This is a genomic window from Streptomyces sp. NPDC005576 (assembly GCF_042871745.1).
Lineage (GTDB): Bacteria > Actinomycetota > Actinomycetes > Streptomycetales > Streptomycetaceae > Streptomyces.
In genome coordinates this window covers 93,609-151,279 of record NZ_JBIAJC010000014.1, presented here as the reverse complement: position 1 = coordinate 151,279, position 57,671 = coordinate 93,609, and the positions used below count along the sequence as shown (strand labels likewise).

Below are 57,671 nucleotides of genomic sequence, written 5' to 3'. Positions count from 1 at the left end.
TAGGACTCACCGACCCCCGCTTCGCCGCCGCCGGTGTCCCCGGCGCACTGACCGTGCAGCCCGACGCCCGGGCAGCACTGCTGCGCGCGATGGACCGGACCGTCGCGGCGGTCGGCGCCGGACGGCCGGTGGCGGACGGCGGCGTACCGGACCGCACGGAGGACCGCACGGTCCCGGGCCGTATCGCGCTCGCCCTGGAGGCCGGGGGGACGGCCGTGCAGCGCCCCGAACTCGGCTCGCTCACCGCCACCGTCCCCACCACCCCCGAGGAACGGGCCGCCGCCCGGACGGCCGTCGCGGCCGTGGACGACGAGGCGGTACGGCTGCGCAGCGCGGTGAAGGCCCACGACGGCTTCTTCACCACCCACTGCATCAGCCCCTACTCCCGCTACATCGCCCGCTGGTGCGCGCGACGCGGACTCACCCCGAACCAGGTCACCACCGCCTCGCTGATCACCGCGCTCGTCGCGGCCGGCTGCGCGGCGACCGGGACCCGGGCCGGATTCGTGGCCGCCGGACTGCTGCTCCTCTTCTCCTTCGTCCTGGACTGCACCGACGGGCAGCTGGCCCGTTACTCACTGCAGTACTCGACGATGGGCGCGTGGCTCGACGCCACCTTCGACCGTGCCAAGGAGTACGCGTACTACGCGGGCCTCGCGATCGGTGCCTCGCACAGCGGCGGCGGTGACGACGTGTGGGCCCTCGCGCTCGGCGCGATGGTCCTCCAGGCATGCCGGCACGTCGTCGACTTCTCGTTCAACGAGGCCAACCACGACGCTGTCTCCAACACCAGCCCGACCGCCGCCCTCTCCGACCGGCTCGACAGCGTCGGCTGGACGGTCTGGCTGCGCCGGATGATCGTGCTGCCCATCGGCGAGCGCTGGGCCATGATCGCGGTCCTGACAGCGGTCACCACCCCCCGGATCGTCTTCTACGCCCTGCTCGTCGGCTGCTCGCTGGCCGCCTGCTACACCACGGCCGGACGGCTCCTCCGCTCACTCACCCGCAAGGCACGGCGCACCGACCGCGCCGCGCGTGCCCTGGCCGACCTCGCCGACTCCGGCGTCCTCGCCCAGGCGGTGGCGGCTTCCGTGCGCCGCCCGGGCGGCGGCTTCGCCGCGCCGCTGCTGGCCCTGGTGGGCAGCGGCCTGATGATCGCGACGGCCCTCCGCGCACCCTTCGGCAGCTGGTGGCCGGTCGCCGCAGCCGGGGTGTACACGGTCCTCGCGGGGCTCGCCGTCTCACGCCCCCTCAAGGGCGCGCTCGACTGGCTCGTCCCCCCCTTCTTCCGGGCGGCCGAGTACTGCGCGGTGCTGGCCCTGGCGGCCCGCAGCGGTGTGCCGCACGCCGTTCCCGCGGCATTCGGCCTGGTCGCGGCGGTCGCCTACCATCATTACGACACGGTGTACCGGATCCGGGGCGGCACGGGTGCCCCTCCGCAGTGGCTGGTCCGCACCGTCCTCGGGCACGAGGGCCGCACCCTCGTGGCGGCCCTGTTCGCCGCGGTACTCGGCACCCGATCCAGCTTCACCACGGCCCTCACCGCGCTCGCCGTGGCCGTGGCTCTGGTGGTGACCGTGGAATCCATCCGCTTCTGGGTGTCCTCCTCGGCCCCCGCCGTACACGACGAAGGAGAACTCGCATGATCGGCCTCGTGCTGGCAGCCGGTGCAGGACGACGTCTGCGCCCCTACACGGACACCCTCCCCAAGGCACTCGTGCCGGTGGACGGGGAGAAGACCGTGCTCGACCTGACCCTGGCCAACTTCGCCGCGGTCGGTCTCAGCGAGGTCGCGATCGTCGTCGGCTACCGCAAGGAGGCCGTGTACGCCCGCAAGGCCGAGTTCGAGGCCACGTACGGCCTCTCGATCACCCTGGTCGACAACGACAAGGCCGAGGAGTGGAACAACGCCTACTCCCTCTGGTGCGCCCGTGAGGTCCTCAAGCGTGGTGTGATCCTCGCCAACGGCGACACCGTGCACCCCGTGTCCGTCGAGGAGACCCTGCTCGCCGCGCGCGGCGAGGGCCGCCGGATCATCCTCGCCCTCGACACGGTGAAGAGCCTCGCCGACGAGGAGATGAAGGTCATCACCGACGAGAAGGGCGTCTCGCGGATCACCAAGCTGATGGATCCGGCGACGGCCACCGGCGAGTACATCGGGGTGACCCTGATCGAGCCCGAGGCCGCCGAGGAGCTCGCCGACGCCCTGAAGGCGACGTTCGAGCGCGACCCCGACCTCTACTACGAGGACGGTTACCAGGAACTGGTCAACCGCGGCTTCACCGTCGACGTCGCCCCCATCGGCGAGGTGACCTGGGTGGAGATCGACAACCACGCGGACCTCGCGAAGGGCCGTGAGATCGCGTGCCAGTACTGACCCGGCTCATCCCCTCCCCGCTGGTCGTCGACATCCGCCGCGGCGCGATGGACGACCTGGCGGGGGTCCTGCACGACCAGCGGATCTCCACCTCGGGCAAGCTGGCCATCGCGATCAGCGACGGTTCGGGCCGCGCCCTGCAGGAGCGGCTCGCACCGCTGCTGCCCGGAGCGGACTGGTACTCCGTGAGCGACGGCACGATCGACTCCGCGGTACGGCTCGCCAACGGGATCAAGGGCAACCGGTACGACGCCGTGGTCGGTCTCGGCGGCGGCAAGATCATCGACGTGGCGAAGTACGCCGCGGCGCGCGTCGGGCTGCCCCTGGTCGCCGTGGCCACCAACCTCTCGCACGACGGCCTCTGCTCACCGGTCGCCACCCTGGACAACGACAACGGCCGCGGCTCCTACGGTGTGCCCACGCCGATCGCGGTCGTGATCGACCTCGACGTGGTCCGCCGGGCGCCGGCCCGGTACATCCGCTCCGGCATCGGGGACGCCGTCTCCAACATCTCCTCCGTCGCCGACTGGGAACTCTCCCAGCGCGTCAACGGGGAGGAGGTCGACGGGCTCGCCGCCGCCATGGCACGCCAGGCGGGGGAGGCCGTCCTGCGGCACCCCGGTGGTATCGCCGACGACGAATTCCTCAAGGTGCTGGCCGAGGGCCTGGTCCTGACCGGCATCTCGATGGCGGTGGCGGGCGACTCACGCCCCGCCTCCGGGGCGTGCCACGAGATCAACCACGCCTTCGACCTGCTGCACCCCGCCCGCGCCGCCAGCCACGGCGAGCAGGTGGGCCTCGGCGCCTGCTTCGCCATGCATCTGCGCGGTGCCCACGACCAGTCGCAGCAGATGGCCGCCGTCTTCCGCCGCCACGGCCTGCCCGTGCTGCCGGAGGAGATCGGCTTCACCGCCGACGAGTTCGTCGAGGTGGTCGCCTTCGCCCCTCAGACGCGCCCGGGACGTTTCACGATCCTGGAGCACCTCAACCTGTCCACCGATCAGATCAGGGACGCGTACGCCGACTATGCAAAAGCCATCCGTAGCTGAACTCCGTCCGGTCGTGCACCCCCCGGGCGTGAAGGACCGGCGCAGCGGCGAGCACTGGGGGGGCCGGCTCTACATGCGCGAGATCTCCTTGCGCATCGACCGCCACCTGGTGAACACCCGGATCACCCCCAACCAGCTGACCTACGTCATGACCGTCGCGGGCGTGCTCGCCGCGCCGGCCCTGCTCGTCCCCGGCATACCGGGAGCGGTGCTGGGCGTGGTCATGGTCCAGCTCTACCTGCTGCTCGACTGCGTCGACGGTGAGGTGGCGCGCTGGAAGAAGCAGTTCTCGCTGGGCGGGGTCTACCTCGACCGGGTCGGCGCCTACCTCTGCGACGCCGCCGTACTCGTCGGGCTCGGCCTCCGCGCCGCCGACCTGTTCGGCACCGGCCGGATCGACTGGCTCTGGGCGTTCCTCGGCACCCTCGCCGCCCTCGGCGCCATCATGATCAAGGCGGAGACCGACCTCGTCGGAGTGGCACGCCACCAGGGCGGGCTGCCGCCCGTCAAGGAGTCCGCGTCCGAGCCCCGCTCGTCCGGCATGGCGTTCGCACGCCGGGCCGCCGGAGCCCTCAAGTTCCACCGCCTGATCCTCGGCGTCGAGGCGTCCCTCGTCGTGCTCGCCGCCGCCATCGCGGACATGATCAGGGACGACCTCTTCTTCACCCGCCTCGCGGTCGCGGTCCTCGCGGGCATCGCCGTGCTCCAGACCGTCCTGCACCTGGTGTCGATCCTGGCCTCCAGCCGTCTGAAGTGAGTACTCCATGAAACTCGGCGCGGTCATCATCACCATGGGCAACCGGCCCGTGGAGCTGCGCGCCCTCCTCGATTCGGTCGCCGCCCAGGACGGCGACCGGATCGAGGTCGTGGTGGTCGGCAACGGTGCCCCCGTACCGGATGTCCCCGAAGGCGTCCGGACCGTGGAACTGCCCGAGAACCTCGGCATCCCCGGAGGCCGCAACGTCGGCATCGAGGCATTCGGCCCCGACGGCACCGACGTGGACGTGCTGCTCTTCCTCGACGACGACGGCCGCCTCCCGAGGACCGACACCGCCGAGCTGTGCCGCCGGGCGTTCGAAGCGGACCCGGAACTGGGCATCATCAGCTTCCGCATCGCCGACCCCGAAACCGGCGCCACCCAGCGACGGCACGTTCCCCGGCTGCGCGCCTCGGACCCGATGCACTCCTCCCGGGTGACGACCTTCCTCGGCGGCGCCAACGCGGTACGCACCGCCGTGCTCGCCCAGGTCGGCGGATTGCCCGACGCGTTCTTCTACGCCCATGAGGAGACCGACCTCGCCTGGCGGGCGCTCGACGCGGGGTGGCTGATCGACTACCGCGCGGACATGGTGCTCGACCATCCGGCCACCGCCCCCTCCCGGCACGCCGTCTACCACCGGATGGTAGCCCGTAACCGTGTCTGGCTCGCGCGGCGCAATCTCCCCGCCCCGCTGGTCCCGGTCTACCTGGGCACGTGGGTGGTGCTCACGCTGGTGCGGCGCCCGTCGGTGCCCGCCCTCAAGGCGTGGTTCGGCGGTTTCCGTGAAGGGTGGGCGACACCCTGCGGTCCCCGGCGCCCCATGAGGTGGCGCACGGTCTGGCGGCTGACGAAGCTGGGCCGTCCCCCGGTGATCTGACCGGCTCTGAGACCATGGGAGCCGTATGCATTCCTTTCCGGGTCCTGTCCCCCTGCGCCGCGCTCCTTCACCGGCCGCGTGGATCGAAGACGAGAGTTTCCATCTGTGAGTGACACAACGCATGACGGGCGGGTCGCCATGAGCACCCCGCCGTCGGCCGACGAGGGGCTGAGCCCGGCGCAGCTGGCCGAAAAATACGGCCTGACCGTGAGCGGCGCCCGGCCCGGGCTGACCGCCTACGTCCGCCAGCTCTGGGGCCGTCGCCACTTCATCATGGCGTTCTCCCGGGCGAAGCTGACCGCCCAGTACAGCCAGGCCAAGCTCGGCCAGGTGTGGCAGGTGGCCACTCCGCTGCTGAACGCGCTGGTCTACTACCTGATCTTCGGCCTGATCCTCGGCACACGGAAGGGCATGAGCCAGGACGTCTTCATCCCGTTCCTGGTGACGGGAGTCTTCGTCTTCACGTTCACCCAGAGCTCGGTCATGGCGGGCGTCCGCGCGATCTCCGGCAACCTCGGCCTGGTGCGGGCCCTGCACTTCCCCCGCGCCTCGCTGCCGATCTCGTTCTCCCTCCAGCAGCTCCAGCAGCTGCTGTTCTCGATGGTCGTGCTGGTGGCGGTCGCCGTGGCGTTCGGCAGCTACCCGACCCTCTCGTGGCTGCTGGTGATCCCCGCCCTGGTCCTCCAGTTCTGCTTCAACACCGGCCTCGCGCTGGTCATGGCCCGGCTCGGGAGCAAGACCCCCGACCTGGCGCAGTTGATGCCCTTCGTGATGCGCACCTGGATGTACGCGTCCGGCGTCATGTTCTCCATCACGGTGATGCTCCAGGACAAGCCGCAGTGGATCGCCAACGTGCTCCAGTACAACCCGGCGGCCGTCTACATGGACCTGGTCCGCTTCGCCCTCATCGACGGCTACGGCGCGGAGAACCTCCCGGCCCACGTCTGGGCCGTCGCCACCGCCTGGGCGCTCGTCGTGGGCGCGCTGGGCTTCGTGTACTTCTGGAAGGCAGAGGAACGGTACGGCCGTGGCTGACGACAACACTCAGGGGCGCGTCCCCACCGTCATCGCGGACGGCGTCCACATCGTCTACCGCGTCAACGGCGGAGGCGGCGGCAGGGGCAGTGCGACCGCCGCCCTCAGCCGCATGGTCCGCCGCGGCAAGGGCGAACCCCGCGGAGTCCGCAAGGTCCACGCCGTGCGCGGCGTCAGCTTCACCGCTTACCGGGGTGAGGCCATCGGTCTCATCGGCACCAACGGCTCCGGCAAGTCGACGCTGCTGCGCGCCATCGCCGGTCTGCTGCCGACCGAGAAGGGCCGGGTCTACACGGACGGCCAGCCGTCGCTCCTGGGCGTGAACGCCGCCCTGATGAACGACCTCACCGGCGAGCGCAACGTCGTGCTCGGCGGACTCGCCATGGGGATGACCCGTGAGGAGATCCGCTCCCGGTACGACGGCATCGTGGACTTCTCCGGGATCAACGAGAAGGGCGACTTCATCACCCTTCCGATGCGGACCTACTCCTCGGGCATGGCGGCCCGTCTGCGGTTCTCCATCGCGGCGGCCAAGAACCACGACGTCCTCATGATCGACGAGGCGCTGGCGACCGGTGACCGGAAGTTCCGGGTCCGTTCCGAGGAACGCATCCGCGAGCTGCGCAAGGAGGCCGGCACGGTCTTCCTGGTCAGCCACAACAACGGGTCGATCCGCGACACCTGCGACCGGGTCCTGTGGCTGGAAAAGGGCGAGCTCCTGATGGACGGGCCGACGGACGAGGTCATCCGGGCCTACGAGCGGGAGACCGGCAAGTAAGGGCTGTCGACGGTCGCGGGCCGGACACCGCGGGTGACGCAGGGCGAAACGCTTCGCCCGGTGGATGCCCGGGGTGTCCGGCCCGTCCGCCTGTGGTGGTAGCCGCGGACCGCTTCTCCACCTGGCGGACGATGCCAAGTGTCCGGGCCCCGTGGAAGGTTGGACGTCCGGGGGTCCGGCACGACGGCGTGCAACACCCGGCCGGAGCCGTCGCAGCCGTACAACGTAAGCTGTACCGGTGCTGATTCGCGGCAAGTGTGCCGATACGCCCACAGCACGTGACCAGGGTGCGCCGGGGCACTCGGGAGGCCGGGCGGCGTGTCCGAAAAGGGATGTTTTGGGTCAGCAGTGTAGAACGGGAGATGTGACGGCAATGACGGACAATCTCCAGCTCCGACGTGGTTTCGCCGTCCCCGCGCCGGGCGGTACGACGTGACCCGTACCCATCGGACGACCCCGATCGCCACGCTCGACAAGGCCGCGGACGAGAACTTCCCCGTGGCTCCCTTCTTTCTGCCCCGAGCCTGGCGCGACGACCTGATGGCGGTCTACGGATTCGCCCGGCTCGTCGACGACATCGGCGACGGCGACCTCGCTCCCGGCGGCGCCGACGCCCGGCACCTCGGTCTGGAGCCGGGAACGGCCGACGACGCCGACGACCGCCTCGCCATGCTCGACGCCTTCGAGGCCGACCTGCACCGCGTCTTCTCCACCGACGGGGAGGACCCGCGCCACCCCCTGCTGCGCGCGCTGCGGCCCACCGTGCGGCGTCGCGCGCTCACCCCCGAGCCGTTCCTCGGACTGATCGAGGCCAACCGGCAGGACCAGAAGGTCCGCCGCTACGCGACCTGGGACGAACTCCTCGCGTACTGCGAACTCTCCGCCAACCCGGTCGGCAGGCTGGTCCTCGCCCTCACCGGAACCACCAGTCCGGAGCGGGTGCGCCGCTCGGACGCCGTCTGCACCGCGCTGCAGATCGCCGAGCACCTCCAGGACGTCACCGAGGACCTCGGGCGCGACCGGATCTACCTGCCCGCCGACGACATGGCGCGCTTCCACGTGACCGAGGCCGACCTGGCCGCTCCGACCGCCGGCGCGTCGGTGCGCGCCCTGATCGCGTACGAGGCGGCCCGCGCCCGGGAGCTGCTCGACGAAGGCACCCCCCTGGTGGGGAGCGTCCGGGGCAGGCTCCGCCTGCTGCTCGCCGGATTCGTCGCCGGAGGGCGGGCCGCCCTCGACGCGATCACGGCGGCCGGCTTCGACGTACTGCCCGGACCGCCCAAGCCCACGAAGCCCAGCCTGCTGCGCGAAGTGGGAGTTGTCTTGCGAAGTGCGCGAAGAGAGGGATGACTCCGAAAGTGGAGGGACAGACGACGTCCATGTCGGCACCGGTAGCGGCGGCATACAGCTACTGCGAGGCCGTCACGGGTCAGCAGGCACGTAACTTCGCCTATGGCATCCGGCTGCTGCCGTCCGAGAAGCGGCAGGCGATGTCCGCGCTGTACGCCTTCTCCCGCCGCGTCGACGACATCGGCGACGGCGAACTCGACCCCGGGACGAAGAAGACACGGCTGGAGGCCACCCGCGAACTGCTCGGCAGGGTCCGCGACGGCAAGGTCGAGGAGGACGACACCGACCCGGTCGCCGTCGCGCTCGCCGACGCCGCGCGGCGCTTCCCGCTGCCGCTGGGCGGACTCGACGAGCTGATCGACGGCGTGCTGATGGACGTGCGCGGAGCGACGTACGAGACCTGGGACGACCTGAAGACCTACTGCCGCTGCGTCGCCGGAGCCATCGGCCGCCTCAGCCTCGGGGTCTTCGGCACCGAGCCCGGCGCTCCCGGAGCCGACCGCGCCGGGGAGTACGCCGACACCCTCGGGCTCGCCCTCCAGCTCACCAACATCCTGCGCGACGTGCGCGAGGACGCCGGTAACGGCCGCACCTACCTCCCGGCCGACGACCTCGCCAAGTTCGGCTGCTCCGAGGGATTCCACCGGGCAACCCCGCCGGCCGGGTCCGATTTCGCGGGCCTCGTCCACTTCGAGGTCCGCCGGGCCCGCGCGCTCTTCGCCGAGGGGTACCGGCTGCTGCCCATGCTGGACCGTCGCAGCGGAGCCTGCGTCGCCGCGATGGCCGGGATCTACCGCCGCCTGCTGGACCGCATCGAGCGCGACCCCGGGGCCGTCCTGCGCGGCCGGGTCTCCCTGCCCGGTCACGAGAAGGCGTACGTGGCGGTCCGCGGTCTCTCCGGACTCGACGCGCGTCACGTCTCGCGCCTGACGAGGACGGGCCGCCCGTGACCCATTGCGGCGGGCCCGTGTACCGGGCAACCTTCCACTGGCCGACGGCGTCCCTCCCTGGGACGCTTCTGTGGTCGAGGACCCGACGGGAGGGCGAGGCATGACCGGCACCGCACCGCTGCCCGCGCGCGCCGTCGTCGTCGGCGGCGGCCTCGCGGGCATCACCTCCGCCCTCCGGCTCGCCGACGCGGGGCTCGACGTGACCCTCCTCGAAGGGCGCCCCCGCCTCGGCGGTCTCGCCTTCTCCTTCCGCCGCGGCGACCTGACGGTCGACAACGGGCAGCACGTCTACCTGCGCTGCTGCACCGAATACCGCTGGTTCCTGGACCGGATCGGCGCGGCCCGCCTCGCCCCGCTCCAGGACCGCCTCGACGTACCCGTGCTCGACGTGGGCCGGCCCGCCGGGCCCCGCCTCGGGCGGCTCCGGCGTACCAACCTGCCCGTACCGCTGCACCTCGCGGGCGGGCTGGCGGCCTACCCGCACCTCTCGCTCGCCGAGAAGGCGGGCGTGGGCCGGGCCGCACTCGCGCTCGGCCGACTGGACCCGGCCGACCCCGCGCTGGACGCCGTCAGCTTCGCCGACTGGCTGCGCCGGTACGGCCAGTCCCCGAGGGCCGTCGAAGCCCTGTGGGACCTCGTCGGGGTCGCCACCCTGAACGCGACCGCCGAGAACGCCTCCATGGCGCTCGCCGCGACGGTCTTCAAAACCGGCCTGCTCTCCGAGCCGGGCGCCGCCGACATCGGGTGGGCCGCCGTGCCGCTCGGCGAACTCCACGACACCCTCGCCCGCAAGGCCCTCGACGCCGCCGGCGTACGCACGGAACTGCGTGCCAAGGTCACCTCGCTCACCAGGGCCGAGGACGGCATCTGGGCCGTGGAGACCGCGGGCGAACGGATCGGGGCCGACGCCGTCGTCCTCGCCCTCCCGCAGCGGGAGACCCACGCGCTGCTGCCCGCCGGAGCCATCGAGGACCAGGACCGGCTGCTCGCCATCGAGGACGCCCCCATCCTCAACGTCCACGTCGTCTACGACCGCAAGGTCCTGCGCCGGCCCTTCTTCGCCGCGCTCGGCTCGCCGGTCCAGTGGGTCTTCGACCGCACCGAACCCTCGGGGCTCCGAGGCGGCGGTCAGTACGTCGCGCTCTCGCAGTCGGCCGCCCAGGACGAGATCGACCTGCCCGTCGCCGAACTGCGCGCCCGATACCTGCCCGAACTGGAGCGCCTCTTCCCCGCGGCGAAGGGGGCGGGGGTCCGCGACTTCTTCGTCACCCGCGAGCGCACCGCGACCTTCGCGCCGACCCCCGGCACCGGCCGGCTCCGGCCCGGAGCCCGGACGAGACTGCCGGGCCTCGCCCTCGCGGGCGCGTGGACGGCGACCGGATGGCCCGCCACCATGGAGGGCGCCGTCCGCAGCGGAACCACCGCCGCCACAGCAGCGCTCCAGGGGCTCAGGAGCCCTCACGAACATCCGCTGCAGGAGGCGGCATGAGCAGTACCACCGGAACAAGAGGAGAGTCAGTGACCCCGGCGAATCCGGCTTTCGACACCGTGGCGGACACCACGGACGTCACCGCGCTTCTGGAGCGCGGACGGGCCCTGTCAGCGCCGGTGCTGCGGGCTGCCGTGGACCGGCTCGCGCCGCCCATGGACACCGTGGCGGCCTACCACTTCGGCTGGATCGACGCCGAGGGACAGCCCGCGGCGGGAGACGGTGGCAAGGCCGTGCGCCCCGCGCTCGCGCTGCTGTCGGCCGAGGCGGCCGGCGCACCCGCCGAGGCCGGTATCCCCGGCGCGGTGGCGGTCGAACTCGTGCACAACTTCTCGCTGCTGCACGACGACCTGATGGACGGCGACGAGCAGCGCCGCCACCGCGACACCGTCTGGAAGGTGCACGGCCCGGCCCAGGCGATCCTCGTCGGCGACGCGCTGTTCGCGCTGGCCAACGAACTCCTCCTGGAGCTCGGCACCGTCGAGGCGGGGCGCGCGGCCCGCCGCCTGACCACCGCCACCCGCAAGCTCATCGACGGCCAGGCGCAGGACATCTCCTACGAGCACCGCGAGCGGGTCACCGTCGAGGAATGCCTGGAGATGGAGGGCAACAAGACCGGCGCCCTCCTCGCCTGCGCCGTCTCCATCGGCGCGGTGCTCGGCGGGGCGGACGACCGCACCGCCGACACCCTGGAGTCCTACGGCTACCACCTGGGCCTCGCCTTCCAGGCCGTCGACGACCTGCTCGGCATCTGGGGCGACCCGGAGTCCACCGGCAAGCAGACCTGGAGCGACCTGCGCCAGCGCAAGAAGTCACTGCCGGTGGTCGCCGCCCTCGCGGCCGGCGGCCCGGCCTCCGAGCGGCTCGGCGCACTGCTGTCCGCCGACGCCAAGAGCAATGATTTCGACAGCTTCTCCGAGGAGGAGTTCGCCGCCCGCGCGGCACTCATCGAGGAGGCGGGCGGCCGCGAGTGGACCGCCCAGGAAGCCCGCCGTCAGCACGCCGTCGCCATCGAGGCGCTGCACGGCGTCGACATGCCGGAGGAAGTACGGGCGCAGCTCACCGCGCTCGCCGATTTCGTCGTCGTCCGAAAGAGATGATCACCATTCGCATATGACTCGCAGTCGCCGGCCGGTGTCCCTCGGGGCACCGGCCGACGGAGACCCCAGCACAGCAGAGGACCGAACTGCACGAAGGGGAAGCCATGACAGCGACGACCGACGGAAGCACCGGGGCTGCGCACCCTCGCACGGTCCCGGGCGATCCGACCGACACAACCAGCACGGCGGACGACGTACTGGACGCCGCCCGGCGGGCCGCGGAACGCGCCGTCGAGCATCTCCTCGGCAGACAGGACGAGCAGGGCTGGTGGAAGGGCGACCTGGCCACCAACGTCACCATGGACGCGGAAGACCTGCTGCTCCGTCAGTTCCTCGGCATCCAGGACCCCGGCATCCTTGAGGCCGCCGCGCTCTTCGTCCGCGGCGAACAGCTCGCCGACGGCACCTGGGCCACCTTCTACGGCGGCCCGAGCGACCTCTCCGCCACCATCGAGGCGTACGTGGCGCTGCGGCTGGCCGGCGACCGGCCGGAAGAGCCGCACATGGCCACGGCCGCGGCCTGGGTACGGGACCAGGGCGGCATCGCCGCCTCCCGCGTGTTCACCCGGATCTGGCTCGCCCTCTTCGGCTGGTGGAAGTGGGACGACCTCCCGCAGCTGCCACCCGAGCTGATGTTCTTTCCTTCCTGGGTTCCTCTCAATATCTATGACTTCGGCTGCTGGGCCCGCCAGACCATTGTTCCGCTGACCATCGTCTCGGCGAAGCGGCCCGTACGGCCCGCTCCCTTCTCCCTCGACGAACTGCACACCGACCCGTCCCGGCCCAACCCGCCCGTGCGCATGGCCTCACCGGTGAGCTGGGACGGCGTGTTCCAGCGGCTGGACAAGGCGCTTCACCTCTACCACCGGGTCGCGCCGCGACGGCTGCGCCGGATCGCGATGAACGCCGCCGCACGGTGGATCATCGAGCGTCAGGAGAGCGACGGCTGCTGGGGCGGGATCCAGCCCCCAGCCGTGTACTCCGTGATCGCCCTCCATCTGCTCGGCTACGACCTCGACCACCCGGTGATGCGCGCGGGGCTCGCCTCGCTGGACCGGTTCGCCGTACACCGCCCCGACGGCGCCCGCATGATCGAGGCGTGTCAGTCCCCCGTGTGGGACACCTGCCTGGCCACCGTCGCCCTGGCCGACGCCGGGCTCTGTGCGGACCACCCGGCGCTGGTCAAGGCGGCCGACTGGATGCTGGCCGAGGAGATCGTGCGACCGGGGGACTGGTCCGTGCGCAGGCCTCAACTCCCGCCGGGCGGATGGGCGTTCGAGTTCCACAATGACAACTACCCGGACATCGACGACACCGCCGAGGTCGTTCTCGCGCTGCGCCGGGTCCGTCACCCCGAACCCGCCAGGGTCGAGGCCGCCATCGAGCGCGGCGTCCGCTGGACGGTCGGCATGCAGTCGCGCGGGGGAGCCTGGGGCGCCTTCGACGCGGACAACACCAGCCCGCTCCCCAACAGGCTGCCGTTCTGCGACTTCGGCGAGGTGATCGACCCGCCCTCCGCCGACGTCACCGGTCACGTCGTGGAGATGATGGCCTACGAGGGGCGTGCCGACGATCCGAGCGTCCGCCGCGGCGTGGACTGGCTCCTCGCCGAACAGGACGCGAGCGGGGCATGGTTCGGCCGCTGGGGTGTCAACTACGTCTACGGGACCGGGTCGGTGGTGCCCGCACTGGTCGCCGCCGGGCTGCCCGCCTCCCATCCCGCCGTCCGCAGGGCCGTGCGCTGGCTGGAGTCCGTCCAGAACGACGACGGCGGCTGGGGCGAGGACCTGCGCTCCTACCAGGACAGCAAGTGGATCGGCCGGGGTGAGTCGACGGCCTCACAGACCGCCTGGGCCCTGCTCGCCCTGCTGGCCGCCGGAGAGCGCGACACCCCCGCCGCCACCAGGGGGATCACCTTCCTCACCCGGACCCAGCAGGAGGACGGGTCGTGGGACGAGCCGTACTTCACCGGGACCGGCTTCCCCTGGGACTTCTCCATCAACTACGGCCTCTACCGTCAGGTCTTCCCCCTCACCGCGCTCGGGCGCTACGTGCACGGTGACCCGCTCGCGGCCCGGGTCGCGAGCGGGGCGGGAATCTGATGGGCGGGCCGCGGCCCCCCGGCGGGCCACCGGCTCCGCTGCTCGTCGCCTGTGCGCTCCGCATCGAGCAGTTCGCCCTGCGCAGCGGCCCGCGCGGCGGAAGTCCCGTCACCGTCCTCAGGACGGGGATGGGACCGAAGGCGGCCGAGACCGCGCTCGGTCGTGCCCTGGTCCGGGAGGAGATGCGCGACGCCGCCGTCGTGGCCTCCGGGTTCTGCGCCGGCCTCGCGCCCGGGATGCACCCGGGCGATCTGGTCGTCGCCGAGGAGACCAGGTCCGCGCAGGGGAGCACCGCCTGCGACGGCGTATCCGTGCTGGTCGACGCGGTGTCCCGGCTCTTTCCCGGCCGGACCGTGCACACCGGCCCCCTGACCGGCTCCGACCGCGTCGTGAGGGGCGCCGAGCGCGCCGCCCTCGCGGCGACCGGGGCCATCGCCGTGGACATGGAGTCCGCGGCGACTCTCTGTACCGCTCTGCGTCATGGACCACGCCCGGTTGCAGCCGTACGGGTGGTCGTGGACGCTCCAGAGCATGAGCTCGTCCGGGTTGCCACGGTACGCGGTGGAATATCGGCTTTCCGCGTTCTTCGTGCCGTCCTGCCGGCTTTTCATGAATGGCACCGATCTTTGTTGCTCCCCCGGAGGTGAGCCAGATGGCCATGCCGCTCCGCCAAACCATCAAGGTGGCGACGTACCTTGCCGAACAGAAGATCCGCAAGCGTGAGAAGTTTCCGCTGATCGTCGAGCTGGAGCCCCTGTTCGCCTGCAACCTCGCCTGCGAGGGCTGCGGGAAGATCCAGCACCCCGCCGGAGTGCTCAAGCAGCGCATGCCGGTCGCCCAGGCAGTCGGTGCCGTACTCGAATCGGGTGCCCCGATGGTCTCCATCGCTGGTGGAGAACCGTTGATGCACCCTCAGATCGACGAGATCGTCCGGCAGTTGGTGGCCAAGAAGAAGTACGTGTTCCTCTGCACCAATGCCATGCTGCTGCGCAAGAAGATCGAGAAGTTCACCCCCTCCCCGTATTTCGCCTTCGCGGTCCACATCGACGGGCTGCGCGAGCGGCACGACGAATCCGTGGCCAAGGAAGGCGTGTTCGACGAGGCGGTCGAGGCGATCAAGGAAGCCAAGAGACGAGGCTTCCGGGTCACCACCAACTCCACCTTCTTCAACACCGACACCCCGCAGACCATCATCGAGGTACTCAACTACCTCAACGACGACCTTCGGGTCGACGAGATGATGATCTCCCCGGCGTACGCCTACGAGAAGGCCCCCGACCAGGAGCACTTCCTCGGGGTGGAACAGACCCGCGAACTCTTCAAGAAGACGTTCGCGGGTGGCAACCGGGCCCGCTGGCGCCTCAACCACTCACCGCTCTTCCTCGACTTCCTGGAGGGCAAGGCGGACTTCCCCTGCACCGCTTGGGCCATCCCGAACTACTCCCTCTTCGGCTGGCAGCGCCCCTGCTACCTGATGAGCGACGGGTACGTTCCCACGTACCGGCAGCTCATCGAGGAGACCGACTGGGACAAGTACGGCCGCGGCAAGGACCCGCGCTGCGCCAACTGCATGGCGCACTGCGGGTACGAACCCACCGCCGTGCTCGCCACGATGGGATCGCTCAAGGAATCGCTGCGCGCGGCCCGGGAGACGGTCACGGGCAACCGGTAATCCGGGGAGGGCGGTCACGGCCGGGCACACCGGCCGTGACCGCCCTCCTTCCACCAGGAACCGACGAGGGAGCACGTACGTGACCTTGCTGGAATCCATCGGGGGACCACGGGACCTCGCACCGCTCGGCGGACCGCAACTGCCCGAACTCGCCGCGGACATCAGGACGTTCCTCGTGCAGGCGGTGTCCCGCAGCGGCGGGCACCTCGGTCCCAACCTCGGCGTCGTGGAACTCACCATCGCCCTGCACCGCGTCTTCGACTCGCCCCGCGACCGTATCCTGTGGGACACCGGCCACCAGAGCTATGTGCACAAGCTCCTCACCGGCCGCCAGGACTTCTCCAAGCTGCGGAGCAAGGGCGGCCTCTCGGGCTACCCCTCCCGCGCCGAGTCCGAGCACGACGTCATCGAGAACTCGCACGCCTCCACCGCGCTCGGCTGGGCGGACGGCCTCGCCAAGGCCAACGAACTGCTCGGCAGGGACGATCACGTCGTCGCCGTCGTCGGGGACGGCGCACTCACCGGCGGCATGGCCTGGGAGGCGCTGAACAACATCGCCGCCGCCAAGGACCGTCCCCTGATCGTGGTGGTGAACGACAACACCCGCTCGTACTCCCCGACGATCGGCGGCCTCGCCGACCACCTCGCCACGCTCCGCACCACCGACGGCTACGAGCGCTTCCTCGCCCGGTGCAGGGAACTCCTGGAACGCACCCCCGTCGTCGGACAGCCGCTCTACGGCTCCCTGCACGGCGCCAAGAAGGGGTTCAAGGACACCTTCGCCCCGCAGGGGCTCTTCGAGGACCTCGGCCTCAAGTACGTCGGACCGGTCGACGGCCACGACATCGCTGCCGTCGAGTCGGCCCTGGTACGGGCCAAGCACTTCGGGGGGCCCGTCCTCGTCCACTGCATCACCGAGAAGGGCCGCGGCTACACCCCCGCCCTGAGGGACGAGGCCGACCGCTTCCACGCCGTGACGGCGATGGATCCGCTGACCTGCCTCCCGCTGACCGCGCCCGCCGGACCCTCGTGGACCGCGGTCTTCGGCGAGGAGCTCGCCCGGATCGGCGCCGAGCGCCCCGACGTGGTCGCCCTCACCGCCGCCATGCTCCATCCCGTCGGCCTCACCGCCTTCGCCGCGGCCTTCCCGGACCGGGTCGTGGACGTGGGCATCGCCGAGCAGCACGCCGTGGTCTCCGCCGCCGGCATGGCCGCCGGAGGACTGCACCCCGTCGTCGCCGTCTACGCCACCTTCCTCAACCGGGCCTTCGACCAGGTGCTGATGGACGTGGCCCTGCACCGCAGCGGCGTGACGTTCGTGCTGGACCGGGCCGGCGTCACCGGCACGGACGGCCCCTCCCACAACGGCATGTGGGACCTGTCGGTGCTCCAGGTCGTGCCGGGACTGCGGATCGCCGCCCCGCGCGACGCCGACCAGCTCAGAGCGCAGCTCCGCGAGGCCGTCGACGTCCCGGACGCCCCCACCGTCGTCAGGTTCCCCAAGGCAGCGGTGGGGGAAGCGGTCCCGGCCGTGGCGCGCCTCGGTGCCATGGACGTCCTGCACCGGGGCGAGCGCCCCGACGTGCTGCTGGTGGCGGTCGGGGTGATGGCCCCGGTCTGCCTGCGCACCGCGGACCTCCTGAAGGGTTCGGGGATCGGCTGCACCGTCGTCGACCCGCGGTGGGTCAGACCGGTCGACGAGCAGCTCGCCCCCCTCGCTTCCGGCCACCGGTTGGTCGCCGTCGTGGAGGACAACTGCCGTACCGGAGGCGTCGGCTGGGCGGTCGGGCAGGCCCTGAGGGACGCGGGCGTGGACGTACCGCTGCGGACCTTCGGAATTCCCGAGGAGTTCCTCGCCCATGCCCGACGGGACGAGGTGCTCGCCGACATCGGGCTGACCCCGGTGGAGATCGCGGGCAGGATCCAAACGGCGCTGTCCGGCGGGGAGGCGGCGGGAGGCGTGGCGCCACCACTGCGTGCGGTGCGGGGCGGGAACGGTGAGGAACGGGAACGAGTGGCGCACGGAGCCAAGAAGGAGACGGGCGGAGAATGATGGACGACAGGGCGGTCGGCGCAGACATCGCAGAGAACGCGGAGAACGCAGACATCGCGGAGAACGCGGAGAACGCAAAGAGCACGGAGAACGCAGAGAGCACGGACGTCGCCCCGAAGGGGTTCGACCTCGCGACCCTGCTCGCGGAGCGCGGTTCCGAACGCTACGAACTGCACACGCGCCATCTCAACCACCAGCTGCCGCGCATGCTGCACACCATCGGCTTTGACAGGGTCTACGAACGGGCCGAGGGCGCCTACTTCTGGGACGCGGACGGCGAGGACTACCTCGACATGCTCGCCGGATTCGGCGTGATGGGCCTCGGGCGCCACCACCCGGTTGTCCGCAAGGCACTGCACGACGTGCTCGACGCCTCCCTCGCCGACCTCACCCGCTTCGACTGCCAGCCGCTGCCCGGCCTGCTCGCCGAGAAGCTCCTCGCCCACAGCCCCCACCTCGACCGGGTCTTCTTCGGCAACAGCGGCACCGAGGCCGTCGAGACCGCGCTCAAGTTCGCCCGGTACGCGACCGGGAAACCACGCGTCCTCTACTGCGCCCACGCCTTCCACGGCCTCACCACCGGCTCGCTCTCGGTCAACGGAGAGGACGGCTTCCGCGACGGCTTCGCCCCGCTGCTCCCGGACACCGCCATCGCCCTCGGTGATCTCGACGCGCTGCGCCGCGAACTCAAGCGGGGTGACGTGGCGGCGCTGGTCGTCGAGCCCATCCAGGGCAAGGGCGTGCACGCGGCGCCGCCCGGTTTCCTGCGTGAGGCCCAGGAGCTCCTGCACCGGCACAAGGCGCTGCTGATCGTGGACGAGGTGCAGACCGGTCTCGGGCGGACCGGCGACTTCTACGCCTACCAGCACGAGGACGGCGTCGAGCCCGACCTGGTCTGCGTCGCCAAGGCGCTTTCCGGCGGTTACGTGCCGGTCGGAGCCACCATCGGGAAGGACTGGATCTTCAAGAAGGTCTACTCCTCCATGGACCGTGTGCTCGTCCACTCGGCGAGCTTCGGTTCGAACGCCCAGGCCATGGCGGCAGGGCTCGCCGTCCTCTCGGTGATGGAGGACCAGGAGATCGTCGCCCACGCCCGGCGTACCGGCGACCTGCTGCGCGAGCGGCTCGCCGCCCTGGTCGACCGGTATGAGCTGCTGCACGAGGTGCGCGGGCGCGGGCTGATGATCGGCATCGAGTTCGGACGGCCGTCGTCGATCAAACTGCGCGGCCGGTGGACGATGCTCCAGGCCGCCCGCAAGGGGCTCTTCGCCCAGATGGTTGTCGTACCGTTGCTCCAGAAGCATCGGATTCTGACCCAGGTGTCCGGGGATCACCTTGAGGTGATCAAGTTGATTCCGCCACTGATCATCGGCGAGCCCGAGATCGACCGGTTCGTGACGGCTTTCGAGTCGGTCATGGATGACGCTCACAGCGGAGGCGGCCTGATGTGGGACTTCGGGCGCACGCTGGTGAAGCAGGCGGTCGCCCATCGGTGATCGCCTGCCTCCCCCTGCTCTTGCCTCTGAGGCAAGAAATTTGCCTCAGAGGAAAACCGGTGGCGCAATGGAGGCATGAATCCTCCTGACGGAGGGGTGGCCGACGACCTCCCCGGCGTCGCTCCCCGCCTGCGCGAACTGCGCCGGAGCCGTGGCCTCACCCTGGAGGCCGCCGCGCAGCGCGCGGGACTCTCCCCGGCCCATCTCTCCCGGCTGGAGACGGGAAACCGTCAGCCCTCGCTGCCGGTGCTCCTGGGTCTCGCCAGGATTTACGGTACGACCGTGTCCGAGCTCCTCGGCGAGATCCCCCCGGAACGCGACGCGATCGTGCGGGGCGGCCGGTTCGACGGACCCGAGGCAGACGGTTGGATGTACCGCAGGGCCGGCGGCCCGGGCCGTGCCATGCAGGCCCTGCGTGTACGCGTCCCGTACGGCGCCCAGGGCGACTTGGTGCGCGTCCACCCGGGGGAGGAGTGGCTCTACGTCCTCGAAGGGCGGCTCCGCCTCACCCTCGGCGAATCCGCGCATGAACTCGGGCCCGGGGACAGCGCCCACTTCGACTCGCTCACCCCGCACCGGATCGCGGCTGCCGGGCCGGAGGGCGCCGAGCTGATCTTCGTACACACCCTGTTGCAGAGCCCCGCCGCCGAGCTGTGCCTCGGCGACGGGACCCGCCGGCGCTGACCGCGCCCGGCACCCTGGCGCCGAGCCCATTCCACGAACGCCCCGACCCGGGCGTTCGGCAGAGAGGACCGTCATGTCCGATTCGGAGCACTACGACCCGCTGACCCCCCGGCAGACCGGCGAGGTCCGGGACACCCAGGAGCGGAAGATGCCGCGCGGGATGGTCATCCGGCTCGTCGCCTACCTGGTGGCCGGGCACGTCGTCGCGGCCTTCCTCTACATCCTGTTCGCCGTCGCCGGCGGCAACCGGTAGCGGGTCCCGCTCACGCCGGGGCGGCCCCACGGCGACGGTCCCGACTCGCCGCTGCGGGGCTCCCCGCCCCAGCCCGATCCAGCCCGATCCGGACGCACGGACTCAGTCCAGCAGCCTCTCGCGCAGTCGCTCCCGGACCTCCCCGGACAGTCCCAGCCCCTCGGCGAAGTAGCGCTCCGAGGTGCTCCACTCCTCCTCGATGGTGGCGAAGGCGGCGTCCAGGTAGTCGATGTGCGCGCCGAAGAGCGGGTTGAGCAGGCTCAGCACCTCGGCGGAGACCGCGGGGTCCGCGCTGTCGCCGCGCCGCAGCCGGTACCGGCGGTGGGCGTCGTTGGACTTGAGGTAGTCCGCCGCGATGGCCTCGCGCTCCACCCCGACCGCCAGCAGGGTCACCGCCATCGTCAGACCCGCCCGGTCCTTGCCCGCCGCGCAGTGCATCAGCGCCGGCACGCTGTCCTCCGCCAGCGCGTGCAGTACCCGGCTGTGCTCGGCCGTGCGGTCGGTGATGATCGAGCGGTACGACGCGAGCATGCGCGCCCTGCCCTTGCCGTCGGCGAGCAGCGAGCGCAGTTGAGCGAGGTCGCCCTCCCGCACCAGACGCCAGAAACCCGCCCCGTCGGCGGGGTCCGAGAGCGGGATGCGGACGTTGCGCACACCCGGCAGCTCCACGTCGAAGCCGTCGAGCTTCTGGTCGGCCGCATTGCGGAAGTCGAAGACCGTGTGAAGGCCGAGCCGGCCGAGGAAGACGGCGTCCTCAGCGGTGGCGGCGGCGAGGTGACCGCTGCGGAACAGCCTCCCGTGCCGTACCCGTCGTCCGTCGGTGGTGGGCAGTCCGCCCACGTCCCGGAAGTTACGGACCCCGCTCAGCTCGGGCTCGGCCGGCGAGAACTGCGGCACCTGCGTCACAGCGGCTCCTCGGTGCTTCTGGGCGCCGGCGCTGCTCGCCGACGTCGGCTCGTCGCGACCCTACGACATCGCTCCTCGGACCCGAAGTGCCGCGGGCGGCTCCTCGGTCGCTGAGGAACCGTCATCAGTGACCTGCGCGACATGTCCGTAATGTATTGAATTTAGCCAACATCATCCGTTTATGGGGGAAATGGTGGGTGATCTGGTGAGCGGGATCATATCCGTGACCCTGCGTGGCCGAGTCGCCGGAGGGCGGTCCTTCCGCCGTGCGGAATGCCAAGATCCATAATCCACGGAGGGTGACCGGTAAAGCGGGCCGATATCGCCACGGGGATTCCGTTCCGCTTGCGATGGCTTGTTCCGTCCGGCCCGGCTCGATTACGTTCACCATCACTCCGGACGGACCGCCTAATCCTGCCGCCGTCCGGAATTCGCACTCACTGATGCGTGGCAGGAGCGGGGGACCCAGGTAAGCCGCCGACCGGAGTTGTTCCGGACGGCTCGGGGTGAAGTCGCGTTTCCATGCGACCGGGCATCTCCAGCCCGAACCCGACAGCTCACCTCGTAGGCGCCGGAGAGGAATTCACCATGCCCATCCCGGGTAAGCACCGTCGTAAGAAGTCCGGCCCGATCGCTCGCGGCGTCCTCGCCGTAGGAGCCGGCGGCGCCGTTCTCGCCCTGCCGCTCCTCGGAGCCACGGGCGCCCACGCCGCTGAGCAGTCGGCCCCCGCCGCTGCCCAGTCCGCCCAGCAGTCCGCCCAGACCTACAAGGTCGTCCCGGGCGACTACCTGGCGAAGATCGCCGCCCAGCACAAGATCAAGGGTGGCTGGGAGAAGCTCTACCAGGACAACCGCGAGGTCGTCGGCGGCAACCCGAGCCTGATCCTCCCGGGCATGAAGCTGACGCTCGGCGCCCAGGCGTCCGGCTCGGCGTCCACGGCGTCCTCCTCGGCCGCCTCCTCCGCGAAGGCCGAGACGAAGACCGAGGTCAAGACCGAGGCGAAGACGGCGGCCACGACCGGAACGAAGACCGCCCCGGCGACCGCGACGGAGTCCGCCGCGACCGCCACCAATGCCGCTGACAGCAACAGCTCCGGCTGGACCACCCCGGTGGCCAACGCGACCGTCACGACCCAGTACCACGCCTCCGGCTCCATGTGGTCCAGCGGTTACCACACCGGCTCCGACTTCAGCGCCGCCACCGGCACCGTCATCCGCGCCGTCGGCCCCGGCACCGTCGTCTCCGCCGGCTACGACGGCGCCTACGGCAACGAGGTCATCATCAAGCACGCCGACGGCATGTACTCCCAGTACGCGCACCAGTCGCAGCTGATGGTCCAGGCCGGCCAGACCGTCACCGGCGGCCAGCGGATCGGCCTCTCGGGTGCCACCGGCAACGTCACCGGCCCGCACCTCCACTTCGAGATCCGCACCACCCCGAGCTACGGCTCGGACGTGGACCCGATCGCCTACCTGCGTCTCCACGGCGTCTCCATCTGAGACAACTCCGCTTGACGGTCGTCACGATCCGTCAGGGCTTGGAGGGGCGGTACGCGCAAGCGTGCCGCCCCTCTACTTATTCCGGCTTTACCAAAAACTGACCGGGTGGTCTATCTCACCCCACGTCAACCCCCTCTTACGGTCGCACAGGTCACATGGGAAGAGGCAGGATATGTGGTCGTGGCAGACGGTTCGAGAATCCAGAAGACAGACATCATCGGGTCGTACGCGGCGATCGGCGACAGTTTCACCGAAGGAGTGGGAGACCCCGGACCCGACGGGACTTATGTCGGCTGGGCGGACCGTTTCGCGGTTCTCCTCGCGGATCAGCTTCCCGTCCTCGACGGGGCGACGAACTCCGATTCCCCGCACGGAGAATTCCGGTACGCCAATCTCGCGGTACGCGGACGACTCCTCGACCAGATCGTCGAGGAGCAGGTACCCCGCGCCAAGAAGCTCGCCCCGGACCTGGTGAGCTTCTGTGCCGGGGGCAACGACGTCATCCGGCCCGGCACGGACCCCGACGACCTGGCCGAACGCTTCGAGCGCGCGGTCGCCGAACTCACCGACGCGGTCGGCACCGTCATGGTCACCACCGGCTTCGACACCCGCGGCGTGCCGGTGCTGCGCCACATGCGCGGCAAGATCGCCACCTACAACGTCCACCTGCGGGCCATCGCGGACCGCTACCACTGCCCGGTGCTCGACCTCTGGTCCCTCCGCTCGATCCAGGACCGCCGGGCCTGGGACAACGACCGGCTGCACCTCTCGGCCGAGGGACACACCCGGGTGGCGTTGCGCGCCGCGCAGGTCCTCGGTCTGGAGACCCCGGCCGACCCCGACCAGCCGTGGCCCCCGCAGGCCCAGCGCAACACCTACGAAGTGCGGCGCGACAACATCCAGTGGGCCCGCGAGTACCTGGTGCCGTGGATAGGCCGCCGCCTGCGCGGTGAGTCCTCCGGCGACGAGGTCGCCGCTAAGCGGCCGGACCTGCTGCCGCTCTGAGCGGTGTGACCCCGCGGCCCACCAGGGCGTGTCTGATAATTCGCGTCGGATCAGCGGGCGGTGTCCGGCGCGGTGCATCGCAAGGCGGAGGATTGCCCGTGTACTGGATGTACTCGGGCAGTCCGACAACGCCGCGAGGTGCCGTGCCGGGCGCCGCACGCCCGGCGGGAATTGTCAGACACGCCCTACAGCAGGGGAAGCCGGAGACGTGACGGGCCCGCCGACGCTGGCCCGTCCGGCGCCGCCGGAACCCGCTCCAGGACGCCCCCGGCGAACACGTCGTACAACGGCAGCGACTCGAGGTGCACGTACCCGATGTGGCAGTCGCAGACCGCCAGCGGGCAGGCCCTCGGAGCAAGGGCCCGCCGGTAGCTCCCGTCGTAGAGGTTGCCCAGTTGCGCCTTGACGAAATGACACCGCCGCACGGTTCCGTCCCCGTCCACCGAGATCACCGACTCCCCGGTCCGGCAGGGCAGTCCCGCCGAGCGGTGCGGATGCCTGCTGTACGGGAAGAGCGGGTCGAGCGCCGTCCAGCGCTCCGCCTCCACGTCCGTGTACGTACGCCCCTCGGCGGCGTTCACCCACAGGTACACCTGCTCCGGCAGGGCCGCGCGCAGCCTTCGCGCCTCGGGGAGGTGCTCCTCGAAACCTACGACCCCGACGCTGTACCGCACCCCCGCCGCGGTCAGCTCCAGGCATCTGCCGAGGAACCGGTCGTACGGGGTCTGCCCCGGGTGGTACGTGCACCAGAGCGCCACCCGGCCCGGGGCCGCCTCGGAGAGCCACCCGGTCCTGCCGCTGAGATTCGTCTGGATCGCGACCCGCGCCACCTGCGGCAGACGGGACAGCTCGACCAGCGCCCGCCGGTACCAGGACCGCACCAGCCCTTCGCCCCACGGGGTGAAGAGCACCGAGACGCGATCCTCGGTCTGGGCGGCGACCCACGCCGTGAAGCGTTCGAGCGCCGCCCGGTCGGCCGACAGCTGCTCCCGGCTGTCCCGCCTCTTGGCGAACGGGCAGTACGGGCAGTCGTAGTCGCACGAGGCGAGCGGGCCCCGGTAGAGGATCGTCAGGTCCACGGGCCGCTCCTCACTACTTCGTCTCGTACGCGGCCATCGCGGCGCGTACGGCGGGGGAGAAGAGCGCGGGGCCGACCGCGTCGGAGTGGGCGAGTCCTTCGGGGGAGAGCCGGAGTACCGCGTCCGCTTCCCCGTCCTCGTCCAGCCAGCCGAGCGCCGCGAAGCGCGCCAGCTCGTTCGGGAAGTCCTCATGCGGGTCGCTGCCGAACCGCTGCCGGTATTCGGCACGCGGCAGCCCGGCGGCTTGGAGCAGCGATTGCAGCAGGTGGCGGCGGCGCGACTCCCCGTCGTCGACGCGCCGACCGGTTTCCGCCCGGGAGAAGTCCTCGGTGGCGGTGAAATCGTCGATGATGTGGCGGATCTTCGGCATGCCGACGGCGTAGTCGAAGGAGTAGTGAAGCGACGAGGTGTACGAACGGGCGCCGCAGCCCAGGCCGACCATGCCGTCCGTCTGGCAGGCGTGGTCGTCAGGGCCCTGCCGGGGCGCGTCCGCGCGGCGGAACATCCGCATCGAAATCTGTTCGTACCCGCAGGCCCGCAGGTGGTCGCGGCCGGAGCGGTAGAGGCGGAGACGTTGGGCGTCCCAGGCCGCGTCGGCAGCCGTCCGGGTCCCGGGTCCCCCGTCGCCGGCGAGCCGGCCGAGGCCGGTCAGCGGACGCACGTACAGCGGGTAGAGGTAGAGCTCCTCGGGGCGCCAGGCCAGTGCGGCGTCCAGTGACGCGATCCAGGTCTGTTCGGTCTGCCCGTCGATGCCGTAGATCAGGTCGATGTTGAGGACCGGTATCCGCGTCTCGCGGATGCGGCCGAGCGCTGCTTCGACATCGGCCCGGCGCTGTGGGCGGACCGCCGCCCGGGCCTCACCGTCGATGAAACTCTGCACGCCGATGCTGATACGGGTGGTGCCCCGGTCGGCGAGCACCGCGAGCCGGTCGGCGGTCGCCGTGGACGGGGAGGTCTCCACGGACAGCGGCACCGCCCGCAGATCGGCCCCCATCCTCGTCTCCGCGACGTCGCAGAGCCGCTCCAGCTCGTCGGCCGTCAGGAAGGTGGGCGTCCCACCGCCGAACGCGGCCGCGGCGAACCGTACCGGCCCGTCGTCGCCCAGCGCGTCCCGCACGGCGGTCGCCTGCCGGTCGAGGGCGTCGAGATAGCGGGTCGTCAGCTCGCCGGGGGCGCCGATCCGGGTGAAGAGGTTGCAGAAGCCGCAGCGGACCTCGCAGAACGGTATGTGGACGTAGAGCTGGAGGGCGGCCTTGTCCTCCCCGGTCCACAGCTCGCGGAGTGCGGGTCGGTGGTCGCCGAACTGCTCGTAGGCGGTTTTGTGGGGGTAGGCGTACACGTAACTCTGGTACGGCCTGACCGCGGTGGCGGCAGGTGTCGTGCCGCTGGCGACAGTGGTGGTCATGGTTGGGTCAGGCCCCCGGTTCGAGGAAGAAGTGGGCGTACGGGACCGTCCAGACGGCTTCGTGGCCGAGCCGGTGGCCGGTGTACCCGTCGTCGCCGTAGGCAGTGCCGTGGTCGGAGCAGACGATGGCGAAGCAGCGGCGTCGGCTGCTCGCCGCCGCGAAGAGCCTGCCGATGTGCCGGTCCACGTACTCCAGCGCCGCCGCGTGAGTCGCGCGTGAGTCGCCGGCCTCGGCGGTGGCACCCGGCAGGTGGAACCAGTTCGGCTGATGGAGCGCCGAGACGTTGACGAAGAGGAAGAGCCGCTGATCGGCGGGGAGCGCCGCCACGACCTCTTCGGCCCGGGTGACCTGGGCTTCGAAGGAGGTCGGTGAGGCCACTCCGAACTCCGGCTCCCAGTGGCTCTCCGCGAAGAGGCCGGGGAGCACCGAGCCCAGGGGCTGCTGCTGGTTGAAAAAGCCCACGCCACCGACGCACACGGTGCGGTAGCCGACCGCTTCCAGGCCGCCCGGCAGGTCGGGGGAGTCGTACACGAAGGTCCGGCCCGCCGTCGTCTCACTGCCGGCGAAGCGCGCCGCGAAAAGCCGGGGGTGAGGTCCGGGAGAGGCGGGGGTGGGCAGGAACCCGGCGAAGATCGCCTGGTGGGAGGCGTACGTGAAACTGCCGGGCGCGTGCCGCTTCTCCCAGACACCGCCGGGAAGATGCCGGGCGAGATGCGGGAGGCGGCCCGCCGCCGCGAGTTCGACGGCCACGTCGTGACGCAGCGTGTCGAGCGTGACGAGCAGCAGGTCGTGAGTGCCGACGACGGCGTTCATGTCGGGCACGCGGTCGTCCGGGGCGACACCGGCGGACGCCGTGCCGGGGTGAGCCGTGCCCGCGGGAGTCGTGCCCGCGCGGATGCTGGGGTCAGAAGGTAGCGGTGACACCGTTGTTCCTTGCTCGTTCGTCAGGTGTGCTGTCGTCGCTCACGGGCGTGTCCGCGGGGACCCGTACCGCGGCGACCTGCGCGGCGTAGGTGTCCTGGCCCTCGGCCCCGCTCCCCGCGAGGCCGGTGAGACCGGGCAGCAGATCACCGAACGCGTTGACCTCGCCCACGGCGAACCGCCGCCAGCCGGTCGCGGGCAGCAGATCGATCCCCACGCACAGGGTGTGGGGAAAGCAGGCGGCGGCGCGTTCGCAGAGGGTGAGCACCTCGGACCAGCTCCCGCCGGCCGACGCCACGGCCCCACGGGCCGCGTCCAGATCGCCGCGGGCCCCGCCGAGGTGCAGGTTGGTCAGGGGAGAGCGGCTGGTCCGCACGACGGCGTGCGTCGCACGGCCCGCGACCACCACGACCCGCAGATCGGCTGACCGACCCCGCTGCGAGGCCTTGGGCAGCCAGCGTTCGACATGCAACCCGTCCGGTGCGAGCGCGTCCACAAGCGCCGCGACCTCCCGCTCGGTGGTGTAGCGGCGCACACGCAGGGAGTTGAACAGCCTTCCCCGCTCGTCCCGTTCCACCGAAGTGGTCGCCTGGACCCGGCCCGGTCCGGCCGTCTCCACGGCCAGCACCCCGGAGGCCGAGGAACCGTGCGCCGGCTTCACGAACACCCGCGGCATCCGATGGTCCCGCATCAGTTCCCGTAGGTGCTCCCAGCCCCGGACCGGGGCCGCCGCGGCGCCCGAGGTGGGCGAGGCGGGTACCGGTACGCCCACCTCGTCGAGCGCCCCGTGACAGAGCCGCTTGTCGAACATCCTGGCCAACTCGTCCGTATCGTGCAGCAGTTCGCCGCCGGCGGTCGCCACGTCGGCGGACACGGTGCCGACGGCCGTCAGGAAGTTCGCGTACCAGCGGGCTGAGCCCTCCACCCGGGTCGGATCCCCGACCCCGCGCAGCAGCCGCTCGACCTCGGGTTCCTCGCCCGGTGATTCCAGACGCACCGACTCGCCGGGCAGGAACCGCGCCCTGCCGTGCAGCACGTCCAGCCACGGTACGACCCGCGCTTCCGGCAGACCGGCGGCGCGCACCGCCTCCCGGAAGAAGGCGACCCGGCGGTTGAGCGGGTTGCCGACGACGGCGAAGTACGGCCCCGGACTACTCGCTGACCGCGACATACCGCTCATCGTCCTGCTCCGCATCGACGTGAGCCGCTTCACCGGGCTCCGCGTCCACCAGAGCCGGTGCGCAGGCCGATTTGATGCGGAGGACCATCTCCTCGTCCAGGTAGTGGTGGCGCAGATCGAGTCGCGACAGATGGGACAGCGGTTGCCCGGCCAGCAGCGCCCCGCCACCCGTGTTACTCAGCGTGCCCATGGCCAGCGACAGCGAATCCAGCTGCGCGACGACGGGCGCGGACGCCGTGGCGGCGGCGATCCCGTCCTGGATCACACTGTTCTGCAGCCCGAGGTGGCGCAGCCCCGGCAACCCGCCGCCGGACAGCAGCGGAGCCAGGTCCTCCACGGTCGCGTCCCCGCCGTACCAGTCGGAGCCCAGCCATAGGTCGAGGCTCCGCAGCGCGGGCAGTTCGCTGGCTCCGACCGCCCGCACGACGTGTCCGGGCAGCCCGGCCGACTCGAACCGGAGGGATCGCAGAGCGGTGTGCCGCACGGGCCGCAGCCGGAGGGAATCCTGGTCCTCGGGGCCTCCCGCCGGGCCGCCACCCCGGACGACGAGTTCCTCCAGGAGCGGATAGGCGCTCAGTACCGGCGTGATGTCGCACAGCTGCAACCACGACACCTCGCACTCCTCGCTCTCCACGTCGGCCAGGAACAGCCCGCGCAGAGACGGAAAACGGGCGGCCTCCGCCGAAAGGAGCTCGATCACCGGGGTAAGAGGGGCGTACTCGTCCTCCCACCAGGGGCCGATCAGTAGCGCCCGTACCCGCGACGTGTCCACGGCGCCCAGGAAGTGCCGCCACAGGGCGGGAAAGTCGAGATCGTCGTCATACGCGCATTCGAGCCGCCAGGCGACCGCGTCCGCCGCCGGCAGGCTCCCGTCCGACGCGATCCTCCCGGCGGCGCCCTCGGACGTGATCCAGTCCGGAGCCGTCCGGCCCGGAGGCGGCAGGGTGTATACGGGAAGGCCGTGGAAGGTCTCCGGGTGCTCGATGACCGTCGCGGTGTTCACTCCGCCACCGCCGTGTACCGGTTCTCGCGACCGCCGTCGCCCCAGGGCTGGTTGCGGTCGGACAGGTCGAGCCGGACGCCGTGCGGCACCAGCGCGTCGGTGAGCCGCTGCTCCATCGCCTCGCTGAGGAAGTGGTGGTGGAGGTCGAGCGTGTCGAGATGGATGAGCGGCTGGCCTTCGAGCAGCGCCGCCGCACCGTCGTCGCCCAGGACGCCGTTCGACAGGTCCAGGGTGCGCAGCCGTGCGACCACAGGGGCCGATGCCACGGCCGCCGCGATCTCCTCCTGGATCTCGCTGTTGCGCAGACCGAGGTGGTGCAGAGCCATGAAGCGCGTACCGGACAGCAGGGGGGCCAGGTCCGTGAGTTCGGTGTCACCGCCGTACCCCGAGACACCGAGCCAGAGGTCGAGCTTCTCCAACGCGGGGAATTCGCTGTCCAGGACACCGCGCACCACCTGGACCGGCAGGCCGCCCGACTCGATCGTGAGCGAACGCAGCGCCTCGTGCCGCACCGGCGGGAAGACCAGACCGGTGCCGCCCCGCACGCCCAGTTCCACCAGCCGGGGAAACGCACTCAGCAGGGCCGTCACGTCCGACTGCTCGATCCAGGAGATCTCCGCCTCTTCCAGGACCAGGTCGCCGACGAACACGGCTTCGAGGGAGGGCAGCCGGCTCGCGGCGGCGGCCACCAGACCTATCGGATACGCGGAGTCGCAGTCGTACGCCTCGCCCCACTGACCGATGATCAGCGCCCTGACACCCAGCGGATCGACTGTCTTCAGGAAGAGCTCGAACACCTCCTCCCAGGAGGTCTTCGACTCGTCTTCGTACGGGTCGACCCGCAGACGCCACGCCGCGGCGCCCGCTCCGGGGAGCGGGGGGCCGTCGGTCCGCGGGGCGAAGTCGACGGCGGGAAGGCCGTGCAGCTCACTCAGGTGGTGCGTGATGGTCATGACCCGAGGCTCCGGTGTGCTGGGGACGTCTGTCTGCCGCAAGGTCTATCAAGTGGCACTGACAACGCCGCATCCGGGACGGTTGTCGCCGTGGGCCCGGCAGATGATGTCCGCGACGACGCCCTCCCGGGTGGCGCGGACGGCGAGAGGTCGGGCCACGCCCTCGGCACCCTGGTGGCACGTCGATGTCAGACCCGTCTCCTAGCGTTCTGGGCAGGGTCCGGCGCACGGGGTGCCGCACCGGAGGGGAGAAGCCTGTGTACCGGCAGGGCGATGTGCTGATCATGGCGGTCGAGGAGTCCGAGGTGCCCGCGCCGTTCCTGGAGGCGCCGGGGGAACTGCGGGACGGGAGAGGCCGGTTGGTGCTGGCGCTGGGCGAGGTCACCGGACACGTGCACGCCGTGCAGGGGCCGGGCCGGCTGATACGCGAGTCGGGGACGTTCGGGCCGATGCTGCTCCACCTCCCCGAGGGCGGACGGGTCGTGCACGAGGAACACGCCGTGATCGCGCTGCCCAGGGGCTGGTTCCGGGTGGTGCGCCAGCGGGAGTACGTCCCCGGCGCATTCCGCATCGTCGCGGACTGACGGTGGATCACCCGGAACGCCGGGGCGTCCGAGGCCGGTGAACGGGGCGCCACCGACGCGGCACGAGGGACGCAGAGACGGGGAGACGGGGAGACGCAGTCGTGTCACCACCGATGTGCGACCACCGACGTGTGGACGCACCGGGACGCTTGCCGGAGCAGGAACAGGAACAGGAACAGGAACAGGAACAGGGATGAGGAGTGGGGACGATGACAGGGGCGGGAATGACGGCGCGGGACGTGACCTCGTGGCGGGCGGTGGCTTCGGCCACCGGAAGGGCCGACCGGGCGGCGGCCGAGAAGGGCGTTCGCCTTGCCTACCGCACGGCGGGCCTTGCGGAGCCGGGGCGGATCATCTGGGCTGACTCGCCCAAGGCCGCCGTGGAGGCGGTCGGACAGCTCACCGACGCCGGGAAGTCGGTGCGTGAGGAGGTGCGCACCCGGCCCTGGAGCCAGGAACGCCGCAGCGCGTACGACGAGTTGGGGGCAATGGGCTGGGCCGCGCTCTGGGCGGCCACCGGAGCCCAGTTGTGGGAGACCACCTCTGCGCTCGCCGAGCGCATCCGCGCGGGTGTCGTGGCCGAACTCGCCGCGGAGCCGCAGGAAGAGACCCAGGTGCGACTGGTCCTGCTGGACGCGGTGCTCGGGCAGCACGACGCGGCATGGCTCGCCGCCTTCGAGGAGAGCGAGCGCCTGTCGGGCCTGTCCGAGGTGGCGCGGCATGCCGGCTGGTGGTGGCCGTACGAGAACGCGGTCGTCGTCGCCGAACGCCCCGAGGCGCTCCACCGCGACGAGGCGGGGCGCCTCGACCGCGGGGACGGCCCGGCACTCGCCTACCCGGACGGGTTCGCCCTCTACGCCTGGCGCGGAATGCCGGTGCCTGCCGCCTTCCTCGAAGAGCTTTCGGCTCTGACGCCCGAGCGGATACGCGAGGAGAACAACGCCGAGCTGCGGCGCGTTATGCTGGAGCACTTCGGCTACGACCGCTACCTGGCTGAGTCCGGGGCGGAGCCGGTACACCGGGACGAGACGGGCGTTCTCTGGCGCATCCCGCTCCCCGGCGACGAGGACGTGGTGATGGTCGAGGTCGTCAACTCCACGCCCGAACCGGACGGCACCCACCGCACCTACTGGCTGCGGGTACCGCCGTCGACCCGTACGGCCAAGGACGGGGTCGCCTGGACCTTCGGGCTCGGAGGTGCGCAGTACGCACCTGTACGCCAGACGTGACGGTGGGCGGCCCCGGCCCGGCGCGGTGCGGGCGCGGTACGGCCGGAGGCCGAACACGGAACGGAGCGGGCCGTCGGACCCGTGCGCCACCGACCGTGCGCCACCGACCGCGCCCCGCCGACCGTGCACGCCCGGGACGTGTGATCCGCGGCGGCGGAATCTTGGGGGCCGCAAGCACGTTGGACCTGGCATGACGACTCTCGATACCGCGCAGGAAGACCTCCTGCGCCTCGTCGGCGCCTCGCACGGCGGAGTGCTCGTGACGCTGAGGAAGAACGGCCGCCCCCAGCTGTCGAACGTGAGCCACGCCTACGACGCCGAAGCCCGGACGATTCGGGTCTCGGTGACGGAGGACCGGGCGAAGACGCGGAATCTGCGCCGCGATCCCCGGGCGAGCTACCACGTGACGAGCGAGGACCGCGGCGCGTGGACCGTCGTGGACGGGACGGCCGAGCTGACGCCTGCCGCCGCCGATCCCCAGGACGCCACCGTCGAAGCGCTGATCACCCTCTACCGGGACGTTCTCGGCGAGCACCCCGACTGGGACGACTACCGGCAGGCGATGGTGCGGGACCGCAGGGTCGTCCTCACCCTGCACATCGAGCACGTGTACGGGCAGCCGGGTGCCTGAGGCGATACGAGTGGGGAGCCGGGCAGGCCCGGGGCGCGGTGCCGGCCCCGGGCGAAGCGTCGCGCGGGCCTGCCTGCCGCACATAATAAGAAGAGACCGACTCCCCCAGGAGATGTTGTGACCGGCGCCGAATATCTGACCCCCTTCCGCACCCGACTTCGCTCGATGCGCGCCGACGCGTTCGGGGCCGACCCGGCGGGGGCCCGGATGGAGCGCATCCGCCGCTCGCCCCATTTCGCCGACGGGGTGTTCCAGAACCCGGTCGGTGCCCGGACCCGCCCCTCGGGTTCCTCGCTGGACCTCGCGAAGACCTACTTCAACAAGGAACAGCGGGCACGCAGGGCGCCGCTGGGAAACATCCCGGTACACGCCACGACCTACGCGGACCTGGCCCGGCCGCCGGCCTCCGGTCTCCGTGTGACCTGGATGGGCCACTCCAGCGTCCTCGCGGAGATCGACGGGAGCCGCGTGCTCTTCGACCCCGTATGGGGCGAGCGTTGTTCCCCGTTCGACTTCGCCGGCCCCAAGCGCCTTCACCCCGTCCCGCTGTCGCTCGACGCGCTCGGACCGGTGGACGTCGTCGTCATCTCCCACGACCACTACGACCACCTGGACCTGCCGACGATCCGCGCCCTCGCCCGCACGGAGACCGTCTTCGCCGTACCGCTCGGCGTCGGCGCCCATCTGGAGCACTGGGGCGTGTCACCCTCCCGGCTGCGCGAGTTGGACTGGAACGAAAGCACGGAGGTGGCGGGCATCCGGCTCACGGCGACCCCCGCACGCCACTTCTGCGGACGCGGCGTGCGCAGCGGGCAGCACACCCTCTGGGCGTCCTGGGCGGTCGAGGGGGCCGAGCACCGGATCTACCACAGTGGTGACACCGGCTACTTCTCCGGATTCCGCGACATCGGAGCCGAACACGGTCCGTTCGACGTCACGATGATCCAGATCGGCGCCTACTCCGAGTTCTGGCCCGACATCCACATGACGCCCGCGGAAGGGCTCCGCGCGCACCTGGATCTCCAAGGCGGCAGGCCGCACGGGGTTCTGATGCCGATTCACTGGGGCACCTTCAACCTCGCCCCGCACCCGTGGGCCGAGCCCGGTGAGTGGACCCGGGAGGCCGCGGCCGCGGTCGGCCAGCCGGGCGCCTTCCCCATTCCGGGGCAGCCTTTCGAGCCGTCCGGGGAACTGCCGACCGAGCCGTGGTGGCGGCCCGTGGGGTACGTACCCGACCAGGAGTGGCCCGTGCCGGACGTGCCGGAGGCTTCGTCCCGCGGTGCCCTCGAACTCGTGACGGAGGAGTGAGGCGACGCGGACGAGCGGAACGTGTGGCGGGAGCCGCCACTACCCCGCAGGACGCGGGATCCAGGACGCGGTATCCAGAACACGGGACGTCACGGGGGTGTCACTCCGGCGGGCCCGGTGTTCTTGGCCGTCGACGACGACGGCCAAGAACACCGGGCCCCGGTGCGGTGACAGGGCGCGGCTGAGGTGACCCGCCGGTGCGGCGGGTCCGGGTCAGTGGGCGAAGGTGAACCAGTTGATGTTGACGAAGTCCGAACTGCTGCCGGAGAAGACCAGGTAGACGTCGTGGACTCCGGTCGCCGGGGCGACGACGTTGGCGGGGACGGTCTGCCAGGCCTGCCAGCCTCCGTTGTTGCCGAAGTCGATCTCCGCGATCTGCGGGCCGGTGGTGCTGTCCAGCCGGACCTTGATCGCTCCGCTCACGCCCGCGGCGGCGCCCGAGGCGATCCGGGCCTTGAACTGACTCGGCGAGGCCGACCCGAAGTCCAGCGACGAGAACTTGAGCCAGTCCCCGTTGGCGATGTATCCCACGTCCTGACCGCCGCCGGTGTCGGAGGTGGTCTCGGTGGTGGTGCCGCTCTGGGCCGAGTATGCCTCCGCCTGGATGGTGTTGTAGGCGCTGGTTCCGGTGCCCGTACCGCCGCCGGGTGTCGAGCCGGACCCCGCGCCCAGCGAGATGGTCCACGACGTGGGGGATCCGTCCTGGATGTGGCCGTCGACGGGCGCGGAGCCGGTGGGGCCGACGTCGTCGTAGGGGAAGGCGTAACCGATGTTCGCGTACTTGTGGACGAGCCGTGCGTAGTGGTTGGTGATGGGGTCCGTGTAGTACTGCGACGCGGGCACCCCGTCGGGCTGGTTGTTGCCGCCGGAGACCAGCAGGCTGCTGCGGTTGAGCGCCGCGGAGAGCCGGGCCGCGACGGCGCCGCGCGCGTCGCCACCGGAGTTGTAGAGCGGTCCGGAGGCGCAGCCGAAGATGTCGACGGCGCTGGGCTTGGTGAACGGGACGCCGTTGGTGTTGAGGCCGGAGAAGACGAGGGCGCCGCCCGAGACGGTACCGGTGTACGAGCCGATGCTGCCCTGGCCGTTCACCGTCAGCGCTGTGGAGGCGTAGCGGCTCCACACCCGGTTCAGGTAGTCGTCCCAGTAGGTGCCGAAGTCCACCGGGGAGTGCGAGGGCGCGAGCACCCGCAGCACCCCGCCGGAGGAGTCCTTGACCACCAGCTTGTCCCAGGGAGCGCCGTCGGTGGCGTGCTGGGACTGCAGCCCGGAGGCGATGGAGGCGAGCGCACCGCTGGGAAGCGGGCTGACCGTCTGGTTGCCGGAGGTGCCGGTGCTGGACATGGAGACCGGCAGACCGACCATGTCGACGTAGGAGATGTTGGCGTAGAGGTTGGCGCTGTTGAAGGTGAACTCGCAGAACGTCCAGTTCGTCGCCCAGTTGGGGTCCGAGCTGGTCAGTGCCGGCTGGACCACGCCGGGTACCGTGCCCGGGTTGACGAAGAACTTGAGCTTCTGGCCGACCGAGAACCAGACCCGGCCGCCGATGATGAAGCCGGACAGATTCACCTTGGTCGCCGCCGAGCCGGACGCGCCCAGCGGGATGGAGTAGTCGGCGATCGGGGTCACCGCCGCCGAAGGGTTCGGCAACCGGTTCAGGGCGCCGTTCGCGGAGACGAACACCGGCCAACCGCTGCTGTCCGTGCCGGAGATGTACGCGTACACGGTGTTGCTTCCGGAGTTGTTCTGGAGCGACACCGGAAGGGGGGCGCTTGCCGCCGAGGCGTGGGAGGCGAGCGGAGACAGGGGGGAGAGGACGGTAGCGGCGGCGGTCGTGCCGGCCGCGGTGAGGAAGGAACGTCGGGATACCACTGACCCTCCCAAAGGGGGTGATGACCCGTCAGTACCGCAACGGGGTGGGGGTGTTGCCCTGAGGCGAACGTGACGCTATTGGGCTGGACCAATGAGGGTCAAGGGATGTGCCGAACAGAAACGGGACAAGGTTGGGAGCGCTCTCAATCGGGACAGCACATAGGCTGTGAGTGACCCGGCGGTTCCGCCTACCGGTCCGCCGCCCAGCGTTGAGGAGCGCCCGCCTTGCCCGAGCAGTCCCCAGGTTCCCGGCCCACCCTGGAAGCCGTCGCGGCACGCGCGGGAGTCTCCCGGGCCACCGCGTCCCGGGTCGTCAACGGGGGCGACGGCGTGCGCGCACATCTGGTGGAGCGGGTACGCCAGGCGGTCGAGGAACTCCAGTACATTCCGAACCACGCGGCGCGTACCCTCGTCACCCGGCGGACCGGGGCGGTGGCCGTGGTGATCGCCGAGCCGGAGATACGCATCTTCTCCGACCCGTTCTTCTCCCGGCAGCTCCGGGGCATCAGCAAGGAACTGGCCGAAAATGACACCCAGTTGGTGTTGTTGATCGTGGAGGGCCCGGGGGACTTCGGCCGGATCGAGCGGTATCTCTCCGGCGGTCACGTCGACGGAGCCCTCGCCTTCTCCCTGCACACCGACGACCCCCTGCCGGCGATCACCCGGCGGGCCGGCCTGCCGACGGTGTACGGCGGGCGGCCGAGCTGGACCACGCCTCCCGGCGAGCGCACCGTTTCGTATGTCGACGCGGACAACCGGGGCGGGGCGCGGGCGGCCGTACAGCACCTGCGGGACCTGGGGCGGCAGCGGATCGCGTACATCGGTGGGCCGCCCGACCAGACCTCGGCCCTGGACCGGTTCGACGGCTATCGGGACATCCAGATCGACGTGGACCCGACCCTCGTCGCGGAGGGCGCGTTCACCGTGGAGTCCGGGGCGCGGGCCATGGCAGAACTGCTGGAACGGCGGCCGGACCTGGACGCGGTCTTCGCCGCCAACGACCTGATGGCCTCGGGCGCCCTGCGGGTACTGGGGGAGCGCGGCATCCCGGTGCCCGGCCGGGTTGCCGTGGTCGGTTTTGACGACATGGCGACGGTGGCCGAGGTAACCGTACCGCCGCTGAGCACCGTCCGGCAGGACGTCGAGGGCCAGGGGCGGCTCATGGCCAGGCTCCTGCTGCGCGGCCTGGACCGGGACCGGGCCGGCCAGGGAGCCGAGGCGCCCGACTCGGTAATCACCCCGACCACGCTCGTACGACGGGCCTCGTCCTGAGGTCCGACTCCGCCGCCCGTCCCACGGCCCCGCCCGACAGTGTTGAGAGGAACCCCGTGAATGACAAGCTCCTCATCGAGGAGATCCGTGCGAATCCAGAGAGGTACGGCCTGACCGGCCGGTACTACCCGACCGTCATGCTGCTGAACGGCATCGACGTGGCCCAGTCCCGGGGTTTCTTCCGCGGCTTCGCGGAGTGGCTCTGCGTCCAGCGGCAGGAGCTCTCCAGCTGCGGCTGGTACACGGAGATCTTCCGCGAAGCCGTCCCCGAGGTTGATCCCTCCGACTGGCGCGGACCTCTGACACCGGAACAGGACCAGCGGGCCCTCGACCTCATGTTCACCAGGGTCCTCGAATTTCTCACCGTGAGGAACAACCGGGAGGCGCTGCTCCGCATGTACGGCGATTTCCGCACGCTGAGAGGCAGGTGACGGGGGCAAGCCCTCGAAACCGGGACCGAACCGGCGGGAGCCCCGCGAGCGCGAGTCGCTGCGCCTGCGGGGCTCCTGCCGTCGGACCGATGTGCGGGACCGGCCGTACAGGAACAGACACACCGGATCAGACGTAGGGGATCTTCAGGACCGCCGCGTCCGTGCCGGTCTGCACCTGGGAGGTGCTGCTCCCCAGGGCGTTCCAGATCTCCAGGCGGACGGTGCCGCCCGTGAGGTTGCCCAGGGTGCCGGTGGCCGCCTGTGCGCCCCCTGCCTGGGTGTACTCCTCCCACCCGGCGACCGGGTCGGTCGCGAAGTAGCGGTAGGTCTCGGTCCGGTCGAAGGTGCCGTCGCCGGTGAGGTCGTAGCTGACCCGGACCTGCGGGGCGAGCCCGACCGCGGTGCCCGCGTCGACCCGGAGGCGGAACGTCGTGGAGGCTCCCGAGGAGAGGGTGCCGTTTACACCTCTGATCTGGTAGGTCGTCGGCTTGTACGGCGTACCGTCCCGGTTGACGCCCTCCGCCGAGGCGATCGTGTCGGTACCGGTGACGCCGTCGGTGGCGGTGGTGAGGGTGCCGCCGGACTTGAGCCGGAAGGTGTTCCCGGTGGGCGTGCCCGTACCGGGGTCCGGGTCGGTGGTGCCGCCGCCGGTGCCCGTGCCGGTGGCCGTGGAGCGGGCCGGTACCGAGAGGGTCGCGCCGTTGGTGAACGTGACCGTGCGGGCGGTGGTGCCGTAGTTGTGGGCGACGTAGGTGTTGACGCCGTTCTTGGTGAAGACGGCGGAGGTCGGGATGTCGCCGCTGATGCTCATGTCCGGGGCACCGAGGCTGTCGAGCGTGGTGATCCACTGGTAGGTGTGCGCCTTGGACTCACCCTGTTCGGGGGTGTAACCCGCGTTGCCCGCGTCCCACTTGGCCTTCGCGGACGCCGGGTCGGCCAGTGCCTCGAACTCCCAGAGAAGATCCCGCCATTCGACGGCCGGACCGCCGTTCTCCCGTTCCATCTCGGCGAGGTTCCGCTTGACGGTCGCCTTGTCGCGTCCCAGGTACAGCGAACCTCCGGTGACCGGCAGGGTGTTGATCCCGTGGATTTCCTCGGGGTTCGCGGTCCACCAGGTGGAGTACGCGGCGCCGCTGCCCCAGACCATGCCGACCGTGTCGTGTCCGAAAGAGCCGGGGAAGACCTGCTGGTCGGTGTCGAACCAGTACTGCTCGATCGCTTCCGACTCGGTGGTCAGCAGGTAGCTGCCGAGGTCGCGCAGCGAGGTGTCACCGGTCGCGGACCCCCAGAGGACGAGTGCGGCGCTCAGGTTGGTCGACTCGGAGGAGGACTCCTGGTTGTTGCCCGCCGCGAAGCCCTGGTGGCCGGAGGCCCAGCTGTGTCCCGCGTACACGTCGAAGCCGCGCAGGAAGGGGAACGCGCTGTCGGTGCGGCTCGGATTGGCCGTGTCGCGGACCAGGTTCTTGACCATGGTGCCCCACGCGGAGTCGGCGGCCCAGGTCTGGTCGTACTGGGCGATGATGGCCGCGGCGTACACGTAGTAGCTGTAATGGAAGTGATGGTCGTTCAGCTCGGTGTCACTGCCGTAGGAGGCGGGGTACCCGATGAGGGTCTTCCAGTCCTTGTCGTAGCTGAACTCCGAAGCGCCGCCCGCCGTGAACCACTCCTGGAGCCTGCCCTTCAGCAGCCCCAGCAGCTTGTCCCGGATGCCGGTCTGGCCGATCTGGTCGGCGATGGGCACCAGTTGGGCCAGTCGGCCGAGCGCCTTGCCGGTCCAGTAGGTGTCGGTGGCCCCGGAAAACGGGTCGGAGGCGTTCGCCACCTCGTTGAGGTACCCGGTCAGCCGGGCCGTGTCGACGCCGCTGACGGCCGGCAGCGCGGGCACCACACCGGAACTCTTCTGGCTGGTGGTGAAGGAGGTGGCCTCGCGCACCTTCATGGTGCCGCGCGGGGACACGTAGGTGTACCCGGTGAGCGCGTCGGAGGTGTGCAGCCACTGGTGGCGGTAGAGCGCCTGGAGCGTCCCGCGCTCGGTGCCCTCCTTGGCCTCCGTGGTGAGGCTGTACGTCGCGCGGACCGTACCGCCGGTGGACTGCCAGGTCACCTGGGAACCGGTGACGAAGCTGAAGGCGTACTTGCGGAACGTCGCGAGCGCGTCGGTGGACGGCAGCACGGCGAGCGAGAAGTAGTCCTTGCCCCCGAGAGGGGCGGTGATGGTGGACCCGGAGACCGTCCAGTCGGTGCCGGTCGGCGAGAACAGCGCGTAGTTGTGCCCGGCGACGGTGATGCCGAGGACGTTGCCGTTGTCCGCGAAGACGGTGGGGGCGCTCGCGGTGGTGATCCGGGCATCGCCGCCGGAGCCCTTGGCGTACACGAAGGGCAGGCCGTGCCCGATGGTCGTGCGCAGCGTGCGGGTGCCGTCCGACCAGTAGGGGGTGACCGTCCAGTCCGACCATTCGTCGGCCTTCGTGTCGGGCGAGTTGAGACCGCTGAGGCCGAGGGTGAGGTCGGCCTTGTGCGCGTACTCGTACTGGCGGCCGTCCCCGACGATCGCGGGCGTGGTCGGGTAACCGACCTCCAGGCCGCCGGAGGTGGCCTGGTAGGTGAGCGGGTGGCCGTACATCGGCGTGGAGTACGGGTTGTCGCCGTAGCGCTGGTAGGCGAGCGAGGTCCACCAGTCGTTGGTCGGCACCGGCTTGTTCTTGGCGGCCGCGGTCAGTTTGGGGGTGACCGGTGCGCCGGTGCTGGTGGTCGGTCCGGAGGTACCGGCCGGGCGGGTGTCGGTGTAGCTGCCGGCACCCGCGGTGATCGTGGCCGCGGCCGCCGGGGTCGCGGCCGGGCCGAGGCCCACGGCGGTCAGGGCGATGGCCAGGGCCACCGCTGCCGCGGGTCTTACGAGGGAGGCTTGCATGGGGCAGCACCTCGAACTCTGGAGGGGGGAGGGAGCGCTTTCGAGAGCGCTCTCATTTGTCGAGGAACGTAAAACTCCTGAAACCTGTGTGTCAAGAGAACTGACACGTACGGTAGTTGGAGGACCAAGTGCGAGGCCTCGTGTTCGAGTTCTGATGGATGCAGGGGCGTGTGGAGGCGCTTGGGGCGAAGTGTTGGGAGCGCTCTCAAGGTGTGGATCACCGCATGGGGGAGGCCAGGCGCGAGGTTCTCGCGGGAACACTAAGGCGGGTTGATAAAGTAGCCTTAGTGTATGAACGACGACCTGGCTCCGGACGGAGTGGCCGCGGCGCTTCTGGCGAGCATCGGTGTACTGGTGCGGCGGGTACGCCACGTACCGGTGGAGGGTGGACTCGCGATGCCCGAACGGACCGCTCTGTCACTGCTGGACCGCTCGGGTCCCACCACCTCCTCCGCGCTGGCCCGGGAAGCGCAGATCACCGCACAGGCCATGGGCGCGACGCTCGCCACACTGCGTGCCCGCGGTCTGGTCGCGCGCCGCCCGGATCCGGAGGACGGCAGGCGGGCGCTGCTGACGATGACAGCCGCAGGGCGGAAGGCGCTGAAGGACAAGCGCAGTGCCCGGACCGAACTCATCGCCAGGGCCCTGACCAGCGGCGCGTTCACCCCGGCCGAGCTGGACCAACTGGCGGCCACCGCGCCGCTGCTCGACCGGCTTGCCCGCACGGTCTGACACCGCCCTGCCCCGAACACTCGGCCCCCGGCGCCAGCGCCCGTACGTCCGGCCGCAGTCCGGTCCGGAACATCGGGCACCGGCCGGTCCGGGCCCGCGGCCCCGGCCGGAACCCACAGGAGAGACGACCCTGTGACCCTGACAACGATCGACCCCACCCCCGCGCTCGTCGTGATCGACCTGCAGAAGGGCCTGCTCGCCGGAGCCGGGGCCGCCCTCCCGGCGGTCGTCGAGCCCACGACCCACCTGGTCTCGGCGTTCCGTCGGCACGGCCTGCCGGTGGTCCTGGTCAACGTCACCGGACGGGCCCCGGGACGCACCGAGGCCGCTCGGGCGGGCCGCGGCGCCCCGCCGCCCCCCGGATGGGCCGAGCTGATCGAGGAACTCGATGCCCGGCCGACCGACCACCTGATCACCAAGCGCCGGCGCAGCGCGTTCCACGACACCGGCCTCGACACCCTCCTGCGCGACCTGGGCGTCACCCAGGTCGTCCTCGCCGGGATCTCGACCAGTGCGGGCGTCGAGTCGACCGCGCGCTCGGCCTCCGACCACGGCTACCACGTGGTGTTCGCCACCGACGCCATGGCCGACCGCGAGGAAGCCGACCACCGCCACAGCGTGGAGCGAGTGTTCCCCAAGATCGGCGAAAGGGCCACCACCGCCGAGGTCGTCGCCATGATCGAGGCCGGCCGATGACGCTGCTGGGCAGACTCCTGAACAACCGCAGGGCGGGCGAGGCCCACCTGGCCTGGAACCTGCCCAACCTCCAGGGACCCGGGGCTCTGACCCTCACCAGCCAGGACTTCGGTTCCGGCGACCCCCTTCCGCGGATCCACTGCGCGAAGCACGTCGGCGGCGAGAACTTCTCCCCGCACCTGGCCTGGACCGCGCTCCCCACCGGTACCGCCCAGCTTCTCCTGGTCGTCGAGGACGTCGACGTACCCATGGCCAAGCCCGCCGTGCACTGCGTGGCGCTGATCGACCCGCGCACCCGGCACCTCCCGCCCGGCGCCCTGGCCGCGAAAGAGCCCGGCCCGGGGGTACGCCTGCTGCGGGCCACCCTCGGGCGCGGCTACCACGGCCCCGCGCCCATCAAGGGCCATGGCCCGCACCGTTACGTCTTCCAGCTCTTCGCGCTCGCCGCCCCCGTCGACGGCAGCCCGGGCGCGGCATCTCCGGACCGGGTACGGCCCCGTACTTTGCTGGCCGCCCTCACCCCGCCGGTCCTCGGCCGCGCCCGGCTGACCGGGGTCTACGAACGCTGACCCGGATCCGTCCCTGACGGTGCCGCCACGAGAGCTTCCGGCCGCCCCGCGATCGCACGCGTCGATGGAGCCACGGCGGCGGGGCAGTGGCCGGGGCGGCGGGTGAAGGGCGCTCCCAGCACGCCGCCCACCCGCGGTCCAGGACCGCGGGCGGGCGGCGAGCAGATTGAGAGGCGGAAGCTTCAGGAGCGGTACGCCTCCAGTTCGGATGCCTGGACGGCGGGCCAGGCCGTGTTCGCGGTGCCGGTGACCCGCAGGTACCGGGGCGTGGAGCCCGTGGGCAGGGTCACGGTCACCGTGTTGCCGGAGGCCGGGTCGAAGCGGTAGTCCTTCGACGCGGTCAGCGTGGTGAAGGCCGAACCGTCGGCGCTGCCGAGGAGCGTCAGGGTCTGGGTACGCGCCTCCCAGGACGACGGCAGCTTGAGCACGACCCGGCCCACACCGGTCGCCGCCCCCAGATCGACGGTCAGCGACTGCGGGAAGGACCGGTTGACGCTCTCCCAGTAGGAGTTGGCGTCACCGTCGACGGCTTTCGCGGGGCCGTAGACGTCCGCGTACCCGGTCGCGGTGACGGGCCTGCCCAGGGCGAGGTTCCGTCCGGGGTCGGGGGTCGGACCGGTGGGCGTGGGAGTCGGGGTGGGCGTGGGCGTAGGGGTGGGTGTCGGGGTCGGCGTGGGGGTGGGCGAGGTGCCGTGGTCGTAGTTCGCGGTGGGCCACGGACCGCAGTAGGTCGCCGGGAGCTTGGTGTTCCAACCGGAGTTGCCGGTGCCCTGGGTCACCGCCAGCGAGGAGCCGAGGCAGCTGTACACGGCGTCGGTGAACCCGATGTGCGTGGCCCGCACATTGGTCAGCGACAACTGCGCCGGATCGTTGAACTGGAGCGCGAAGGTCCCCGTGCCGTCGATGTTCACGTTGTCGAAGTGGACGTTCTTCGTCGTCCCGGAGACGAAGTGGATGGCGGCGTAGGAGCTGTCCAGGATGTCGGTGTCGGTGACGTTGATCGTCGCCTTGTCGATGGGGCTGTTACGGGCGTCGAACCAGACCGCGCCGATCGGGAAGGGCCAGCCGTAGTCGGTGTTCCCCGCCCGGATGGTCGTGTTGCGGGCCAGGGTGAAGGTGCCCTGCACATCGGTGCCCTGGCCGGGGGAGACCCCGGGGAAGCGGTTGCCCACGTGCAGGGCGCCGCCGTTGGTGAGGCTCTCGGCGAGGACGTTGTCGGTGACCGAGATGTCCTTGCCGCCGTAGATCGCGACGTGGTTGGCGAGGATCGGAGCCACCACGGTGTTCCCGGTGAAGGAGTTGGCGGTGTCGGCCTTCGTGTCGGACCACATGGCGAGGCCGTCGTCGCCGAGGTTGCGCAGGAAGGTGTTCTCCACGGAGGAGTGGGTGACGCCCCAGTGGAAGTTCACCCCGTCCGCCGTCTGGTCCAGGATGCGGCTGTCGCGGATGTGGAAGTTGTCCATCGGGCCGTCCATCCACGCCCCGACCTTGGTGTGCTGCAACCACACGTTCTGCACGACGGAATCGCTCATCGCGCCGCCGATCGCGTTGACCTGGTCCTCGTCCACGCGCTCGGTGATGTCACCGATGAGGGCGAAGTCCTTCAGCGTGACGTTCCGGCTCGGGCCGCCGGCCTCGTACGGGCGGACCCCGCCGCCGTACCCGCCGCCGGAGACGTACTTGCCGTAGATGCCCGCCGCCCGGCTCCGGTCCGTGGGGTGACGGCCGCCCAGCACGCTGTACCAGGGGCCGGCTCCGCGCAGCGTGACCTGGTCGACCACCACGTGGTCGGTCAGCTTGAAGGTGCCCTGGGGGATCCACACCTCGCGGCCCTGGGCCTTACCCGCGTCGACGGCCTGCTGGAAGGCGGAGGTGGAGTCCGCCGCGCCGCTCGCGTCGGCGCCGTAGTCGGTGACCGAGAGCGAACCGGCCGGCCGGGTCACCGGGGCCGCGACCTGCTCGAAGTCGGCCAGATCCACCACGGCCCACGGGGTGGCGGAGGTGGAGGGCAGGGTGAGACGGACCTTCGAGCCGGCGGCCAGCGTCCGGCCGAAGAGCGCCCTGGTCTCGTCGTAGAAATGGTGCGGCTGGCTGCCCGGGGTGTTGGTGAACGGATACGAGCCGTAGAACCAGCCGTACCTGGACGTGAAGTCGAGGTCCTTCAGCTTGGTCCCGTCCAGGCTGAGCGCGACCGGTGCGGTGATACCCGTACCCGCAGAGTTGTCCGGTACGGAGTAGCGCACCGTCGTCGCGTTGGCCGGCTTGGTGAGGGTGAACTCGACGTACTCGCCCGGGGCGTCGAGCCGTACGGCGCGCCGCCCCGAAGCCTCGGACGGGAGAGTGGTGTACGTACGGTCGGGGCCGATCAGCGAGCCGCTGGTCGCGGCGGTTTCCGCCTCCAGCTCGGTGAACGGCACCTGGGCCCCGCGCCCCGCCACCGCGAACGGCGAGAGTACGGGTGCCTCGGCCGCCGCCGCGGGCCCGGCGCCACCCCCGGTGAGGGCGGCCGCCGTACCGAGGGCCACGGTGCAGGCGAGTGAGGCCAGCAGGGCGGTCATGGACCGTCCACGGGGTGCGGCTCTTGTCACGCTCATGATGCATAACCTCCTGTGGGGGGACAGCTGGACAGCTGGAAGGCGGTGCGGAGGCCGGTTCAGGCCAGCAGCCACACCGCCGTGTCCTGGGGGAGACGGCCTTCGTCGTCCAAGGGACCGCCGGCGAGCAGGACGTCCGTGTGGGCGGGGAGTTCCGCCGGCTCGGCCGCCAGGTTGACGACGCAGATCAGACCCGGACCGCGCCGGAAGGCGAGGACGCCCTCCGGGGCGGGGAGCCAGGTCAACGGCTCGCTCCGGAAGGCGGCGGTGGTGCGCCGCAGCCTCAACGCCTCCCGGTAGAGCGACAGCATCGAGGTGGGGTCCCCGCTCTGGCGGTCCACGGCGTACGCCTGCCAGCCCTCGGGCTGCGGCAGCCAGGGCTCCTCGCGCGAGCCGAAACCGCTGTAGGGGGCGTCCGCGGACCACGGCAGCGGTACCCGGCAGCCGTCCCGCCCCGGATCGGTCCCGCCGGAACGGAAGTGCATCGGGTCCTGGATGCGGTCGAGCGGGACGTCCGCCTCGGGCAGGCCCAACTCCTCGCCCTGGTAGAGGTAGGCGGCCCCGGGCAGCGCGAGCGTCAGGAGAGCCGCGGCCCGCGCCCGCCGTTCGCCGAGCGCCAGATCCGTGGGGGTACCGAAGGCCTTCGTGGCGAAGTCGAACCCGGTGTCCTCCCGGCCGTACCGGGTCACCGTGCGGGTCACGTCGTGGTTGCACAGCACCCAGGTGGCCGGGGCGCCGACGGGCGCGTGCTCGGCCAGGGTGTCGTCGATCGTCCGCCGCAGCCGGTCCGCCCGCCAGGGGCACGCCAGGAAATTGAAGTTGAAGGCGGTGTGCAGCTCGTCCGGACGCAGATAACGCGCGAAGCGCTCCGAGTCCGGCAGCCAGACCTCACCCACGAAGACACCCTGGTACTCGTCGGCGATCGCCCGCCAGGACCGGTAGATGTCGTGCAACTCGTCCTGGTCGATGTACGGATGGGGATCCACCCCCTCCACGAAGTCGGCCAGCGCCGGGTCCTTGGCGAGGAGCGCGGCCGAGTCGATCCGCACACCGGCCACCCCGCGCTCGAACCAGAAGCGCAGGATCTCCTCGTGCTCCCGACGGACCTGGGGATGCGCCCAGTTGAGGTCGGGCTGTTCGGGGGTGAAGAGGTGGAGGTACCACTCGCCGTCCGGCACCCGGGTCCAGGTGCGCCCGGAGAACTGCGAGGGCCAGTCGTTGGGCGGCAGCTCGCCGGACTCGCCCCGGCCGGGCCGGAAGTGGAACAACTCCCTTTCGGGACTGCCGGGTCCGGCCGCCAGCGCCGCCCGGAACCACGCGTGCTGGTCCGACACGTGGTTCGGCACGATGTCCACGATCACCCGGATACCGGAGTCCCGTGCCTCGGCGATCAGCTTCTCCGCCTCGGCCAGCGTCCCGAAGGCCGGGTCGATGGTGCGGTAGTCGGCGACGTCGTAACCGCCGTCGACGAGCGGAGACACGTACCACGGCGTGAACCAGATCGCGTCCACGCCCAGTTCGGCGAGGTACGGCAGTCTCGAACGGACGCCCGCGAGGTCCCCGGTACCGTCCCCGTCACCGTCGGCGAAGCTGCGTGGGTACACCTGGTAGATGGCGGCGCTGCGCCACCAGTCGTCGGTGCGTACCGGAAGAGGGGCTGCCACGTGAGGGTCCTTTCGGGCAGGGTCCGCCGCCGGCCGGACAGCGGGGCACGCGGTAACGGCCGGCGGCGGAGGCTTCATGGGGGCTGGCGTCGTGCGAGGGCGTCGTGCGGGGGCTTCGGGAAAGCGCGAACGGGCGCGCGGCGCGCGGGGCGAACGTGCGGGCGGGCGGCACCGGCTGCCCCGGACCGACCGGGGCAGCCCGACGCCGGGCTCAGCCCTTCAGGCCGCCCGCTGTGAGGCCGCTCATGATGTTCCGCTGGAAGAGCAGGAAGATGAGCAGCGTCGGCAGGGACGCGATGGTGAGGGCGGCGATCAGCACGTTCTCGGGTACGCCGTTGGAGAGCGAGTAGATGCCGACGTTCAGGGTCTGCATCGCCGGATCGGGCAGGGTGAGCATCGGCCAGAGGAAGTCCTTCCAGACCCCGACCACCGCGAAGATGGAGACCACCCCGAGGATCGGCCGGGAGATGGGCAGGACGATCGAGCGCAGGGTGCGCATCGGCGAGGCCCCGTCCATCGCCGCGGCGTCCAGCAACTCCTTCGGTATGGAGTCGAAGAACCGCTTCAGCAGGAAGATGTTGAAGGCGTTGGTCACCGACGGGAGCCAGATCGCCCACGGCGAATTGAGCAGGTTGCGTTCCACCAACGGGACGTCCAGCACCGTGAGGTACTGCGGGACGACCAGCACCGTCGCCGGGATCATGAGGGTGGCCAGCATCATGCCGAGGATCGCCTTGCCGAAGACGGGCCGCAGCCGGGAGAGGGAGTAGGCCGCTGCGACGTCCAGGACGAGCTGGAAGGCCAGCGCCCCGAACGCGTAGTACAGGGTGTTGAAGAGGAGGCGGGAGAGGTCCATCACCTCCCAGGCGCGCGAGTAGTTGCCGGGGGTCAGCGTCGAGGGGAAGAGCGTCGGCGGGGACTGCACCGCCTCCTGCGTCGACTTGAGGCCCCCGGAGACCATCCAGTAGAGCGGTCCGAGGAAGACCAGCGTGAACAGGACGAGGACGAGCCCGAAGACCACCCAGTAGACGGCTTTGCCGCGGGGCCGGGCCAGTTGGGCCGGCGAGATGAGCGTGCGTTGGGACATCTGTCGTTTCCCCCGGGTCCTACTCGTCCTCGGCGCGGCTGAGCCTCACGTACACGGCCGACACTCCGGCGAGCAGTACGAGGAGGACCAAACCGAGCGCCGCCGCGGCGCCGTAGTTGTTGAAGTTGAAGGCGTATTGGTAGATCAGGTACACGACCGTGGTCGTCGAACCTTCGGGGCCCGCGCCGCCGGTGAGCAGGAAGGGCTCGACGAACACCTGCATCGTCGCGATGACCTGCATGAGCAGCAGCAACGAGAGGATGAGCCGGGTCTGCGGGATGGTGACGTGCCAGACCTTGCGGAACAGCCCTGCACCGTCCAGTTCGGCGGCCTCGTACAGCTCGCCGGGGATGCCCTGGAGCGCGGCGAGGTAGATGAGCGTCGCACCGCCCATGTTCATCCAGGTCGAGGCGACCACGACGGAGAGCATCGAGGTGCTGGGGTCCTGGAGCCACTGCTGGGCCGGCACACCGAAGAAGTCGAGGATCTGGTTGAGCATGCCGTAGCCGGGGTCGTAGAGGTACTTGAAGAGCAGCACCGACGCGACCGGCGGGAGCATGACGGGGAGGTACACGAGGAGCCGCAGATACCCCTGCGCGTGCCGGAACTCGTTGATCACCACCGCGACCACGAACGGGACGGCGAAGCCCAGGACCAGCGCGAGTACGGTGAAGAGCAGGGTGTTGCGCCAGGCCTGCCAGAACGCCGGGTCGTTGAAGACGGTGTTCAGATTGTCCAGGCCCGCCCAGGTGGTCTGCCCGTCCTCGGTCTTCTGGAACGCGAGCACGAACTCCCGCACCATCGGATACCAGGAGAAGAGGGCGAAGCAGACGACGGCGCCGATCAGGAAGCCGTGGGCGGTGAGGTTGCGGCGCAGGGCCCGGGTGAAGGCCCCGCCGGCGAGCTTCGTGCCTTCGCCGTGGTGCCGGGGCGGGCGGGGCGTCTTCGCCGCCGATTTGGGGATGGTGGGGGCCGACATCGTCGCCGCCTCCTCGGTGCAGTGGTGCCGGAACGCGGTCCGGGCGCGGACGGGGGAGCGGGGGGCCGGCCGGGCCGGCCCCCTTCGCCCGGTTACTGGGTGGCCAGGACCTGGTTGACCTGCTTCTCCGCGTCGGAGAGCAGCTTCTCGACGTTCGCGTCCTTGTTGGTGAGGAGGCCGGACATCACGTTGTCCAGGACCTTGTAGATCTCCTGGGCCTTCGGCGGCTCGGCCTTGCCCGCGACCGGGTTGTCCACGAAGGTCTTGAAGTTGGCGACCGGCATGGTGGCGAACTGCGTCCTCGCGGCGTCGTCCTCGGTCTTGGACGTGTTCAGCCAGAAGTTGGGCTGGGGAACGCCGACGGGAAGCTTGTCGGCCTTGGTGCGCTCCCAGTCGAACTGGCCCTTGCCGACGCTCAGGTTCTTGTAGTTCAGCCAGGCGATGGCGGCCTTGATCTTGTCGGGCGAAATCCCCTTCTTGATCATGTAGTTGTTGCCGCCGGCCAGGGTGTTCTTCTCGCCGGGAATCGGCCCCATCCCGAAGTTCTCGTACGTGGCGCCGAGTTGCTGCACCATGTACGCGATGTCGTCGGGCGCGGCGAGGAACATGCCCAGCTTGTCGGTGGCGATCTGCTTCTGCAGATCGCCCCACTTCAGCAGCTGCGTCTTGCCCATGCTGTCGTCCTGCCACCGCATGGCCTTGATGTTCTCGGCGACCTGCTTGCCCAGGTCGTCGTTGAAGGCCGCCTTGGTGCCGCTCGCATCGACGACCTCGCCGCCGACGCTGTACATCTGCGCGGTGAAGTGCCAGCCGCCGGTGTTGCCCGCGCTGTACTCGCCGAAGCCCGAGATGCCCTTGCCCAGACCCGCGATCTTCTTCGCGGCGGTACGGACCTCCTCCCAGGTACGCGGCGGGGCGTCGGGGTCGAGGCCGGCCTGCTGGAAGAGCTTGCGGTTGACGAGCAGGCCCATGGTGTAGTTGCTGGTCGGCAGCCCGTACAGCTTGCCGTCCTGCTTGAGCGAGTTGAGGACGTTGGGGTCGATGTCCGCCAGCCGGGGCACGCTCTTGTCGGTGACGTACGCGGTGATGTCCTCGGCGCCGTCGTTGTCGAGCACCTGCGGCAGGTCGGTGAAGTAGGTGTAGAACACGTCCGGCTGGGACTTCGCCTTCAGCATGGCCGTGAAGCGCGGGGGCTCCAGGCACTGGCCCGCGGTGGAGCGTCCCTCGACGGTGACGTTCGGGTAGGTCTTGTTGAACTCGGTGACGTCTTCCTTCCACTCCTTGAGCTCGGCCGCCTTCGCCGTGGGCGGCATGCAGTCGATGGTGATCGTCACCTTGGTCTTCGGGTCCAGCGGGGCGGAGGGGTCGGCCGAGGTGCTGCCGCCGCCGTCCTTCTCGCCGCCGTCGTTGTCGCTGCTGCTGCTCGTACCGCAGGCCGCGAGAGCGGTGAGCGCCAGCGCGGAGACAAGGGCGACCGCGCCTGCGCGGCTTCGACGGCGGAACGCGGCTCTACTCATGGGTGGTCCCCCTCGGGCATGTGCGTGGACGTCGCCCCACCGCCGATGCGTTGTGGGGCGCCGCACACTCAACCACCGGGAACAGAAGGGCGCAATATCTAGCGCCGATCTCGTAATTGTTTGACAGATGAATGAATGCCCTTGGGTGTAGTACGGGTCGTCGACCTGGGAACGCCGCACAACGGGGGCGCACCACGCAAAACGCCGCGGGCGCCCGCCCCCCTCCAGGGGGCCGGTGCCCGTGGCGTCCGTGTGTGGCCGGCAGTGTCCGGCTACCGCGGCGCTTGTGCCGTCGACCCGCGCACCACCAGCTCGGGCTCGAAGAGCAGTTCGCCGTGGTGCACCTCGCCACCCTGGATCTGGGCGCAGAGCAGCTCGACGACCGCGCGGCCCATCGCCTCGATGGGCTGGCGCACCGTGGTCAGCGGCGGCTCCGTGCAGTTCATGAAGGCGGAGTCGTCGTAACCGACCACCGACACCCCGTCCGGTACGGAGATCCCGCGTCGGCGGGCCGCCCGCACCGCGCCGAGGGCCAGGGGGTCGCTCGCGCAGATGATGCCGGTGGTGCCCCGGTCGAGCAGCCGCGAGGCGGCCGCCTGACCGCCCTCCAGGGAGAACATGGTCCGCTCGACGTGCTCCGCCGTCAGCTCCTGCCCGTTGGCCGCCGCGGCGGTCCTGGCGGCCGCCAGCTTGCGGCGGGAAGGGATGTGGTCGGCCGGGCCCAGCACCAGGCCGATCCGCTCGTGGCCCAGCGAGGCGAGATGGCGCCACGCCTGCTCGACGGCGACGCCGTCGTCGCACGAGATGCAGGGGAAGTCGAGATTCTCTATGGGCGCGTTGATGAGGACCACCGGAATGTTGCGCTCGGCGAGCCGCCGGTAGTGCTCGTGCTCCGCGTCCGCCTGGGCGAAGAGCCCACCCGCGAAGACGACCCCGGAGACCTGTTGCTGGAGCAGCAGGTCCACGTAGTCCGCCTCGGAGACGCCGCCCGTGGTCTGGGTGCAGAGCACCGGCGTGAGGCCCTGCTGGGCGAGCGCGCCGCCGATGACCTCCGCGAAGGCCGGGAAGATCGGATTCTGCAGTTCGGGCAGGACCAGTCCCACCAGGCGGGCCCGTTCGCCCCGCAGCTGGCTCGGCCGCTCGTAGCCGAGCACGTCCAGGGCGGTGAGCACCGACTGCCGGGTCGACTGGGAGACCCCGGGCTTGCCGTTGAGGACCCGGCTGACCGTGGCCTCGCTGACCCCTACCTTCTTCGCTACCTGAGCAAGTCTTCGCGTCATGGACGCAAGACTAACGCAAACCGCGCAAGCAGCTTGCGTCGATCCTGCGGGCCGTCGCGGCGGTCGGTCCACCCCACCACGACGGCCCCAAGCACCGTGCGGATCTCCCTACGGGTTGACGTTGATCTTGAAGGTGGAGGTGGTGTTCCGCGTGTCCACCGCGTTGTTGGAGAAGCGCAGGCCGTTGAAGGTGACCTCACCGACCGCGGGCCCCTGCCCCGACTCCGGCAGCTCGTTCGCCCAGAGACCGAAGCCGGACTTCGCGTCGAAGGCGTCCCCGCTCTTACGGGCTCCCGAGATCGAGACGTCCGTAAAGACGGTGTCCTTGATCGGGAACTGCGGCTGCCCGCCGACGTAGTTCGTCTGGAACATCACCCCGCTGTAGGTCGGGTCCACGATGTCCACATGGCTGACCCTGATCCCCTGGAACACCTTGGAGGCGGAGAACACCCAGATGGCGGGGAAGGTCTGCGTCCCCCAGAAGTGGCCACCGGTCCGGACCAGGGAGATGTTCTCCAGGGCGGTGGGCCCGGTGCCGAACCCGTTCATCGGATACCCGAAGTCCAGTGAGGAGATGGTGATGCCCGCGTAGACGAGGGTGTCCGCGATCCGGAGGTTGCGGAAGGTGTTGTCGTACCCTCCGTACACCGCGACACCCGCGGCCCGCCAGGTGAGCAGCGACGTCAGGTTCTCGAAGACGTTGTTCTTCATGTCCGCCCCGCCGGCGTCGATCGCCGAGAAGAGCGCGAAGCTGTCGTCACCGGTCGCCCGGGCCTCGTTGTTGGACACCAGGTTGTCCGTGGAACCGTTGGTCATGTTGATGCCGTCGGCGAACGTGTCCCGGATCCGGGAGTTCTTGATGGTCATCCGGTCCGTGTTGGCGCCCCAGTACAGGCACACCATGTGCTCGACCCAGACGTCGTCGATCACGATGTCCGAGACGCCCGCGAAGTCGAACACCTTGCCCGGACCGTCGATCCGCGAGGTGTAGTTGCCGAAGTAGGCGAACCCCGAGAACGACGAGCCCTTCGCGGTCGCGTCCGCGCGGAACCCGATGTCGGTGTTCTCCTGCCCCGCCGGCGCCTGGAACCTGGCGTACCAGGGACCGGCACCGACGACCTTCACCGCCTTCCCGTACACCTGGAACTTGGCTGAGGTCTGGTAGTCGCCCGCCGGCAGGTACACGCCGACCAGCTTCCCGGTGGTGTCCATCCGTACCCGGTCCAGGGCGTTCTGGACGTCCTGGTGGGTGAATCCGGCGGGCACCGCGTACGCCGCCGGGTCGGGGTTGGCGACGACCGCCGCCTGCTCCAGGCTGACGAAGTCGATCGCGTAGGTGGAGGTGTTTGCGGCGTCCTTCTGCAGCCGGATCTTGGCTCCGGCCGGCACGGTCTCACCGAGCAGGAGGTGCGCCTCGTCGTAGATGTGCCGGGGCGCGCCCGACGACGGGGAGTTGCCCGGTCCGGCTTCCGCGCCGTACAGCCAGGCGTACCTGGAGGTCAGCGGGAACGCCTTCTTCAGGACACCGTCGACGTAGACGTCGATCGTGGAGTCGATCCCGCCGCCGCCCGGGGCGTCCGGGATGGAGAACCGGGTCACCAGGGTGTTGGTGGCCGCCCGGGTGGTGAATTCGACGTACTCGCCGGTCGCGTCCAGGTTCACGGCCTTGCGGCCGGACGCCTCACCGGCGATGTCGCCCACCGTGCGGTTGGGGCCGACCACCTGGGCGCCGCCGCCGGTGGTGGCGTCCTCCGCCTCGTACGTGTCGTACGGCATGTCGGCGCCGCGGCCGACGAACAACGGCTGGGTGGAGACGTTGTTCGTCCGCTTCACCGGCAGTTCGTTGGCGTCGTCGGCGAGCGTCACCTTCACCGTGTACGAGCCGTCGGCAGCCGTCCACGGGCCGAGTTTCACCGAGGTCGCGGTCGCTCCCGCGGCGATGGTCCCGGTGAACGCGCCCGTCAGGGTCTTCACCGTGGCGTTGTCGGAGTTGACCACGGCCAGCGTGATTCCGTGGCTCCCGCTCGCCGAGGCGATCGAACCCTGGTTCTTCAACGTCACCCCGAAGGTCACCGCGTCGCCGGCCGAAGGGCTGGACGGCGTGGTGTCCAGGACCGCGACCAGGTCGGAGCTGGAGACCGGCTTCACCACGAGGGGATCGGTGCGGTTGTAGGTGTTGTTGGACTCGTTCTGCTCGATGACCTCGCCCGCCGGGTCCACCACCGCGCCCAGCGGGTAACTCCCCGCCTCACGCGTGCCGATGGAGGCACTGACCGTGGTCTGTGCCCCGGCCGCCAGAGCACCGACCGACGCGGTGGCGACCTTGGAACCGCCGAGGAGCAGGTCCACCTTGGTGGCCGCCGACGCGACCGCACCGCTGTTGCGCACGGTGGCACCGAGGGTGATCGTGTCCGACTCGACCGGCGCGGAGGGCGAGGCCGTGACACCGGTGACTTCGAGGTCCGGGTTGGGCGCCGGTACACCGATCACCTGGAACTCCGCCAGTTGACCGGCGGACGAACCGGAGTTGGCGGTGAACTTCAGCTGTACGTCGGCGACGCGGCCGGAGACGGGCACGGTGACGGTGTTCCCGCTCGCCGGGTCGAAGGAGTAACTCTTCGCGGCGACCAGGCTGGTGAAGGAGCTCGCGCTCTGCTCCCGCCCGAGCACCTCGATGGTCTGCGTCCGGGCCGACCACGCGCTGTCCGGGTTGAGCTTCAGCACCAGACCGCTCAGGTCGGCGTTGGAACCCAGCTTGACCGTCAGGGTGTTGGGGTAACTTCCCCCGGCCCCCTCCCAGTACGTCGTCACGTTGTTGTCGTTGGCGTTCGTCGCGAGGTAGGTCTGCACCACCGAGGACGCGCTGATCGGCTTGGAGACCGCGAGGTTGGACCCGGTGGTCCCCGATCCGTTGCGGGTCACGGAGTTGCTCGCCGCGGACTGGTTGCCTGCCGCGTCCTTCGCCCGGACCACGTAGGTGACCGTGGCCGAGGCGGGCTGTGTGTCCGTGTACGTGGTCACCGAGCCGCCGACGCTGCCCCGCAGGGTGTTGTTGGCGTAGATGTCGTAGCCGGTGACGCCGGTGTTGTCGGTGGAGGCGTTCCAGACCAGCTTGACCTGGCCGCTCGCCGGCTCCGTGAGCGCCAGCCCGGAGGGGGCCGTCGGCGCCGTGGTGTCGCCGGCGCTCGCCTGCCGGGTGACGGTGTTGCTGTTGCCCGACTGGTTCCCGGCCGCGTCCTTGGCCCGTACGTAGTACGAGACGGTCTGGTTCGCCGGCCGGTTGTCGGTGAACGTGGTCACCCCGCCCGCGACGCTCGTCAGCAGGGTGTTGTTGGCGTAGATGTCGTAGCCGGTGACGCCGGTGTTGTCGGTGGACGCGTTCCACGCCAGCCTGATCTGACCGCTCGCGGGCTCGGTGTAGGCGAGGCCGGTCGGCGCGGACGGAGCCTGGGTGTCACCCGTGTCGGGGCCGTAGACCTCGAACTCGGACACCTGCGCGCCTGGTTGCACGCTGTTCGCGGTGAACAGGGCCCGTACGTAACGCGTGGTGGTGGCGTCGAAGGAGACCGTCACCGTCTGGCCGCCCGCCGGGTCGAACGTGTACGCCTGGGAGGCGGTGAGGTCGGTGAAGGCCGAATTGTTCGTGCTGCCCTGGATCTTCAGCGTCTGGCTGCGAGCGCCCCAGCCGTCCGGCAGCTTCAGGACCACCCGGTCGACCCGCACGGCGGAACCGAGGTCCGCCTGGATCCACTGCGGGAAGGCGTTGTTGGCGCTCTCCCAGTAAGTCGACTTGTTGCCGTCGTTGGCGTTGGAGGCCGGATAGACGTCGGTGTGGCTGCTCTCCGCCATGGTGCGCCCGCTCGCCAGGTTCACCGAGGAAGCGGCGGCGACCTTCACCTCCAGCTCGGAGAGCTGGGCGGCGCCGGCGACGGAGTTGTCCGTGACGGCGATCCGTACGTAACGGGCTCTGACCGCCGGGTAGTTCACGGTGACCGCGTTGGCCTGCCCCGGACTGAAGGCGTAGGTCGCGGAGTTCTTCAGGGTGGTGAAGCTGGTGCCGTCGGTGCTGCCCTGGACGGCGAGTGTCTGCGTGCGGCGCGCCCAGTCGGCCGGAAGTTTCAGTACGACCCCGTCCGTCCGGACGGTGGACCCCAGGTCGGTCTGCACCCACTGGGGCCCGTCACCGCCCGCGCTCTGCCAGTAGGTGCCCTGGTCGCCGTCGGTGACGCCCGCTGCGGTGTTCTTCGCCCGTGCGCTGCTCGCCTTGGCCGGCAGGCCCGAGGCCGCGTTCGGCCCCGAGGCCGCCACGGCGGTCAGCGCGGGCCATCCGACGGTCAGCAGACTGGTGACGACCACTGCGGACAGTCCGCGCGCTCTCCAGCGTTTCGCTCTCATGGATCCCCGATCCTCGGCCTCGCGCCCTGACGGCAGCGAGGCGCGGCTCAGTCGTTGTGCAGGGAGGATTAGATTTATGCGTCATGCACTACATCTTTTGCGAGGAGCGGTCAGAGGGTTGCAGATATCTAGAGGCCCGTCTACCGGTCTCGCAGGCACCAATTGCCGTGAGAGACAGGCTGGTTCGGCCAACACCCGCGTCCATCTGGGGCTTTCGTGAGGGCTGTCGGTAAATGCAAGTTCGCTGCAAGCGATGGAAGTCAGTTGCGTTCTTGCGCAAGGCGGCGTCCCGCGCGAACGCGCCGATGCCCCGGACCGGGGCGTATGCGCACGCGAGGGTCCGGAGCATCGGGTAGGGCGGGTACGGCGGGAACGGGAGGTGCAGGGGGAACGGTCGAGGTGCGGGGAAGGGCCTGGGCCCCGAGCCCCACCGGTCGGGGCGTGGTCGGCCCCCGGCTCACCAGTCGTGGACGGTGCCGTCCTGAAGGCGGTTGACCGGCAGATAGGCGGGCTCGTAGGGGTGGGCGGCCGCCAGTTCCTCGTCGAGCTCCACCCCGATGCCGGGAACCTCGCCCGGGTGCAGATGCCCGTCGGAGAACGTGTAGGCGTGCCGGAAGACCTCCCCGGTGAGCGCGGAGTGTCCCGAGTACTCCTGGATGCCGAAGTTGTGCACGGCGAGGTCGAGGTGGATCGCCGCCGCCATGCCCACCGGGGAGATGTCCTCCGGCCCGTGCGTCGCGGCCTTGACCTGGTACTGCGCGGCGAAGTCGAAGAGCTTCCGCAGCGGGGTGACCCCACCGAAGTGGGTGACCGCCGAGCGCGCGTAGTCGATCAGACGCTCGGTGATCAGCGCCTGGTAGTCGTGGACGGTGTTGAAGACCTCGCCCACCGCGAGCGGGGTGGTCGTGTGGTGGCGGATCAGGCGGAACGCGTCCTGGTTCTCCGCGGGCGTGCAGTCCTCCAGCCAGAACGGGCGGTACGGCTCCAGATCCTTGCCGAGCCGTGCCGCCTGGATCGGGGTGAGCCGGTGATGGGCGTCGTGGAGCAGCGGCAGGTCGGCACCGAACTCCGCCCGTACCGCCTCGAAGACCGCCGGGACGTGCCGCAGGTAGGCGTCGGTGTCCCAGTCCTCCACCAGCGGCCTGACCCGCTGGTGGAGGACGGCGGCGCCGCTCTCGTCGGTGGTGTGCACCCCGTAGACCGCCTTGAGACCCGGTACGCCGGTCTGGATGCGGACGGCCCCGTACCCCTCGGCGAGGCGCGCCCGCACGGAGTCGAGCAACTCCGGGATGCCGGCGCCGTTGGCGTGGCCGTAGGTGCGGACCCGGTCACGGCTCGCGCCCCCGAGGAGCTGGTAGAGCGGGAGACCCGCGGCCTTGGCCTTGACGTCCCAGAGCGCCACGTCCACCGCGGCTATGGCGGCCATGGTGACCGGCCCGCGCCGCCAGTAGGCGCCTCGGTACAGGTACTGCCAGGTGTCCTCGATCCGGTGCGGGTCGATCCCGATGAGCAGCGGCAGCACATGGTCGTCGAGGTAACTGACGACGGCGAGTTCCCTGCCGTTGAGCGTCGCGTCTCCGAGCCCGGTGAGCCCTTCGTCCGTCGTCAGCTTCAGGGTGACGAAGTTGCGTCCGGGACTGGTGACGATCAACTTCGCGTCGACGATCTTCATGGGCGTGCTCTCTCCGGTGCTGGGCAGGGCTGTGCGATACCGGGACGGACCGTCCGTCGATCCGGAGCGGTTCGTTCCTGCCGGTATTCCATCAGCCCCGTCACCGGCGCTCCGTCCGGGCCTCCCTCCCGTGACGGCGTGGTGGGCGGGCCCGGGCCCGCCCCCCCCCCCCCCCCCGGGTCCGCCCCCGTTAATCGCGACAACACCGGGGTATTTCCCAGCCAGGGGGCTGCCCGTGGCTCAGGGGTTCGGGCCGCCCCCGCGGGACGGCCC

General features: G+C 70.5%; 46 protein-coding genes and 1 riboswitch (1 of these 47 only partly in view). Of the genes, 29 read left to right on the top strand and 17 right to left on the bottom strand.

Annotated features, from left to right (window positions below):
- From ACFYPN_RS24945 to ACFYPN_RS24860, 18 genes are all read left to right on the top strand, one after another.
- Positions 1-1,646: the 3' portion of a DUF5941 domain-containing protein gene (locus tag ACFYPN_RS24945; RefSeq protein WP_389301252.1), read on the top strand. Its footprint begins 136 nt before the window's first position; only the last 1,646 of its 1,782 coding nucleotides appear in the window; its start codon lies beyond the left edge, outside the window; it ends in the stop codon at positions 1,644-1,646.
- Positions 1,643-2,377 (top strand): phosphocholine cytidylyltransferase family protein, encoded by a 735-nt coding sequence (locus ACFYPN_RS24940; protein WP_358765423.1) that lies wholly within the window; start codon positions 1,643-1,645, stop codon positions 2,375-2,377. The genes ACFYPN_RS24945 and ACFYPN_RS24940 overlap by 4 nt, the downstream gene beginning before the upstream one ends.
- Entirely contained in the window at positions 2,365-3,426 is a 1,062-nt protein-coding gene (locus tag ACFYPN_RS24935; RefSeq protein ID WP_358765425.1) for an iron-containing alcohol dehydrogenase family protein, read from the top strand. The genes ACFYPN_RS24940 and ACFYPN_RS24935 overlap by 13 nt, the downstream gene beginning before the upstream one ends.
- Complete coding sequence (locus tag ACFYPN_RS24930) at positions 3,404-4,183, top strand: CDP-alcohol phosphatidyltransferase family protein (RefSeq protein ID WP_358765427.1); 780 nt, start codon at positions 3,404-3,406, stop codon at positions 4,181-4,183. The genes ACFYPN_RS24935 and ACFYPN_RS24930 overlap by 23 nt, the downstream gene beginning before the upstream one ends.
- 7 nt (positions 4,184-4,190) lie before the next feature.
- Positions 4,191-5,063, top strand: a complete 873-nt coding sequence (locus ACFYPN_RS24925) for a glycosyltransferase family 2 protein (RefSeq protein ID WP_389301122.1) — start codon at positions 4,191-4,193, stop codon at positions 5,061-5,063.
- A gap of 105 nt (positions 5,064-5,168) precedes the next feature.
- A complete protein-coding gene (locus ACFYPN_RS24920; protein WP_358765431.1) occupies positions 5,169-6,098 on the top strand; it encodes an ABC transporter permease in 930 nt (309 codons plus the stop codon).
- Positions 6,091-6,876 carry an ABC transporter ATP-binding protein gene (locus tag ACFYPN_RS24915; protein ID WP_358765433.1) on the top strand — a complete coding sequence of 262 codons (786 nt, stop codon included), beginning with the start codon at positions 6,091-6,093 and terminating at the stop codon, positions 6,874-6,876. Before ACFYPN_RS24920 ends, ACFYPN_RS24915 begins: the two co-directional genes overlap by 8 nt.
- 432 nt (positions 6,877-7,308) lie before the next feature.
- Complete coding sequence (gene hpnC, locus ACFYPN_RS24910; RefSeq protein ID WP_389301118.1) at positions 7,309-8,226, top strand: squalene synthase HpnC; 918 nt, start codon at positions 7,309-7,311, stop codon at positions 8,224-8,226.
- Complete coding sequence (gene hpnD / locus ACFYPN_RS24905) at positions 8,223-9,176, top strand: presqualene diphosphate synthase HpnD (protein ID WP_358765437.1); 954 nt, start codon at positions 8,223-8,225, stop codon at positions 9,174-9,176. Before hpnC ends, hpnD begins: the two co-directional genes overlap by 4 nt.
- A gap of 100 nt (positions 9,177-9,276) precedes the next feature.
- Positions 9,277-10,665: a hydroxysqualene dehydroxylase HpnE gene (gene hpnE, locus ACFYPN_RS24900; RefSeq protein ID WP_358765438.1), complete on the top strand. Its 1,389-nt coding sequence runs from the start codon at positions 9,277-9,279 to the stop codon at positions 10,663-10,665.
- Positions 10,662-11,765 carry a polyprenyl synthetase family protein gene (locus tag ACFYPN_RS24895; protein WP_358765440.1) on the top strand — a complete coding sequence of 368 codons (1,104 nt, stop codon included), beginning with the start codon at positions 10,662-10,664 and terminating at the stop codon, positions 11,763-11,765. Before hpnE ends, ACFYPN_RS24895 begins: the two co-directional genes overlap by 4 nt.
- A gap of 104 nt (positions 11,766-11,869) precedes the next feature.
- Positions 11,870-13,867 (top strand): squalene--hopene cyclase, encoded by a 1,998-nt coding sequence (gene shc, locus ACFYPN_RS24890; protein ID WP_358765442.1) that lies wholly within the window; start codon positions 11,870-11,872, stop codon positions 13,865-13,867.
- On the top strand, positions 13,867-14,514 hold the full coding sequence (locus ACFYPN_RS24885; protein WP_358765444.1) for a 1-hydroxy-2-methyl-2-butenyl 4-diphosphate reductase: 648 nt from the start codon (positions 13,867-13,869) through the stop codon (positions 14,512-14,514). The genes shc and ACFYPN_RS24885 overlap by 1 nt, the downstream gene beginning before the upstream one ends.
- Before the next feature lie 5 nt (positions 14,515-14,519).
- The gene (gene hpnH, locus ACFYPN_RS24880; RefSeq protein ID WP_358765446.1) at positions 14,520-15,539 is read left to right on the top strand and encodes an adenosyl-hopene transferase HpnH; all 1,020 of its coding nucleotides are present in this window, start codon (positions 14,520-14,522) and stop codon (positions 15,537-15,539) included.
- Positions 15,540-15,618: 79 nt separating this feature from the next.
- Positions 15,619-17,592, top strand: a complete 1,974-nt coding sequence (gene dxs / locus ACFYPN_RS24875; protein WP_358765724.1) for a 1-deoxy-D-xylulose-5-phosphate synthase — start codon at positions 15,619-15,621, stop codon at positions 17,590-17,592.
- The gene (locus tag ACFYPN_RS24870) at positions 17,589-19,088 is read left to right on the top strand and encodes an aspartate aminotransferase family protein (RefSeq protein ID WP_358765726.1); all 1,500 of its coding nucleotides are present in this window, start codon (positions 17,589-17,591) and stop codon (positions 19,086-19,088) included. Before dxs ends, ACFYPN_RS24870 begins: the two co-directional genes overlap by 4 nt.
- A 75-nt stretch (positions 19,089-19,163) precedes the next feature.
- Positions 19,164-19,772: an XRE family transcriptional regulator gene (locus ACFYPN_RS24865; protein WP_358765728.1), complete on the top strand. Its 609-nt coding sequence runs from the start codon at positions 19,164-19,166 to the stop codon at positions 19,770-19,772.
- 73 nt (positions 19,773-19,845) lie between these two features.
- The gene (locus ACFYPN_RS24860) at positions 19,846-20,025 is read left to right on the top strand and encodes a DUF6126 family protein (protein ID WP_358765730.1); all 180 of its coding nucleotides are present in this window, start codon (positions 19,846-19,848) and stop codon (positions 20,023-20,025) included.
- Between the two features lie 102 nt (positions 20,026-20,127).
- Here ACFYPN_RS24860 and ACFYPN_RS24855 read toward each other — a convergent pair whose 3' ends face one another.
- Positions 20,128-20,931 (bottom strand): tyrosine-protein phosphatase, encoded by an 804-nt coding sequence (locus tag ACFYPN_RS24855; protein ID WP_358765732.1) that lies wholly within the window; start codon positions 20,929-20,931, stop codon positions 20,128-20,130.
- A 428-nt stretch (positions 20,932-21,359) separates the two neighbouring features.
- Positions 21,360-21,515: riboswitch (cyclic di-AMP (ydaO/yuaA leader) on the top strand.
- Between the two features lie 4 nt (positions 21,516-21,519).
- Between ACFYPN_RS24855 and ACFYPN_RS24850 the strand changes: the two genes are divergently transcribed.
- Positions 21,520-22,431, top strand: a complete 912-nt coding sequence (locus ACFYPN_RS24850) for a LysM peptidoglycan-binding domain-containing M23 family metallopeptidase (protein WP_358765733.1) — start codon at positions 21,520-21,522, stop codon at positions 22,429-22,431.
- 174 nt (positions 22,432-22,605) lie between these two features.
- Positions 22,606-23,436 (top strand): SGNH/GDSL hydrolase family protein, encoded by an 831-nt coding sequence (locus ACFYPN_RS24845; protein ID WP_389301107.1) that lies wholly within the window; start codon positions 22,606-22,608, stop codon positions 23,434-23,436.
- A gap of 185 nt (positions 23,437-23,621) precedes the next feature.
- Here ACFYPN_RS24845 and ACFYPN_RS24840 read toward each other — a convergent pair whose 3' ends face one another.
- From ACFYPN_RS24840 to ACFYPN_RS24815, 6 genes are all read right to left on the bottom strand, one after another.
- Positions 23,622-24,515 carry an STM4011 family radical SAM protein gene (locus ACFYPN_RS24840; RefSeq protein WP_358765737.1) on the bottom strand — a complete coding sequence of 298 codons (894 nt, stop codon included), beginning with the start codon at positions 24,513-24,515 and terminating at the stop codon, positions 23,622-23,624.
- Positions 24,516-24,528: 13 nt separating this feature from the next.
- Positions 24,529-25,920, bottom strand: a complete 1,392-nt coding sequence (locus tag ACFYPN_RS24835; protein ID WP_358765738.1) for an STM4012 family radical SAM protein — start codon at positions 25,918-25,920, stop codon at positions 24,529-24,531.
- A gap of 7 nt (positions 25,921-25,927) precedes the next feature.
- Entirely contained in the window at positions 25,928-26,734 is an 807-nt protein-coding gene (locus tag ACFYPN_RS24830) for an STM4013/SEN3800 family hydrolase (protein ID WP_358765754.1), read from the bottom strand.
- A 91-nt stretch (positions 26,735-26,825) separates the two neighbouring features.
- The gene (locus ACFYPN_RS24825; protein WP_358765740.1) at positions 26,826-28,013 is read right to left on the bottom strand and encodes an STM4014 family protein; all 1,188 of its coding nucleotides are present in this window, start codon (positions 28,011-28,013) and stop codon (positions 26,826-26,828) included.
- Positions 27,994-29,025: an STM4015 family protein gene (locus tag ACFYPN_RS24820; protein ID WP_389301104.1), complete on the bottom strand. Its 1,032-nt coding sequence runs from the start codon at positions 29,023-29,025 to the stop codon at positions 27,994-27,996. Before ACFYPN_RS24820 ends, ACFYPN_RS24825 begins: the two co-directional genes overlap by 20 nt.
- A complete protein-coding gene (locus ACFYPN_RS24815; RefSeq protein ID WP_358765744.1) occupies positions 29,022-29,978 on the bottom strand; it encodes an STM4015 family protein in 957 nt (318 codons plus the stop codon). Before ACFYPN_RS24815 ends, ACFYPN_RS24820 begins: the two co-directional genes overlap by 4 nt.
- Positions 29,979-30,235: 257 nt before the next feature.
- Here ACFYPN_RS24815 and ACFYPN_RS24810 point away from each other — a divergent pair, with 257 nt between their 5' ends.
- From ACFYPN_RS24810 to ACFYPN_RS24795, 4 genes are all read left to right on the top strand, one after another.
- On the top strand, positions 30,236-30,562 hold the full coding sequence (locus ACFYPN_RS24810; RefSeq protein ID WP_358765746.1) for a hypothetical protein: 327 nt from the start codon (positions 30,236-30,238) through the stop codon (positions 30,560-30,562).
- A gap of 209 nt (positions 30,563-30,771) precedes the next feature.
- The gene (locus tag ACFYPN_RS24805; protein ID WP_358765748.1) at positions 30,772-31,791 is read left to right on the top strand and encodes a DUF6745 domain-containing protein; all 1,020 of its coding nucleotides are present in this window, start codon (positions 30,772-30,774) and stop codon (positions 31,789-31,791) included.
- A gap of 190 nt (positions 31,792-31,981) precedes the next feature.
- Complete coding sequence (locus ACFYPN_RS24800; RefSeq protein ID WP_358765750.1) at positions 31,982-32,422, top strand: PPOX class F420-dependent oxidoreductase; 441 nt, start codon at positions 31,982-31,984, stop codon at positions 32,420-32,422.
- 117 nt (positions 32,423-32,539) lie between these two features.
- Positions 32,540-33,730 (top strand): MBL fold metallo-hydrolase, encoded by a 1,191-nt coding sequence (locus ACFYPN_RS24795; protein WP_358765752.1) that lies wholly within the window; start codon positions 32,540-32,542, stop codon positions 33,728-33,730.
- Between the two features lie 213 nt (positions 33,731-33,943).
- Here ACFYPN_RS24795 and ACFYPN_RS24790 read toward each other — a convergent pair whose 3' ends face one another.
- Positions 33,944-35,599, bottom strand: a complete 1,656-nt coding sequence (locus ACFYPN_RS24790) for a beta-1,3-glucanase family protein (protein WP_389301099.1) — start codon at positions 35,597-35,599, stop codon at positions 33,944-33,946.
- 225 nt (positions 35,600-35,824) lie between these two features.
- Between ACFYPN_RS24790 and ACFYPN_RS24785 the strand changes: the two genes are divergently transcribed.
- Both ACFYPN_RS24785 and ACFYPN_RS24780 read left to right on the top strand, forming a co-directional pair.
- Positions 35,825-36,871 carry a LacI family DNA-binding transcriptional regulator gene (locus ACFYPN_RS24785; protein WP_358762553.1) on the top strand — a complete coding sequence of 349 codons (1,047 nt, stop codon included), beginning with the start codon at positions 35,825-35,827 and terminating at the stop codon, positions 36,869-36,871.
- Positions 36,872-36,927: 56 nt separating this feature from the next.
- Positions 36,928-37,302, top strand: a complete 375-nt coding sequence (locus ACFYPN_RS24780) for a hypothetical protein (RefSeq protein WP_358762555.1) — start codon at positions 36,928-36,930, stop codon at positions 37,300-37,302.
- A 127-nt stretch (positions 37,303-37,429) separates the two neighbouring features.
- On the opposite strand, the gene ACFYPN_RS24775 is transcribed toward ACFYPN_RS24780, so the two are convergent.
- Positions 37,430-40,213, bottom strand: a complete 2,784-nt coding sequence (locus ACFYPN_RS24775; RefSeq protein ID WP_358762557.1) for a glycosyl hydrolase — start codon at positions 40,211-40,213, stop codon at positions 37,430-37,432.
- A 291-nt stretch (positions 40,214-40,504) separates the two neighbouring features.
- Here ACFYPN_RS24775 and ACFYPN_RS24770 point away from each other — a divergent pair, with 291 nt between their 5' ends.
- The 3 genes from ACFYPN_RS24770 to ACFYPN_RS24760 all read left to right on the top strand — a co-directional run bounded on the left by ACFYPN_RS24770 (position 40,505) and on the right by ACFYPN_RS24760 (position 42,210).
- On the top strand, positions 40,505-40,945 hold the full coding sequence (locus ACFYPN_RS24770) for a MarR family transcriptional regulator (protein WP_358762559.1): 441 nt from the start codon (positions 40,505-40,507) through the stop codon (positions 40,943-40,945).
- Between the two features lie 132 nt (positions 40,946-41,077).
- Positions 41,078-41,641 carry an isochorismatase family cysteine hydrolase gene (locus ACFYPN_RS24765; RefSeq protein ID WP_358762561.1) on the top strand — a complete coding sequence of 188 codons (564 nt, stop codon included), beginning with the start codon at positions 41,078-41,080 and terminating at the stop codon, positions 41,639-41,641.
- Positions 41,638-42,210, top strand: coding sequence for a YbhB/YbcL family Raf kinase inhibitor-like protein (locus ACFYPN_RS24760; RefSeq protein WP_358762562.1), 573 nt, complete (start codon positions 41,638-41,640; stop codon positions 42,208-42,210). The genes ACFYPN_RS24765 and ACFYPN_RS24760 overlap by 4 nt, the downstream gene beginning before the upstream one ends.
- Before the next feature lie 182 nt (positions 42,211-42,392).
- Here the strand turns inward: ACFYPN_RS24760 and ACFYPN_RS24755 are convergent, their stop codons facing one another.
- The 8 genes from ACFYPN_RS24755 to manD form a co-directional block, all read right to left on the bottom strand.
- Positions 42,393-44,804: a discoidin domain-containing protein gene (locus ACFYPN_RS24755; RefSeq protein ID WP_358762564.1), complete on the bottom strand. Its 2,412-nt coding sequence runs from the start codon at positions 44,802-44,804 to the stop codon at positions 42,393-42,395.
- A 59-nt stretch (positions 44,805-44,863) separates the two neighbouring features.
- Positions 44,864-46,468: a glycoside hydrolase family 13 protein gene (locus ACFYPN_RS24750; RefSeq protein WP_358762566.1), complete on the bottom strand. Its 1,605-nt coding sequence runs from the start codon at positions 46,466-46,468 to the stop codon at positions 44,864-44,866.
- A gap of 211 nt (positions 46,469-46,679) precedes the next feature.
- A complete protein-coding gene (locus tag ACFYPN_RS24745; protein ID WP_358762568.1) occupies positions 46,680-47,555 on the bottom strand; it encodes a carbohydrate ABC transporter permease in 876 nt (291 codons plus the stop codon).
- A gap of 19 nt (positions 47,556-47,574) precedes the next feature.
- The gene (locus ACFYPN_RS24740; RefSeq protein WP_358762570.1) at positions 47,575-48,534 is read right to left on the bottom strand and encodes a sugar ABC transporter permease; all 960 of its coding nucleotides are present in this window, start codon (positions 48,532-48,534) and stop codon (positions 47,575-47,577) included.
- Between the two features lie 92 nt (positions 48,535-48,626).
- Positions 48,627-50,051 carry an extracellular solute-binding protein gene (locus ACFYPN_RS24735; RefSeq protein ID WP_358762572.1) on the bottom strand — a complete coding sequence of 475 codons (1,425 nt, stop codon included), beginning with the start codon at positions 50,049-50,051 and terminating at the stop codon, positions 48,627-48,629.
- A gap of 272 nt (positions 50,052-50,323) precedes the next feature.
- Positions 50,324-51,331, bottom strand: coding sequence for a LacI family DNA-binding transcriptional regulator (locus ACFYPN_RS24730; RefSeq protein ID WP_358762574.1), 1,008 nt, complete (start codon positions 51,329-51,331; stop codon positions 50,324-50,326).
- A 108-nt stretch (positions 51,332-51,439) separates the two neighbouring features.
- On the bottom strand, positions 51,440-55,726 hold the full coding sequence (locus ACFYPN_RS24725) for a discoidin domain-containing protein (protein WP_389301088.1): 4,287 nt from the start codon (positions 55,724-55,726) through the stop codon (positions 51,440-51,442).
- Between the two features lie 457 nt (positions 55,727-56,183).
- Entirely contained in the window at positions 56,184-57,398 is a 1,215-nt protein-coding gene (manD, locus tag ACFYPN_RS24720; protein WP_389301085.1) for a D-mannonate dehydratase ManD, read from the bottom strand.
- Between the last annotated feature and the right edge of the window lie 273 nt (positions 57,399-57,671).

Bases quoted from the DNA above. Each gene is read 5' to 3' on its own strand.
- ACFYPN_RS24940 (WP_358765423.1), top strand. From the start codon at position 1,643: ATGATCGGCCTCGTGCTGGCAGCCGGTGCAGGACGACGTCTGCGCCCC.
- ACFYPN_RS24930 (WP_358765427.1), top strand. From the start codon at position 3,404: ATGCAAAAGCCATCCGTAGCTGAACTCCGTCCGGTCGTGCACCCCCCG.
- ACFYPN_RS24925 (WP_389301122.1), top strand. From the start codon at position 4,191: ATGAAACTCGGCGCGGTCATCATCACCATGGGCAACCGGCCCGTGGAG.
- hpnD (WP_358765437.1), top strand. From the start codon at position 8,223: ATGACTCCGAAAGTGGAGGGACAGACGACGTCCATGTCGGCACCGGTA.
- hpnE (WP_358765438.1), top strand. From the start codon at position 9,277: ATGACCGGCACCGCACCGCTGCCCGCGCGCGCCGTCGTCGTCGGCGGC.
- ACFYPN_RS24895 (WP_358765440.1), top strand. From the start codon at position 10,662: ATGAGCAGTACCACCGGAACAAGAGGAGAGTCAGTGACCCCGGCGAAT.
- shc (WP_358765442.1), top strand. From the start codon at position 11,870: ATGACAGCGACGACCGACGGAAGCACCGGGGCTGCGCACCCTCGCACG.
- ACFYPN_RS24885 (WP_358765444.1), top strand. From the start codon at position 13,867: ATGGGCGGGCCGCGGCCCCCCGGCGGGCCACCGGCTCCGCTGCTCGTC.
- hpnH (WP_358765446.1), top strand. From the start codon at position 14,520: ATGGCCATGCCGCTCCGCCAAACCATCAAGGTGGCGACGTACCTTGCC.
- ACFYPN_RS24870 (WP_358765726.1), top strand. From the start codon at position 17,589: ATGATGGACGACAGGGCGGTCGGCGCAGACATCGCAGAGAACGCGGAG.
- ACFYPN_RS24865 (WP_358765728.1), top strand. From the start codon at position 19,164: ATGAATCCTCCTGACGGAGGGGTGGCCGACGACCTCCCCGGCGTCGCT.
- ACFYPN_RS24860 (WP_358765730.1), top strand. From the start codon at position 19,846: ATGTCCGATTCGGAGCACTACGACCCGCTGACCCCCCGGCAGACCGGC.
- ACFYPN_RS24850 (WP_358765733.1), top strand. From the start codon at position 21,520: ATGCCCATCCCGGGTAAGCACCGTCGTAAGAAGTCCGGCCCGATCGCT.
- ACFYPN_RS24835 (WP_358765738.1), bottom strand. From the start codon at position 25,920: ATGACCACCACTGTCGCCAGCGGCACGACACCTGCCGCCACCGCGGTC.
- ACFYPN_RS24830 (WP_358765754.1), bottom strand. From the start codon at position 26,734: ATGAACGCCGTCGTCGGCACTCACGACCTGCTGCTCGTCACGCTCGAC.
- ACFYPN_RS24825 (WP_358765740.1), bottom strand. From the start codon at position 28,013: ATGTCGCGGTCAGCGAGTAGTCCGGGGCCGTACTTCGCCGTCGTCGGC.
- ACFYPN_RS24815 (WP_358765744.1), bottom strand. From the start codon at position 29,978: ATGACCATCACGCACCACCTGAGTGAGCTGCACGGCCTTCCCGCCGTC.
- ACFYPN_RS24805 (WP_358765748.1), top strand. From the start codon at position 30,772: ATGACAGGGGCGGGAATGACGGCGCGGGACGTGACCTCGTGGCGGGCG.
- ACFYPN_RS24800 (WP_358765750.1), top strand. From the start codon at position 31,982: ATGACGACTCTCGATACCGCGCAGGAAGACCTCCTGCGCCTCGTCGGC.
- ACFYPN_RS24775 (WP_358762557.1), bottom strand. From the start codon at position 40,213: ATGCAAGCCTCCCTCGTAAGACCCGCGGCAGCGGTGGCCCTGGCCATC.
- ACFYPN_RS24770 (WP_358762559.1), top strand. From the start codon at position 40,505: ATGAACGACGACCTGGCTCCGGACGGAGTGGCCGCGGCGCTTCTGGCG.
- ACFYPN_RS24760 (WP_358762562.1), top strand. From the start codon at position 41,638: ATGACGCTGCTGGGCAGACTCCTGAACAACCGCAGGGCGGGCGAGGCC.
- ACFYPN_RS24755 (WP_358762564.1), bottom strand. From the start codon at position 44,804: ATGAGCGTGACAAGAGCCGCACCCCGTGGACGGTCCATGACCGCCCTG.
- ACFYPN_RS24745 (WP_358762568.1), bottom strand. From the start codon at position 47,555: ATGTCCCAACGCACGCTCATCTCGCCGGCCCAACTGGCCCGGCCCCGC.
- ACFYPN_RS24740 (WP_358762570.1), bottom strand. From the start codon at position 48,534: ATGTCGGCCCCCACCATCCCCAAATCGGCGGCGAAGACGCCCCGCCCG.
- ACFYPN_RS24735 (WP_358762572.1), bottom strand. From the start codon at position 50,051: ATGAGTAGAGCCGCGTTCCGCCGTCGAAGCCGCGCAGGCGCGGTCGCC.
- ACFYPN_RS24730 (WP_358762574.1), bottom strand. From the start codon at position 51,331: ATGACGCGAAGACTTGCTCAGGTAGCGAAGAAGGTAGGGGTCAGCGAG.
- ACFYPN_RS24725 (WP_389301088.1), bottom strand. From the start codon at position 55,726: ATGAGAGCGAAACGCTGGAGAGCGCGCGGACTGTCCGCAGTGGTCGTC.
- manD (WP_389301085.1), bottom strand. From the start codon at position 57,398: ATGAAGATCGTCGACGCGAAGTTGATCGTCACCAGTCCCGGACGCAAC.